Annotated in this window: 43 protein-coding genes and 1 pseudogene (1 of these 44 running past the window's edge); 30 read left to right on the top strand and 14 right to left on the bottom strand. The window is 73.1% G+C overall.

Annotation, left to right across the window (positions count from 1 at the left end):
* The 7 genes in view from FF36_RS21100 to hypE are tightly spaced (at most 4 nt apart) and all read left to right on the top strand, a layout consistent with a single transcriptional unit that may run on beyond the window.
* On the top strand, positions 1-339 hold the 3' portion of the coding sequence (locus FF36_RS21100) for a hydrogenase maturation protease (protein ID WP_063870477.1). Its footprint begins 234 nt before the window's first position; the window shows 339 of its 573 coding nt (coding positions 235-573); its start codon lies off the left edge, out of view; the stop codon is at positions 337-339.
* The gene (locus FF36_RS21095) at positions 332-1,663 is read left to right on the top strand and encodes a tetratricopeptide repeat protein (protein ID WP_236705702.1); all 1,332 of its coding nucleotides are present in this window, start codon (positions 332-334) and stop codon (positions 1,661-1,663) included. Before FF36_RS21100 ends, FF36_RS21095 begins: the two co-directional genes overlap by 8 nt.
* Positions 1,660-2,961, top strand: coding sequence for an NHL repeat-containing protein (locus FF36_RS21090; protein WP_236705703.1), 1,302 nt, complete (start codon positions 1,660-1,662; stop codon positions 2,959-2,961). The genes FF36_RS21095 and FF36_RS21090 overlap by 4 nt, the downstream gene beginning before the upstream one ends.
* Complete coding sequence (gene hypF, locus FF36_RS21085) at positions 2,958-5,420, top strand: carbamoyltransferase HypF (protein WP_044886860.1); 2,463 nt, start codon at positions 2,958-2,960, stop codon at positions 5,418-5,420. The genes FF36_RS21090 and hypF overlap by 4 nt, the downstream gene beginning before the upstream one ends.
* Positions 5,421-5,424: 4 nt before the next feature.
* The gene (locus FF36_RS21080; protein WP_044886859.1) at positions 5,425-5,691 is read left to right on the top strand and encodes a HypC/HybG/HupF family hydrogenase formation chaperone; all 267 of its coding nucleotides are present in this window, start codon (positions 5,425-5,427) and stop codon (positions 5,689-5,691) included.
* Positions 5,688-6,833 (top strand): hydrogenase formation protein HypD, encoded by a 1,146-nt coding sequence (gene hypD / locus FF36_RS21075; RefSeq protein ID WP_044886858.1) that lies wholly within the window; start codon positions 5,688-5,690, stop codon positions 6,831-6,833. Before FF36_RS21080 ends, hypD begins: the two co-directional genes overlap by 4 nt.
* Positions 6,830-7,951, top strand: a complete 1,122-nt coding sequence (hypE, locus tag FF36_RS21070) for a hydrogenase expression/formation protein HypE (protein WP_044886857.1) — start codon at positions 6,830-6,832, stop codon at positions 7,949-7,951. The genes hypD and hypE overlap by 4 nt, the downstream gene beginning before the upstream one ends.
* A gap of 34 nt (positions 7,952-7,985) precedes the next feature.
* On the opposite strand, the gene FF36_RS38605 is transcribed toward hypE, so the two are convergent.
* Positions 7,986-9,800 (bottom strand): serine/threonine-protein kinase, encoded by a 1,815-nt coding sequence (locus tag FF36_RS38605; RefSeq protein WP_044886856.1) that lies wholly within the window; start codon positions 9,798-9,800, stop codon positions 7,986-7,988.
* Between the two features lie 238 nt (positions 9,801-10,038).
* On the opposite strand from FF36_RS38605, the gene recQ reads away from it, so the two are divergent.
* On the top strand, positions 10,039-12,006 hold the full coding sequence (gene recQ, locus FF36_RS21060; protein WP_044886855.1) for a DNA helicase RecQ: 1,968 nt from the start codon (positions 10,039-10,041) through the stop codon (positions 12,004-12,006).
* A 124-nt stretch (positions 12,007-12,130) separates the two neighbouring features.
* Here the strand turns inward: recQ and FF36_RS21055 are convergent, their stop codons facing one another.
* Complete coding sequence (locus FF36_RS21055) at positions 12,131-12,862, bottom strand: class I SAM-dependent methyltransferase (RefSeq protein ID WP_157871731.1); 732 nt, start codon at positions 12,860-12,862, stop codon at positions 12,131-12,133.
* Positions 12,863-13,158: 296 nt separating this feature from the next.
* On the opposite strand from FF36_RS21055, the gene FF36_RS21050 reads away from it, so the two are divergent.
* Complete coding sequence (locus FF36_RS21050) at positions 13,159-14,769, top strand: protein kinase family protein (RefSeq protein WP_044886853.1); 1,611 nt, start codon at positions 13,159-13,161, stop codon at positions 14,767-14,769.
* A gap of 48 nt (positions 14,770-14,817) precedes the next feature.
* On the opposite strand, the gene FF36_RS21045 is transcribed toward FF36_RS21050, so the two are convergent.
* Complete coding sequence (locus tag FF36_RS21045) at positions 14,818-15,249, bottom strand: hypothetical protein (RefSeq protein WP_044886852.1); 432 nt, start codon at positions 15,247-15,249, stop codon at positions 14,818-14,820.
* Positions 15,250-15,843: 594 nt separating this feature from the next.
* On the opposite strand from FF36_RS21045, the gene FF36_RS21040 reads away from it, so the two are divergent.
* The 5 genes from FF36_RS21040 to FF36_RS21020 are packed head-to-tail and all read left to right on the top strand — an operon-like array spanning position 15,844 to position 19,944.
* Positions 15,844-17,259: a sensor histidine kinase gene (locus FF36_RS21040; protein ID WP_044886851.1), complete on the top strand. Its 1,416-nt coding sequence runs from the start codon at positions 15,844-15,846 to the stop codon at positions 17,257-17,259.
* 8 nt (positions 17,260-17,267) lie between these two features.
* Positions 17,268-17,705: a roadblock/LC7 domain-containing protein gene (locus FF36_RS21035; RefSeq protein ID WP_044886850.1), complete on the top strand. Its 438-nt coding sequence runs from the start codon at positions 17,268-17,270 to the stop codon at positions 17,703-17,705.
* Complete coding sequence (locus FF36_RS21030) at positions 17,702-18,073, top strand: DUF742 domain-containing protein (protein ID WP_044886849.1); 372 nt, start codon at positions 17,702-17,704, stop codon at positions 18,071-18,073. The genes FF36_RS21035 and FF36_RS21030 overlap by 4 nt, the downstream gene beginning before the upstream one ends.
* Before the next feature lie 47 nt (positions 18,074-18,120).
* Complete coding sequence (locus FF36_RS21025) at positions 18,121-18,660, top strand: GTP-binding protein (protein ID WP_044886848.1); 540 nt, start codon at positions 18,121-18,123, stop codon at positions 18,658-18,660.
* 57 nt (positions 18,661-18,717) lie between these two features.
* Positions 18,718-19,944, top strand: a complete 1,227-nt coding sequence (locus tag FF36_RS21020) for a styrene monooxygenase/indole monooxygenase family protein (RefSeq protein ID WP_044886847.1) — start codon at positions 18,718-18,720, stop codon at positions 19,942-19,944.
* Here FF36_RS21020 and FF36_RS21015 read toward each other — a convergent pair.
* A complete protein-coding gene (locus FF36_RS21015; RefSeq protein WP_044886846.1) occupies positions 19,926-21,281 on the bottom strand; it encodes a cation:proton antiporter in 1,356 nt (451 codons plus the stop codon). The genes FF36_RS21020 and FF36_RS21015 overlap by 19 nt on opposite strands.
* A gap of 748 nt (positions 21,282-22,029) precedes the next feature.
* Between FF36_RS21015 and FF36_RS21010 the strand changes: the two genes are divergently transcribed.
* The 3 genes from FF36_RS21010 (at position 22,030) to FF36_RS21000 (ending at position 26,213) form a co-directional block, all read left to right on the top strand.
* A complete protein-coding gene (locus FF36_RS21010) occupies positions 22,030-22,899 on the top strand; it encodes a HalD/BesD family halogenase (protein WP_044886845.1) in 870 nt (289 codons plus the stop codon).
* Positions 22,900-22,975: 76 nt separating this feature from the next.
* Positions 22,976-23,989, top strand: a complete 1,014-nt coding sequence (locus tag FF36_RS21005) for a class I SAM-dependent methyltransferase (protein WP_063870478.1) — start codon at positions 22,976-22,978, stop codon at positions 23,987-23,989.
* 373 nt (positions 23,990-24,362) lie between these two features.
* Positions 24,363-26,213 carry a choline/carnitine O-acyltransferase gene (locus tag FF36_RS21000; protein ID WP_044886844.1) on the top strand — a complete coding sequence of 617 codons (1,851 nt, stop codon included), beginning with the start codon at positions 24,363-24,365 and terminating at the stop codon, positions 26,211-26,213.
* Positions 26,214-26,310: 97 nt separating this feature from the next.
* On the opposite strand, the gene FF36_RS20995 is transcribed toward FF36_RS21000, so the two are convergent.
* Complete coding sequence (locus FF36_RS20995; protein ID WP_044886843.1) at positions 26,311-26,961, bottom strand: DUF2461 domain-containing protein; 651 nt, start codon at positions 26,959-26,961, stop codon at positions 26,311-26,313.
* A 299-nt stretch (positions 26,962-27,260) separates the two neighbouring features.
* On the opposite strand from FF36_RS20995, the gene FF36_RS20990 reads away from it, so the two are divergent.
* A complete protein-coding gene (locus FF36_RS20990; RefSeq protein WP_044886879.1) occupies positions 27,261-29,048 on the top strand; it encodes a thiamine pyrophosphate-requiring protein in 1,788 nt (595 codons plus the stop codon).
* Positions 29,049-29,184: 136 nt separating this feature from the next.
* On the opposite strand, the gene FF36_RS38600 is transcribed toward FF36_RS20990, so the two are convergent.
* Entirely contained in the window at positions 29,185-30,645 is a 1,461-nt protein-coding gene (locus tag FF36_RS38600) for an aminoglycoside phosphotransferase family protein (RefSeq protein WP_242419307.1), read from the bottom strand.
* A 154-nt stretch (positions 30,646-30,799) separates the two neighbouring features.
* The gene (locus FF36_RS20980) at positions 30,800-31,759 is read right to left on the bottom strand and encodes an LLM class F420-dependent oxidoreductase (protein ID WP_236705726.1); all 960 of its coding nucleotides are present in this window, start codon (positions 31,757-31,759) and stop codon (positions 30,800-30,802) included.
* A 308-nt stretch (positions 31,760-32,067) separates the two neighbouring features.
* Between FF36_RS20980 and FF36_RS33110 the strand changes: the two genes are divergently transcribed.
* The 4 genes from FF36_RS33110 (at position 32,068) to FF36_RS20960 (ending at position 39,347) form a co-directional block, all read left to right on the top strand.
* The gene (locus FF36_RS33110) at positions 32,068-33,795 is read left to right on the top strand and encodes an ABC transporter ATP-binding protein/permease (protein ID WP_242422689.1); all 1,728 of its coding nucleotides are present in this window, start codon (positions 32,068-32,070) and stop codon (positions 33,793-33,795) included.
* Positions 33,796-35,214: 1,419 nt separating this feature from the next.
* A partial coding sequence (locus FF36_RS20970) for an MATE family efflux transporter (protein WP_242422688.1) occupies positions 35,215-36,885 on the top strand: 1,671 nt, incomplete at its 5' end.
* A gap of 156 nt (positions 36,886-37,041) precedes the next feature.
* The gene (locus tag FF36_RS20965) at positions 37,042-38,349 is read left to right on the top strand and encodes a hypothetical protein (protein ID WP_236705710.1); all 1,308 of its coding nucleotides are present in this window, start codon (positions 37,042-37,044) and stop codon (positions 38,347-38,349) included.
* The gene (locus FF36_RS20960) at positions 38,346-39,347 is read left to right on the top strand and encodes a glycoside hydrolase family 26 protein (RefSeq protein ID WP_044886841.1); all 1,002 of its coding nucleotides are present in this window, start codon (positions 38,346-38,348) and stop codon (positions 39,345-39,347) included. Before FF36_RS20965 ends, FF36_RS20960 begins: the two co-directional genes overlap by 4 nt.
* Before the next feature lie 178 nt (positions 39,348-39,525).
* Here the strand turns inward: FF36_RS20960 and lysS are convergent, their stop codons facing one another.
* Together lysS and FF36_RS20950 are read right to left on the bottom strand one after the other, a co-directional pair.
* Positions 39,526-41,364, bottom strand: coding sequence for a lysine--tRNA ligase (gene lysS, locus FF36_RS20955; protein WP_044886840.1), 1,839 nt, complete (start codon positions 41,362-41,364; stop codon positions 39,526-39,528).
* A gap of 100 nt (positions 41,365-41,464) precedes the next feature.
* Positions 41,465-42,396 (bottom strand): annotated as a pseudogene (locus FF36_RS20950) (AraC family transcriptional regulator).
* A gap of 151 nt (positions 42,397-42,547) precedes the next feature.
* Between FF36_RS20950 and FF36_RS20945 the strand changes: the two are divergent.
* On the top strand, positions 42,548-43,066 hold the full coding sequence (locus FF36_RS20945) for an anthrone oxygenase family protein (RefSeq protein ID WP_044886839.1): 519 nt from the start codon (positions 42,548-42,550) through the stop codon (positions 43,064-43,066).
* Positions 43,067-43,122: 56 nt separating this feature from the next.
* Here FF36_RS20945 and FF36_RS20940 read toward each other — a convergent pair whose 3' ends face one another.
* Positions 43,123-44,145, bottom strand: coding sequence for a helix-turn-helix domain-containing protein (locus FF36_RS20940; RefSeq protein WP_199865455.1), 1,023 nt, complete (start codon positions 44,143-44,145; stop codon positions 43,123-43,125).
* A gap of 158 nt (positions 44,146-44,303) precedes the next feature.
* Between FF36_RS20940 and FF36_RS20935 the strand changes: the two genes are divergently transcribed.
* The 4 genes from FF36_RS20935 (at position 44,304) to FF36_RS20920 (ending at position 47,335) form a co-directional block, all read left to right on the top strand.
* The gene (locus FF36_RS20935) at positions 44,304-45,296 is read left to right on the top strand and encodes an NAD-dependent epimerase/dehydratase family protein (RefSeq protein ID WP_044886838.1); all 993 of its coding nucleotides are present in this window, start codon (positions 44,304-44,306) and stop codon (positions 45,294-45,296) included.
* Between the two features lie 141 nt (positions 45,297-45,437).
* Positions 45,438-46,082, top strand: a complete 645-nt coding sequence (locus FF36_RS31645; RefSeq protein ID WP_063870479.1) for a DUF5994 family protein — start codon at positions 45,438-45,440, stop codon at positions 46,080-46,082.
* Between the two features lie 65 nt (positions 46,083-46,147).
* Positions 46,148-47,035: a transglutaminase-like domain-containing protein gene (locus FF36_RS20925; protein WP_044886837.1), complete on the top strand. Its 888-nt coding sequence runs from the start codon at positions 46,148-46,150 to the stop codon at positions 47,033-47,035.
* A gap of 54 nt (positions 47,036-47,089) precedes the next feature.
* Positions 47,090-47,335: a hypothetical protein gene (locus FF36_RS20920; RefSeq protein WP_044886836.1), complete on the top strand. Its 246-nt coding sequence runs from the start codon at positions 47,090-47,092 to the stop codon at positions 47,333-47,335.
* Between the two features lie 105 nt (positions 47,336-47,440).
* On the opposite strand, the gene FF36_RS20915 is transcribed toward FF36_RS20920, so the two are convergent.
* A complete protein-coding gene (locus tag FF36_RS20915) occupies positions 47,441-47,977 on the bottom strand; it encodes a glutathione peroxidase (protein WP_044886835.1) in 537 nt (178 codons plus the stop codon).
* 209 nt (positions 47,978-48,186) lie between these two features.
* On the opposite strand from FF36_RS20915, the gene FF36_RS20910 reads away from it, so the two are divergent.
* The gene (locus FF36_RS20910) at positions 48,187-48,369 is read left to right on the top strand and encodes a Trm112 family protein (protein WP_009739962.1); all 183 of its coding nucleotides are present in this window, start codon (positions 48,187-48,189) and stop codon (positions 48,367-48,369) included.
* Positions 48,370-48,442: 73 nt separating this feature from the next.
* Here the strand turns inward: FF36_RS20910 and rpsA are convergent, their stop codons facing one another.
* The 3 genes from rpsA to FF36_RS20895 all read right to left on the bottom strand — a co-directional run bounded on the left by rpsA (position 48,443) and on the right by FF36_RS20895 (position 53,857).
* Positions 48,443-49,927 (bottom strand): 30S ribosomal protein S1, encoded by a 1,485-nt coding sequence (gene rpsA / locus FF36_RS20905; protein ID WP_044886834.1) that lies wholly within the window; start codon positions 49,925-49,927, stop codon positions 48,443-48,445.
* Positions 49,928-50,563: 636 nt separating this feature from the next.
* Entirely contained in the window at positions 50,564-52,306 is a 1,743-nt protein-coding gene (locus FF36_RS20900) for an acyltransferase family protein (RefSeq protein ID WP_044886833.1), read from the bottom strand.
* A 114-nt stretch (positions 52,307-52,420) separates the two neighbouring features.
* A complete protein-coding gene (locus FF36_RS20895; protein ID WP_370657164.1) occupies positions 52,421-53,857 on the bottom strand; it encodes an ArnT family glycosyltransferase in 1,437 nt (478 codons plus the stop codon).
* Between the two features lie 299 nt (positions 53,858-54,156).
* Here FF36_RS20895 and FF36_RS20890 point away from each other — a divergent pair, with 299 nt between their 5' ends.
* Both FF36_RS20890 and FF36_RS20885 read left to right on the top strand, forming a co-directional pair.
* Positions 54,157-56,652 (top strand): acyltransferase family protein, encoded by a 2,496-nt coding sequence (locus FF36_RS20890; protein WP_242422684.1) that lies wholly within the window; start codon positions 54,157-54,159, stop codon positions 56,650-56,652.
* Between the two features lie 63 nt (positions 56,653-56,715).
* Positions 56,716-57,671 (top strand): GDP-mannose 4,6-dehydratase (locus FF36_RS20885; protein ID WP_044883023.1); only part of this gene is annotated, 956 nt, incomplete at its 3' end.

Below are 57,671 nucleotides of genomic sequence, written 5' to 3'. Positions count from 1 at the left end.
TTCGCGATGCGCGGCGCGCGCCGGGTCGTCATCGTCGACGCCGCCCGCACCGGCGCCGCGCCGGGCACCGTCTACCGGGTGCCGGCCGCGGAACTCACCGATCTCCCCCTGTACCTGCCACACCCGCACGCCGTGCGCTGGGACCAGGCACTCGCCTTCGGCCGCTGGCTGCTCGGCGACGACTACCCGGCCGACGTCACCGTCTACCTCGTCGAGGCCGGCGGCCTGGAACCCGGGGCCGACCTCACCCCGCCCGTGCGCCGCGCGATGGAACGGATGCAGAAGCTGATCCTCGCCGACCTGTCCGACCAGCACAGCGAGGAAGACACCCATGACTGACCGCGACACCGCGACCGACACTGCTGTGACCGACAGCGCCGTGACCGATGCCGCCGTGACCGATGCCGCTGTGACCGATGCCGCTGTGACCGACACCGCCGCGTGCTGTGCCCGGCCGCAGCCGGTCGGGGTGTTCCCGCTGCCCGCCGGCTTCCTGCTGGTGCCGGGCGGCGACGACACGGCCGAGCTGCGCCGCACGCTCGCCGCCGGGCGCCACCCGGACACCTGGCCGGCGCGCCTGCTCGCGCTGGAGCTGGCCTACCGCGGGGACATCGTCGGCGCCGCCGCCCAGCTCGACGGCGACGACCCGATCGACCGGTACAACCGGTTCGTCCTGCGCCCGGGAGGTCCCCCGGTGGAGGACCCGGCGCGGCTTCGCCAGGCCCTCGGCGCCGAGCTCGGGATCCTCGTCGACGTGGTCCGCTTCGCCCTCGGCGATCTGGCCGAGCCCCCGCCGTTGGCCGGGGAGACCGGCGAGATCGCGGCGCTGGTGCACTCGGCGCACGCCGCCCACGCCATGGCCGCCGGGCGGACCGGCGAGGCGGCGGGGGCGCTGGGCCGGGCCGTCGCCGCGGCGTGGGAGGCGTCCCCGGGCCTCGCCGCGCAGCTGTTGTCCACCGCGGCGGACCTGCGCCGCAGCGTCGAGGGGCCGACGGACGACGTCCTCGCCGACCTGACCGCGGCGCTCGCCGCCCTCGACGCCACCGAGCTCGTGATCGCCCGTGCCGAGCTGCGCCTGGCCCTCGGCGCGGCCCACCAGGAGCGGGCCCGCGACGATGCGGCGGCCCTGCGCACCGCCGTGGAGCACTACCTGGCCGCGCTCCGGCTCATCAGCGTGGACAGCGCCCCGGAGCTGTTCGCCGCGGTGCAGGTCAACCTGGCCACCGCCTACCTGGCGATGCCGATGAGCCAGGCCTCCGACCAGTTGCGGATCGGCGTCGCGATCCAGGGCCTGCGCACGGCGCTCGCCGTGTACACCCCCGAGACCCACCCCGAGCAGTGGGCCAGCACCCAGCTCAACCTGGCCAACGCCCTGGTCTACGCGCCGTCGGCGCATCAGAAGGACAACCTGATCGAGGCGGCGGCCCGCTACCAGCAGGTCATCGTCGCCCGCGACCGGGACACCGATCCGCTCGGCCACGCCCGCGCGCTGGCCAACCAGGGCAACGCACTGGCCCATCTCGGCGCCTACGACCAGGCGACTGCGGTGTTGCACGAGGCACGGACGATCTTCGAGGAGTCCGGGGCGGACGACGCGGCGCTGACGGTACGCGGCGTGCTCGACGAGATCGCCCGCCGACGCGGCGCGCCCGGACCTGCATGAGGTCCCCCCGGTCGACGGCCACCGTCCCCGGCACCGGGACGGGTACCGCCGCCGCGAACGGCACGGAGCCGGGGGGTGCGCCGACGCGGGACGCGGTGGACGACGGCACGGCACCACAGATCGCGACGGCCGGCGAAACGGCTGCGGGCGACGCCGCGACGGCCGGCGGCGCGACGGCCGGCGGCGCGACGGGGTGGGAACCGAGGGTGTGGCTCGGCGCGCCGGCGCCGGGAGGGCTGGCGCTGCCCGCGGCGCGGCCGTCGCCGTCCTGGCTGTACGCGCCGCGCGGGGTGTGGCTCGGCGACGACCTGCTCGTGGTGGCCGACTCGGGCAACCACCGGGTGCTGATCTGGCACGGTCGCCCGGCCCGCGACGGTGCCCCCGCCGACGTCGTGCTCGGCCAGGCCGACGCGAGCAGCGAGGGCCCGGCGGCCGGCGGACGCGGGCCCGAACGGGGGATGCACCTGCCGACCGGGATCGTCGTCACCGACGGCCGGCTCGTCGTCGCCGACGCCTGGCACCACCGGATCCTCGTCTGGAACACGGTCCCGACGGCCACCGACACCCCTCCCGACCTGGTCCTCGGTCAACCGGATGCGGCGAGCGTGCGGGAGAACCGGGGCGGGCCGTGCGGACCGACCACCTTCTACTGGCCGTTCGGCGTGGCCGTGATCGGCGGGCGCTTCTACGTCGCCGACACCGGCAACCGGCGGGTGCTGGGCTGGTGGGGCGGCCTGCCAGCCTCCCCCGATCAGGCCCCCGACCTGATCCTGGGCCAGCCCGATCCGACCAGCCGGGAGGACAACCGCGGGGGCCCGGCCGGGCCCGCCACCTTCCGGTGGCCGCATGACGTCGCCGGGAACGCCGGGCGGCTGCTCGTCGCCGACGCCGGCAACCACCGGCTGCTCGGCTGGACGCCCCATCCCGACGCCGACACCGCCGCCGGCCTGGCCCTCGGCCAGGCCGACCTGACCGGCTGCGGTGAATCCCCCTACGCCCCCGGCCGGGCCGACACGCTGCGCTTCCCCTACGCGGCCGACTGCGACGGCGATCTGCTGGCCGTCGCGGACACCGCCAACAACCGGATCCTGCTCTGGGACGGCCTGCCACAGGTCACCGGCGCGGCGGCCACCGCCGTACTCGGCCAACCGACGTTCGCCGACACGGGCGAGAACCGCTGGTCGGGCGTCACCGCCGACACGTTCTGCTGGCCGTACGGCCTGTCCCTGTCCGACGGCCGGCTCGCCGTCGCGGACTCCGGCAACAACCGGGTCGTCATCTGGGAACGGCGGCCATGATCGCGCCGCGCGCCGGCGAGAGGTCCGCGCCGCACCCGCCGGACGGGCGGGTGCGCCGACGGGTCGTGGTCGAGGGCATCGTGCAGGGCGTCGGGTTCCGGCCCCACGTCCACCGGTTGGCCAGCAGCCTTGGGCTCACCGGCTTCGTCGGCAACGACTCGGCCTCGGTCTTCGCGGAGGTCGACGGCGACGCCGCCCACGTCGCCGAGTTCCTTCGCCGGTTGGCCCCGGCCGCGCCGCCCCTCGCCCGCGTCGACCGCATCACGGTCACCACCGTTCCCCATCCCCTCCATCCGGGCGGGGGCGCGTTCCGGATCGTGGCCAGCACGGCCGCGGCCGGCGCGCGGACCCTGGTGCCGCCGGATGCCGCGGTGTGCGCGGACTGCCTGCGCGAGCTGTTCGACCCGGCGGACCGGCGTCACCGCCACCCGTTCATCACGTGCACGAACTGCGGCCCCAGGTTCACGATCATCGAGGCGCTGCCGTACGACCGGGCGGCGACGACGATGGCCCGCTTCCCGATGTGCCCGCGGTGCGCGGCCGAGTACGCCGACCCCGCCGACCGCCGCTTCCACGCCGAGCCCATCGCCTGCCCGGACTGCGGGCCGCGGCTGTGGTTCAGCCCGGCGGACGGGCCGGCGGTGACCGGCACCGACGCGGCGCTCGCGGCCGCCCAGCGGGCGCTGGCGGCCGGCGCGGTCGTGGCGGTCAAGGGTGTCGGCGGCTACCACCTGGCCTGCCGCGCCGAGAACGACGAGGCCCTGGCCCGGCTGCGCGGGCGCAAGAACCGACCGGACCAGCCGTTCGCGGTGATGGCCCGCGACCTGGCCACGGCCGCCCGAGTCGGGGTTGTCTCGCCGACGGTGGCGGCGCTGCTGGGCGCGCCGGCCGCGCCGATCGTGCTCACCGGCCGCGCCCCGGGGGCGCCCGTGTCGGCCCTGGTCGCACCGGGCAGCCCGCTCATCGGGCTGATGCTGCCGTACACGCCGGTTCACCACCTGCTGTTCGCGCCGATCCCGGGCGGCGGCCCGCCGCCGCGACTGCTCGTGATGACCAGCGCCAACCGCTCCGGCGAGCCGATCTGCTTCGACGACGGCGAGGCACGCACCCGCCTCGCCGGACTCGCCGACGCCTTCCTCACCCACGACCGGCCGATCCTGGCGCCGTGCGACGACTCGGTGCTGCGCTGCGACGCCGAGCAGGTCGTGCCGCTGCGCCGAGCCCGCGGCCACGTCCCGCTGCCGGTGGATCTCCCCCGCCCGGTCGGGCCGGTGCTCGCCGCCGGCGGCGAGCTGAAGAACACGCTCTGCCTGACGACCGGGCGGCGGGCGATCCTGTCCCAGCATCACGGCGACCTGGGCAGCCTCGCGGCCATGGCGGCGTTCGAGCGGTCCGGCGCGCGGATGGCACGCCTGTACGGCGTCGAACCCGCGGCCTTCGCCGCCGACCCCCACCCCGGCTACGCCACCCGGGCCTGGGCGCAACGAGCCGCCGGCACCGACCGCCCCCTGCGGCTGGTGCAGCACCACCACGCGCACGTGGCGGCGCTGCTCGCCGAGCACGGCCGACTCGGCGAGCCCACCGTCGGCGTCGCCTTCGATGGCACCGGCTACGGCGGCGACGGCACGATCTGGGGCGGCGAGGTGCTCCTCGTCGGCTCCGACGTCACCCGCGCCGAGCGCATCGCCCACCTGCGCCCGGTCGGCCTGCCCGGCGGCGACGCCGCGGTGCGCAACCCGTGCCGGGTGGCGCTGGCCCACCTGGCCGCGGCGGGCCTGGCCTGGTCGGCGGATCTCGCCCCGGTGCGGGCCTGCTCCGCCGCGGAGTTGAGCACAGTGCGCACCGCCCTGGACCGGGGCGTGGCCTGCACGCCCAGCAGCAGCATGGGCCGGCTGTTCGACGCGGTGGCGGCGCTGCTCGGGGTGCGCCAGCGGACCACCTATGAGGCGCAGGCCGCCGTCGAGCTGGAGGCCCTCGCGGCCAACGGTCTCGCGGCCCACGGTCTCGGCGCTGGCCGGCGGGGCGGTGACAGCAGACCCGAGGCCGCCGGGCCGATCGCGGTCGTCGCGGGGCGGCGGCCGCTTGCCTTCGGGCTGGCCGACGGCGTCCTGGAGCCGGCGCCGGTGCTGGCGGGCCTCGTCGACGGCCTGCGGGCGGGCGTGGGGGTGCCCGCGCTGGCCGCCGCGTTCCACCTCGCCGTCGCGGACGCGGTGGCCCGCGTCGCCGAGGTCGCGCGGCGGCGATACGGCGTCGGCCTGGTCGGGTTGACCGGCGGGGTCTTCGCCAACGTCGTGCTGCTGCGGGCCTGCCGGGCGCGGCTGGCCGCCGCCGGTTTCGACGTGCTCGTTCATCAGGAGGTACCGGCGGGCGACGGCGGGCTGGCGCTCGGCCAGGCCGCCGTCGCGGCGCTGGCCGGCGATCAGGATCCGGCGCCGGTCGCCGACGGGAAGGAAATGTGACGCGATGTGCCTGGGGATACCCGGCCGGATCATCGAGATCTGGGATGACCGCGGCACCCGGATGGCGCTCGTCGACTTCGGCGGCGTCACCAGGACCGTGTGCCTGGCCTACCTGTCCGATGTCACCGTCGGGCAGTACACGATCATTCATGCCGGTTTCGCGTTGACGACCGTGGACGAGGACGCGGCGCGGCAGACGCTGGCGATGTTCCGCGAACTCGGGCTGCTCGACGAGGAGCTCGGCGCGGCCGAAGCCGAGGTGGGCCGGTGAAGTACCTGACGGAGTTCCGCGACCCGGAGCTGGCCCGGTGGCTGCTGGACGCGATCGCCGCCACCGCGAGCCGGCGCTGGACGCTGATGGAGGTCTGCGGCGGCCAGACGCATGCGATCATCCGGCACGGGCTCGACCAGCTCCTCGCCGACCAGGTCGAGTTCATCCACGGGCCCGGCTGCCCCGTCTGCGTGACGCCGCTGGAGACGATCGACCGGGCGCTGGCGATCGCCGCCCGCCCGGAGGTGATCTTCTGCTCGTTCGGGGACATGCTGCGGGTGCCGGGCAGCGACACGGACCTGTTCACGGTGAAGGCCCGTGGCGGGGACGTCCGGGTGGTGTACTCGCCGCTGGACGCCGTCCACCTCGCCGAGGCGCATCCCGACCGGCAGGTCGTGTTCTTCGCGGTCGGCTTCGAGACGACCGCACCGGCCAACGCGCTGGCGGCGGTGACGGCACGGCGCCGCCGGCTGGCGAACTTCTCGATGCTCGTCAGCCACGTGCTGGTCCCGCCGGCGATGAGTGCGGTCGCCACCGCCCCGGGCAACCGGGTGGAGGCGTTCCTCGCCGCCGGCCACGTGTGCACGGTGATGGGCACCGAGCAGTACGAGCCGCTGGTCGCCGCGCACCGGATGCCGATCGTCGTCACCGGGTTCGAGCCGCTGGACCTGCTCGACGGGGTGCGCCACGCCGTCGCGCAGCTCGAGGCCGGCCGGGCCGAGCTCGCCAACGCCTACCGGCGGGCGGTGCAGCCCGAGGGCAACCCGGCCGCCCGGGCGATCCTGGCCGAGGTGTTCACGGTGTGCGATCGGGCCTGGCGGGGCATCGGGACGATCCCGGACTCGGGCTGGCGGCTCGCGGACGCGTGGCGCGACTTCGATGCGGAGATCCGTTTCGACGTCGGCGGCCTGACCGTCGCCGAACCGGCGGCGTGCCGCAGCGGCGCGGTGCTGCAGGGGCTGCTCCGGCCGCCGGACTGCGCGGCGTTCGGCACGTCCTGCACGCCGCGCCGCCCGCTGGGGGCGACGATGGTCTCGGCGGAGGGAGCGTGCGCCGCCTACTTCCAGTACCGGCGCCTCGCCCCGGCCGGCAGGGCCCACACCTCGGACTCCGCCGGGCCGGCAGCGGCGGTGGAGGCATGACCGACCTGGCGGACATGACCGGCTGGGCCTGCCCGACCCCGCTGCGTGACCATCAGCGGATCGTGCTGGGCCACGGCGGCGGCGGCGTGCTGACCAGCGAGCTGATCGAACACCTGTTCCTCCCGGCGTTCGCCGCAGGCGGGTCGACAGCGCGACGTGACCCGGCTGCGGCACTGCTGGACGCGGCGTCGGCAGCCTCGGCGGACGCGGCACTGGCGGACGCGGCGGTCCTGGCCGTCGGCGGGATCAGGCTGGCGTTCACGACGGACTCCTACGTCGTGCGGCCGCTGTTCTTCCCCGGCGGCTCGATCGGCGAGCTCGCCGTCCACGGCACCGTCAACGACCTGGCCTGCCGCGGCGCGGTCCCGCTGGCACTGTCGGCCGGGTTCATCCTGGAGGAGGGGCTGGAGCTCGCCGTCCTCGGCCGGGTTGCGCAGGCGATGGGCCACGCCGCCGCGGCGGCGGGGGTGCGGCTGGCCACCGGCGACACCAAGGTCGTCGAGCGCGGCCTCGCCGACGGCCTGTACGTCAACACCAGCGGCGTCGGGCTCGTCCCGCCCGGAGTGGACGTCCGGCCCGACCGGGCGGCGCCCGGGGACCGGATCATCGTCTCCGGGCCGATCGGCGAGCACGGGATCGCGGTGCTCAGCGTGCGTGAGGGGCTGGAGTTCGGCGGGGACGTCCGCTCCGACACCGCGGCGCTGCACGGGCTGGTCGCCGCCATGCTGGCCGCGACCATCCCCGGGGTGCACGCGCTGCGCGACCCGACCCGCGGGGGCCTGGCGACCGCGCTGTGCGAGATCGCCGCCGCGGCCGGTGCCGGCGTCGAGTTCACCGAGTCCGCGGTACCGGTGCCGCCCGTGGTCGAGGCGGCCTGCGGCTTCCTCGGCCTCGACCCGCTGCACGTGGCCTGCGAGGGCCGGCTCGTCGCGTTCGTCGCCGAGGCCGACACGGACGCGGTGCTCGCCGCGATGCGGGCGCACCCGGCGGGACGCGACGCGGTGGTGATCGGCTCCGTCACCGCGGAGCACCCGGGCGTCGTCGTCGCCCGCACCGCCTTCGGCGGGACCCGCATCGTCGACCGACCGCTCGGCGAGCAGCTCCCCCGCATCTGCTGATGCGTCGGCTGAGCCCGGCCGATACCGCCTGGGCTCAGCCGGCGGCGCCGATCCGCACCGAGCAGTCACTGGCGGCCAGGTAGACCTGGCTGCGGCCGCCGGGGTCGAGCCTGACGACCGGCGCGTCCTTGGTGGCGGTGGCGAAGTCGACGTTCTCCCCGCTGGCGAGATCGCGCAGCACGAATTCGCAGGACTCGCTGCCGTTGAAGTCCTTGACCTGGACCTCGACGGCGCTGGGGGCGTGGAAGGCGCTGCTGTCGCCGGTCTGCTGGACAGTGAACGGCAGGGTCGCGTCGCCGCCGCCGGCCAGTGCGCTCAGTTGGCAGCCCGTGGTGGACGGCGTCACGGCCAACTCGATCCGCCCGGTCTGGTGGACCTGGAACATCCTTTCCCCGTAGACGGTGTCCGACCCGGTCAGCCCCGACGGGTTGGCGCCGTGCGGCGACAGGGTGCAGCCCACGTCGTTGCCCGACTGGCGGTCGGTGACGACCAGCCGCCAGGGGCCGGTGGCGGCGTAGCTGAAGGTCGTCGGCCCGTCCGCGCCGGAGTCCCCGCGGGTGAGCAGCACGGCGGTGACCGCTGCCGCCGCGAGCACGACGACCGCGACGCCGAGCCCGAGCAGCCGGGCACGGCGCCGACGCTTCGGCCCGCCGGCGGAGGCGCCGGCGGAGGTCCGCTCCCCCGCCGCGGCGTCGGCGAGGCCGGACAGGTTCCACGGTGGTGTGCCAGCGGGCGTCGGGCTGCCGGCGGGCGTCGGCGGCGACGGGATCGTCGGCGGCGGGCCGCTCGGCGGGGTGGGTGCATGGACGGTCAGCGTGACATCCCGGTTCGGGACGGACCCGGCTGGACGAGCCGAGTCGTGCGGTCGGCTGGCGTCCATCAGCACGCCCCCGCCGGCCGCAGCACCCGGTCCCGAAACAGCGCCCGGTCCCGAAACAGCGCCTGAACCCGAAGCGGCTCCCGGACTGGAGACGGCTCCCGGACCCGCGGCGGCGTCGCCGCCGGCCGCATCGAGGCCGGCCGCGTCCGCGAGGGCCGCGCGCAGGTCCGCAGCCGTCGGCCGGTCGGTGGGTTGGCGGGCCATCGACCGGGCGACAAGCTCCCGCAGCGACGGGGCGATCCGCGCATAGTCCACCCGGGGTTCCTCGTGGACGATGCGGTAGGTCACCGCGTCGGACGGCCCCTCCCCGTAGGGCGGCTGCCCGGTGGCGCCGTAGCCCACCAGGCCACCCCAGGCGAACACGTCGGAGGCCACGGCGGCCTCACCGGCGGTGACCTGTTCGGGGGCCAGCCAGGCCGGCGTGCCGATCAGCACTCCGGTCGCGGTGAGCTGATCGGCGTCGCGCACGGCGGCGACCCCGAAGTCGATCACGATCGGCCCCGCGGCCGTCCACATCACGTTGGACGGCTTGAGGTCGCGGTGGATGAGGCCGGCCGCGTGGATCGAGACGAGCGCGTCGGCGAGCCCGGCCGCCAGCCGCACCTGGTCGGCCTCGTCGAGGGGGCCGTGGCGGGTGATGTGCTGGCCCAGGGTGGGCGCGGCGAGGAACTCGGTGGCCAGCCACGGCGGCTCGGCGGTGATGTCGAAGTCGAGCAGCTTGGCGGTGTGCCGGCCGCGGACCCGGAAGCAGGCCTGCAGCTCCCGCTGGAAGCGGACCCGGAAGCTGGGGTTGTCGGCCAGCTCGGATCTGATGATTTTCACGGCGACCTGGCCGAGCGGGCCGTCGCCGAGGTAGACCACGCCCATTCCGCCGCCGCCGAGCCGGCCGAGCAGGCGGTGAGGCCCGACCTGGACGGGGTCGGTGAGGCGCAGGGCCGCGACCGCGCCCCGCTCCGGGTCGGTTGGCATGACGCGATCTTCTCCTCGGCCCGGACCGCGGCCGCGCCGAGCCCACGGGTGGACAACTCCCGCCGGTGCTGGGCGTCGCGGTGACAAATCATCTGGATGGTAGCGAGCCCGCGCCTGTCCGCCCATGGTCGTCGGCTTCCCGACCTCGACGAACGTCCCGGGCTGTGGACCACGGCGGTTGTCCACAAGCCGCGGACCGCGGTCCACCGACCCGGACGGATGGCCGTAGGGTGGCGAAATGACCTTGCCGCCCGGCCCCGAGGGGCACCCCGCCGACCCGTCGGGCACCTCCGCCGGTGCCGCCGGGAGCGCCGAGGGTGCCACCGGTACCGCCGGTACCGCCGGCGCCGCCGCGCAGGTCCTGCGGCGGGTCTTCGGCTACGAGTCGTTCCGGTCGGGCCAGCGGGAGATCATCGAGCATGTCGTCGACGGCGGCGACGCGCTGGTTCTCATGCCCACCGGCGGCGGCAAGTCGCTGTGCTACCAGATCCCCGCCCTCGTCCGCCCGGGCACCGGAATCGTGGTGTCCCCGCTCATCGCCCTGATGCAGGACCAGGTCGACGCGCTGCGGGCGCTCGGCGTGCGGGCCGGCTTCCTCAACTCCAGCCAGGACCTCGACCAGCGGCGGACAGTCGAGGCCGCCTTCCTCGCCGGCGAGCTCGACCTGCTCTACCTCGCGCCGGAACGGCTGCGCGTCGAGGCGACGCTGCGCCTGCTCGACCGGGGCAGGATCTCGCTGTTCGCGATCGACGAGGCGCACTGCGTCGCGCAGTGGGGGCATGATTTCCGGCCCGACTATCTGATGCTGTCGATGCTGCACGAACGCTGGCCGAGCGTGCCGCGCGTCGCGCTCACCGCCACCGCGACGCCGGAGACGCACAAGGAGATCACCACCCGGCTGGGCCTGGCGGACGCCTACCACCACGTCGCGGACTTCGACCGGCCGAACATCCAGTACCGCATCGTGCCGAAGAAGGAGCCGAAGGCGCAGTTGCTCCACCTGCTGCGCACCGAGCACCCCGGTGACGCGGGCATCGTCTACTGCCTGTCCCGGGCGTCGGTCGAGAAGATCGCCGAGTTCCTGGCCGGTCAGGGGATCCCCGCGCTGCCGTACCACGCAGGGCTCGACAACCGCGTCCGGGCCGAGAACCAGGCCCGCTTCCTGCGCGAGGACGGCATCGTCATGGTCGCGACGATCGCCTTCGGCATGGGCATCGACAAACCGGACGTCCGCTTCGTCGCCCACCTCGACCTGCCGAAGTCCGTCGAGGGTTACTACCAGGAGACCGGGCGCGCCGGTCGGGACGGCCTGCGCTCGACCGCCTGGCTGGCCTACGGACTGCAGGACGTCGTCCAGCAGCGCCGGCTCATCGACGCCTCCCCCGGCGACGCGGCGCACCGCCGCCGGCTGGGCACCCACCTCGACGCCATGCTCGCCCTGTGCGAGACGGTCGAGTGCCGCCGCGTCGGCCTGCTCGCCTACTTCGGCCAGCGCGGCACCGCGGCCTGCGGCAACTGCGACACCTGCCTCGAGCCGCCGCAGTCCTGGGACGGCACGGTCGCCGCCCAGAAACTGCTCTCCGCCGTGCTGCGCCTCGATCGGGAGCGCCATCAGCGCTTCGGCGCGGGCCACGTCATCGACATCCTGCTGGGCCGGTCGACGCCCAAGGTCACCCAGCACCGCCACGAGACCCTGACCGTCTTCGGCGTCGGCGAGGATCTGCGCGAGCTCGACTGGCGCGGGGTCGTGCGCCAGCTCCTGGCCCAGGGGTTGCTCGCCGTCCAGGGCGAACACGGCACGCTGGCGCTCACCGAGGCCAGCGCGGACGTGCTGCGCGGGACGCGCACGGTGGCGCTGCGCCGCGAGCCCGAGCGGGTCGCGCGGTCGAGTGCCAGAGCCGGCGGCGACGCCGCCTCGGCCGGCGCGGGCCGGGCCCGGCGCACCGCGTCGGTAGATCTGCCGGCGCAGGCCGCGCCGGTGTTCGAGAAGCTGCGGGCGTGGCGCGGCGCCACCGCAAAGGAGCAGGGCGTCCCCGCCTACGTGATCTTCCACGACGCGACGCTGCGCGAGATCGCCACGCAGCTGCCGACGAGTCTCGCCGACCTCGCCACGATCAGCGGCGTCGGCGAGAACAAGCTGGCCAAGTACGGCGAGCAGCTCCTCGACGTCCTCGCCGGGTCCGCCGAGCCTCCCGAACCGGACTGAACCACCGACCCGGGTCGAACCGGCGACCCGGGTTGAACCGGCGACCCGAGTTGAACCGGCGAGGTGCACTCGGCGACGGCACCCGGCCGGCGTGCCGAGGCCCCCACGCCGCCCGGGGCGCGGGTCAACTCCCGTCGGGGGCCGCCGTGCGGCCGGTGAACAGGGCCACCTCGCCGACCTGTTCCAGGGTGTGCTCGGCGAGGACGGTGCCGAGCGCGCGGTCGAGGTCGGCGGCGGTGTCCTCGGTGTTGTTCAGGATGCCGCGGCGGTTCAGCAGCCGGATCATCCGGCGGGCGCGCGGCGGTGTCCCCGGCCCCGGCGCGAGGATCGTGCTGCCGAACACCACCCCGCCCGGTTCGAGCACCGCGGCGATGTTGCCGAGGACCGCGGGGGCCTTCTCGTCGAGCCGGCCGGGGATGCAGTGCAGCAAGTAGCCCACCCCGGCCGAGGCGAACGGCGCCCCGGGCAGGTCGGGAAAGGGCTCCAGCGCGTTGACGACGGCGGTGCTCACTTCGTGGTGGCGGATCCGGCGGGCCGTCCAGCGCAGAGTGTTCTCGTTGAGGTCGGCGAGGGTGATCGCCGCCCGCCCCGGCCAGCGGGCCCGCGCCAGGTGATAGCCGGTACCGACGCCGACCTCGAGATGCCGGACGGTCGCGTACGCATTGTACTGTCGGTTGATCACGGCGGCCGGACAACGCCACACATACCGGTTGTTCAACCAGGTCACCGAGATGTCGTAGAACGCGAGGGCCGCCCATCCGTAGGTTTCGGCGGCGGCGCGAACCTCGGGTGCCGCCGCCTCCACTGCGCTGGGCACGGGCCGGGCGGCCCGCCCGCGGCGGGAAAACCGTTGCATGGCCTGCTCCTCTGGCGCGATGAACGGAAGACCGGGTAGGGCGCGAAGATATCCCGAATAGGCGGCTCGCATTCGTGAAACCGCGCGGAAGTCAGCGGTCGCGAGCGGCGTGGTGCGGCGCGGCAGGAAATGCCGCCGGCGCCGCACGGGGCCGCTCGTGGCGGCGTCCGCGTGACGCCCGGCGCGCTGCGGCGACGAGCCGGGCGGAACGTCCGGAAGCAAGCCGGAGCAGGACGATTCAGCTAGAATCGGTCGGCCGATGTCTCCCTCCGCCGCCCCGGGAAGAGCGATCTCGCATGCCGGATCCGCGCCTTGGCCCGTTCCCCGTCGACTTTCGCGTGCACGGCCTGCGCACGCACAGCGAGGCCGGCGCACGGGACGATTTCGAACAGATGATCGCCCAGCTCGTCGATGCGCTGCATCCGGGCTTCCGGCTGATCCGGCTGATAGGCGCCAACCCCGGGTCCGCGGGGATCGATGTCTTCCTCGGCCACCTCGATGACCGGATCATCGCTTGGCAGGCCAAATACCTCCTGCCGTTGGTGCGGGAGAGCCATCGCGCGCAGATCAGGGACTCGTTCCGGGCCGCGGTGCGGAATGCACGCGAGTACGGCTATGGGATCGACCGGTGGATTCTCTGCGTTCCCGGTTCGCTGGATCAGCCGACGGCGATGTGGTGGGACCGCTGGCGGCGCGAGCAGCAGGCGGCAACCTCGATCCGCATCGACATGTGGGACGAGAACGGCCTGCGGGCCCGACTCGGCCGGCCGGTGGCCGCGCACGTGCGCGCCGCCTACTACGCCTGGCCCCGCGCGGCCGGCTACGCCTGGTCCGGCATGGCGGACGGGCCGACGCCGGTCACGGATCCCCGGCCCGCACGCCGCACCACGCCCGCCGACGTGTCCTGGTTGGGCGGTGAGACGGTGCGGGTGGCAGCCCGCACCTGCCTGTTGGAGGGGAATCCGTGGGAACGGCGCGGCGGCGACGGATCCTGGGTGCTGCGGGAGGGAACCGCCTCACTGCCGGGTCCGCCGCCGCGCCCGGTGTGGTTTCGCCACGTCCTCGTGCGCCGGCCGGGGTTCGCGGCGGACGCGAAGCTCGCGACCGTGGACAGTCAGATCCGCCTGCTCGCCGAGATCGGTGGTCGGCGCGGCCTGCCCGACCTGATCGAGGGCCAGGTGACGCCGGTGGAGGCCGGCCTGCTCTCCGGCCGGCTGGCGGGTCCGACCTGGCGGGAGGTCTTCGGCCCCCCGCGCCGCGCCGACCGGGGGCCGACCCGGCCCCGCCTCCATCCGGTACGGCCGACCGGACCCGGCTACCCGTCCCCGCGCCCGACGGCAGGCCCGAGGCTCTGGGGTGCGCCGCCGGGTGAGGGCCGGGCGGCGCTGGGCCGCACCTGGGCACCGAACCCCTCGACCGCCGTCGCCCTGCTGCGCACCGCCGCGGGCGCGGGTGACGTCCTCGCGGCCCTGCACGAGGCGGGGCACAGCCATCGGGCCCTGACCCCTGATGGCCTGATCCTGCCGGGGGCCGACCCGCAGGCGGGACCGCCGACGCTGCGCGACCTGGGGCTCGCCACAGTCGCCCGCCACGCCGAGGAGGGGCCGGCCGAGTACCGGGCCCCCGAGCAGGAGCGCCTCGGGCTGCACAAACCGCGGATCGGGGTGCGCACGGACGTGTTCCGGCTGGCGGCCATGGCCTACCACTGCCTGACCGGCGTCATGCCGGCGCGCGGCGGGCCGGCGCCGCTGCGTGGGCTTCCGCTGCCGTTTCCGGTGCCGGACACCCTCGACGAGGTGCTGGTCCGGGCGCTCGACTCGGATCCGGCACGCCGGCCCGCCCGCATCCGCGTCCTCGCCGACGCCTTCCGGGTCGGCGCCGACCATCTCGCCCGCTGGGGCTACTGACGACCTGGCGGTGCGCGGCAGCCGCAGCGGTGCGAGACGGCCCCGGCGCTACGGCGTCGAGGCGGCGGCGCAGACCGTCGACCGGGCCAGGGCCAGGATGGCGCCGGAGGTCGGCTGGTCGGGGGTGATGCCGCCGTCGGCGAACCGGGCCGGGATGCGGGTCAGCGCGAGGCGGTCGCCACCCTCGGGGAGGTCGTCGAGGCAGAGGTGGGTGCCGTCGTCGCGCAGGGCGGTGTCGCTGCGGCCGGCGGCGAGGGCGGGGAACTGCGCACGGAAGGCCGTCACGAACGCCGCCGCCGCCTCCGAGTCGTGCATCAGGTCGAAGGCGCTCCCCCCGCCCGCGGCCGACGCGCCGGCGCTGGGCGTGGCCCCGGCGGGCGGCCCGCCGGATCCCCCGGCGCCGCCAGCGCCCCCAGAACCGCCGCAGGCTGCGAGAACGGCGACGAGGGCGGTCAGAGCGAGCGCCCGCCAGTTCTTCATCGGCTCCCCTTGCTCGTGGAACTCCCCTTGCTCGTGGAAGGAGCAGAGGCTAGCCGGCGCGGGCGGGCACCGTGCCGGCGGGGGCAGGCGGTCGACGCCCTCGCGCGCAGTCCGCGGCCGGCGGCGCCGGTCGGACCAACCACGGACCCGCCCGCACCGATCCACGCCGTAGCGACCCTGTTGGTCCCACATAGTTCTCCGGGTAACGGGAAATCTGCCGTGCCGTCGATGCGCCGGGCGGTATTGCGGGCCCCACGGGCATCCCGGCGGGCGCATTGCCGCCGCCATGGGGAACGGGTCCGCGCAATGCGCTGTCCACGGGTTGTGCCGGGCGCGGTTGACCCCGACCACATCCGGGGATCCCGCCGTAGCCGCAGGCCAGTCGCCCGCCCACCGCGTTCATCCGGTGTTACCGGCGGCACCGCGGCAGATAGCCGCGCCCATTCCCGCCGTCGATCGGAACAACTAGGGACATCTCACCCCGGGATCGGGCAAGTCGGTTGGACGAGGCCGGCGGGCGTCTGATTGCATACCAGCCTGACGGGGGTGCCGGAGGCGGGAGGGACCCGCACGAGAGAGAGCAGTAAGGACGGGATGACGACACGAGCCCGAGAACTGTTCCAACGATCGCGCGCACTGCTCGGAAACTCCCGCGAGGTCGCCGCGCAGCTCCTCGCTTCGCCCGGGGCGCACTCCCGCCCGGCGGTCCCGCCCGCCGCGGCGCCGACGAGACCCGCGCCGGGCTCCACAGCCATGCCGGCGCCGACCACCGCCCAGCCGGCGGCCACCGCCCTTCCCGCGAACACCGCCCTTCCCGCGAACACCGCCCTACCCGCGGGAACCGCCCTCCCTGCGGACGGCGACCCGGCCGCGGCCATGACCGCGGCCGCGGCGCAGGCGCTGTCGGCGATCTGCGCCGACGTCGCGCTGCGCGACCTGAACCTGGTGGACTCCCTGCTCTCCCAGCTCGAGGAGATGGAGGCCCGTGAGGAGGACGCCGAGCGGCTCGACGAGCTCTACCAGCTCGACCACCTCGCCGCCAGGCTGCGCCGTAACGCCGAGAACCTACGCATCCTCGCCGGGCGGGACGCCAGCGAGACGGCGTCGGACACCGCGGCGATGGTCGACGTGATCCGCGCGGCCATGTCCTCCATCGACCACTACTCCCGCATCGCCATCGGCCGGGTCGTCCCGCTCGGTGTGGTCGGATTCGCCGCCGAGGACGTCGGCCGGCTGCTGGCAGAACTGCTCGACAATGCCACCAAGTCGTCTCCGCCAAGCGCGCCGGTGCGCGTCGGCGTGCACCTGACCGAGCAGGGCAGCGCGCTGCTACGGGTCGAGGACGAGGGCATCGGCCTGCCCCCGGAGCGGATGCGCCGGCTCAACGAGCGGCTGCGCGCCGGCCCGACCCTCGACGACGACGCCGTGCGGCACATGGGGTTGGCCGTGGTCGGTCGGATCGCGGCCCGGCACGAGATGCGCACCTGGCTCGACCGCCGCCACCCGCACGGGACGACCGCCTCGGTGCTGCTGCCCGCAGCGCTGATCTGCGAGCTGCCCGAGGCGAGCTGGTCGGGCGCCCAGACCGTCACCGTCGCGCCCGCCGTCTCCGCCGTGCGTACCGTCGGGTCCGCGGCGCACGTGGCGACGGCCGCCGGGCTGCCCGGACGCCGGTCCGCGCACCTGGCCCGACCGCGCCCGACCGCGCCGGCGGCCCACTCCGCGCGGCCGACCGCCTCTCCGGCGCTGCGGCCCGTGCCGAACCCGCCAGCGAGCCGGCCAGCGAACCCGGCCGCCGGCCCGGCCGCCGTCGAGACCACTGCCAGCGGCCTGCCCCGCCGGGTGTCACGCAGTCTGAAGAACGGCACCGGCCCGCTCGCGGCCCCGCCGCCGGCGGCCCCGCCCGCGGCAGGGGCGGCCCAGGTGGCGGACCACGAGCGGCTGCTCGCCGACCTCGGTGCGTTCACCGAGGGGGAACGCACCGCCCGTGACGAGCAGCGAGGGGCCTGAGAGAAGCCGTGACGGATACGACCAACCGCCAGGGACACGACGACTTCACCTGGCTCATCAACGACTTCGTCGCCAGAGTGCACGGGGTTTCCCACGCCCTGATCCTGTCGTCCGACGGGCTGTCGCTCACCTCCTCGGACACGGTCGGCACCGTCGAGGGTGAGCAGCTCGCCGCGATCGCCAGCGGGATGCTGAGCCTCGCCCGCAACAGCGCCGCGCTGTTCGACAAGGGGACCTGCGAGCAGATCATTGTCCGGATGTCGTCGGGATACCTGCTGTTCATGGGCATCGACGCGGGCGCGGGCCTCGCGGTGCTCACCGACGCTGACTGCGACATGAAGGTCGTGGCCTACGAGATGACCCAGTTCGTGCTGCACGCCGGCCACGCGCTGACCCCGCAGACCCGCGCGGACCTGCGCCGCGTCCTCGCCGGCCGGCAACTGTGACGCCGGAACCGCGGGCGCGGACGCGGACGCGCAGCCGGCGCATCCGCCCGTACGCCCTCACCGGGGGACGCACCAGAACCCGCCACCACCTGCTGGTGGAGACGCTGGTCTCGGTCCCCCGCTACGACCCGGCACTGAGCGAGTCACTGATGCCCGAGTCGAAGGCGCTCTACGAGCGGGCCCGCGCGCAGTTGTCGATCGCCGAGCTGTCGGCGATCCTGTCGATCCCTCTCGGGGTCGTCCGCGTGCTCATCAGCGATCTTGCCGCCCAGGGCGCGGTGTTCATCCATCCGACGGCGCACGCCTACTCCCACGACCGCGGTGTGCTGGAGCGGATCCTCAGCGGGCTGCGGGAGCTGCCGGTCTGAGCGGGCACGCACCGGGACAGGTCGCCGGCGCCGACCCGGACCAGTTGATGATCTCGGCGAAGATCGTGATCGCCGGCGGGTTCGGCGTCGGCAAGACGACGCTGGTCGGCTCGGTGTCGGAGGTGCCGCCGATCAACACCGAGGCGTGGATGACCGAGGCCAGCGAGGGCGTCGACGACCTGCCCCCGCACGGCGAGAAGACCACCACGACGGTCGCCATGGACTTCGGCCGGATCTCGCTGGACTCCGACCTGGTGCTCTACCTGTTCGGCACGCCAGGCCAGGCGCGGTTCTGGTTCCTGTGGGACGACCTGTCCCGCGGCGCCCTGGGCGCGATCGTCCTCGCCGACACCCGCCGGCTCGACCAGTCCTTCGCCGCGGTCAACTACTTCGAGCATGACTCGACGGTGCCCTTCCTCGTCGCGGTGAACCTGTTCGACGGCCGGCTGTGGCACGACCTCGACGAGGTGCGGGACGCCCTCGCGTTGCGACCGAGCATTCCGCTGATCACCTGTGACGCGCGGGACCCGGCGTCGACCGCCGAGGCCCTGCGGGCGCTGGTCCGCTACGCCATGTCCCTGGCCTGACCCACCGTCCCTGGCCTGACCCACCGTCCCTGGCCTGACCCCGAGGAGGACGCACCCATGCGCAAGATCCTGATCGTCGGCGCCGGCCAGTCGGGCCTGCAGCTCGCCCTCACTCTGCGGGAGCACGACTACGACGTCACGATGATGTCGGCGCGCACCCCCGAGGAGATCCGCACCGGCCGGGTGATGTCCACCCAGGCCATGTTCCACACGGCGCTGCAGCACGAGCGCGACCACGGGCTGAACCTGTGGGAGGCCGACGCGGTCGGGATCGAGGGGCTGGGCGTGTCGCTGGCCGCGCCGGACGGCACCCGGGCGCTGGACTGGTTCGGCCGGCTCGATCATCCCGCCCAGTCCATCGACCAGCGGGTGAAGATGGCCGGCTGGTCGGAGCTGCTCGAGGAACGCGGCGGCAAACTCATCATCTCCGGGGTCACCACCTCCGACCTGAACCACCTCGCCGAGCTGTACGACCTCGTCATCGTGGCGGCGGGCAAGGGCGAGCTGGTCGGTCTGTTCGACCGGGACGCCGCCCGCTCGCCGTACACCGCGCCGCAGCGGGTGCTGTCGCTGGCATACGTGCACGGGCTCGCGCCGCGCCCCGAGCACCCCGACGCCCCCGGCGTCCGCTTCAACATCGCCCCCGGGGTCGGGGAACTGTTCGTCATCCCGGCGTACACACTCAGCGGGAACTGCGACATCCTGTTCTTCGAGGGAATCCCCGGCGGCCCGCTGGACTGCTGGGACGACCACCCCGAGCCCGCCGAACACCTGCGCCGCATCCTCGAGCTGACCCGGACGTACGTGCCGTGGGAGCACGAGCGCTGCACCGACGTGGAGCTCACCGACACCCATGCCACGCTCGCCGGCGGCTACACCCCCGTTGTGCGCCGGCCGGTCGGCGAGCTGCCGTCGGGCCGGGCGGTGCTGGGGATGGCCGACGTCGTCGTCGCCAACGACCCGATCACCGGGCAGGGCGCGAACAACGCCGCGAAGTGTGCCGCCTCCTACCTCGACAGCATCCTCGCCCACGGCGACAGGCCGTTCGACCGCGCCTGGATGCAGGGCGCCTTCGACCGGTACTGGGACTACGCCCAGCACGTCACCACCTGGACCAACGCGCTGCTCGCCCCGCCGCCGGAGCACGTCCAGCAGATCCTCGGCGCGGCGGGGACGCACGACGCCGTCGCCCGCCGCTTCGTCAACGGCTTCGACGATCCCAGCGACTTCCAGCACTGGTTCCTCGACCCGGCGAAGACCGCCACCTACCTCGCCGGCTTCTGAGACAGCCGGCTCGCCTCGCTGGTCGGCGTTGGCGCGGTGGCGTCGAGGGGTGACCGGGAGGCCGGGATGGGAGTCACCGGCGGCACGGGAATGCCCAGGCGGTCGAGCAGCGGGCTGGTGGCCGCGGTGGTGAGCAGCGCCATCACGACCAGCGCCGTGAAGGTCGTCCGGTCGAGCACGCCCATGTCCAGGCCGATCTGAGCCACGACGATCTCGGTGAGCCCACGGGTGTTCATCAGCACGGCGAAGGTCGTCGCCCCTCGGCGGCCCAGCCCGGCCAGTGCGGCGGCACCGCCCGCCCCGATGATCTTGGCCGCGAATGCCACCGCCACGATCAGCAGGATCTCCAGCAGGCCGCGCCCGTCCACGGCGCCGAGATCCACCGACAGGCCGGCTGCGACGAAGAAGACCGGCAGCAGGATCGCCCCGAACCGCTCGATGTTCACACCCAGGTCCGGCGCGAGCCGGCCGAGGCTCGACCGGGGCAGCGCGGCGCCGAACGCGAACGCCCCGAACACCGGGTGCAGCCCGATCTCGGCGGTCGCCCACGAGCAGATCAGCAGGCCGACGACGGCGAAGGTGAGCAGGGCCGGGCCGACGCTGCGCGGATCCGCCCGCGCCGCCGCCCGCTGCGCCAGCACCCGGGCCAGCGGCGCCACGACGACCGCCAGCACGGCGACGAGGCCGGCGAGCTCGCCGACCATGCGCAGGAATCCCCACGGGCCGCTCGCATTCACCACGGCGACGACCACCGCGAGTGTGCACCAGCCGACGGCATCCCCGATGACCGCACAGGTCAGCGCCATTCTCCCGACGACGTCGCCGGCCATACGCCGCTCGGTGAGAATGCGGGCGAGTACCGGCAACGCGGTGATGGACATGGCGGTGCCAAGAAACAGCGCGAACGGCAGGAGGCCGACCGCCTTTCCCTCGACGCTCCGATGCCACGGATGCAGGATGGCGGCAGCGCCGATACCGCTGCCGAACGGCACCAGGATCGACGCGGCCGTCAGGGCGGCCGTCAGCCCTCCCCTACGGCGGACGTCACCGAGGTCGTGGTCGTAGCCGACGACGAACATGAACAGCACCAGGCCGAGCTGGGACAGGATGTTCAGGTACGGCCGGATGTCCGGGGGGAACAGCGTCCTCGGCAGATCTCCCGGCAGCAGGCCGAGCAGGCTCGGGCCGAGCGCGAGGCCCGCGAGGATCTCGCCGATCACCACGGGCTGTCGGCATCGGCGGGCCACCTGCGCGAACAGCGCGCTGAGGGCGATGATGAGCGCCGCGTCGGCGAAGACAACGGCGACGACATGGTCCGCGTGCGGGGCTGAGGCCACTGCGGGCGTCCTCTCGATTCTCCCCCGGCCGCGATTCCCCACGGCCGTCACCGGAAGCGGAATCGGAATCGGGCTGGCACAGATGGTATTCAGATTCGCTCGCCGATTCGCCTGTTCGGAGAATCTCGATCGCCGCCCGCGGCACTCTCCGGGCACCGTGCGGGGAGCCGCGCCGCTGCGGGCCGGGCCGGCCGGACGTGACCCGGACGACGGGCCAGGAGACGACGGACCAGGCCGCGCGGAACGCCGGGGATCGGATTGTCAGCCCGCGCTCGCCCCCACGGACCCGCGGCTCCTGCGCTCGCGCAGGCTACGCGGGCGCAGGGTCGGTCCGGAGGTCGACGTAACGCCAGGCGATCGGCCGGGCGCGCGGCCGGGCGCGCGGCCGGGCGCGCGGCCGGGTGCGCGGCCGGGTGCGCGGCGATCCGCCGCACCTGGTGGCACGTTCGGGTAGGTGAACCCGGTCCACACGGGCGGGCGCGGTATGGCCCACCGTCCGCCGCCGACCGTAAAGGTGCAGGTCACCTGCCTTTGCGGTCCTGGCGGCTACGGTCGATCGAGCCTGGCCCTAGCAGCCGGACAACGGCACACGCCAACAGTTCCGGCCGGCCAAACCACCGATCGTGTCGCATCTCACACTAACCTTCACCATCGTGACTTCCGGGTCAACATGGGGTAATTCCCGTTCCGGTCACGGAAGGTTCACGTTGCCGGGAACAGCCGTGAACGGGTGGTGGAGAGGAGTGTCATGAGTGCGGCGGACGCTCGATCAATCAGCGAGTTGGTCGACACGACGAGTTATCCCCTCGCCGACCCGGCCAACCCGCTGTGGTGGACCGCCGTCTCCCGCGCGCGGCACGATCTGCGCACAGACGGTTGTTGCGTGCTACCTGGATTCATTCATCCCACCGTGTTTCCCGCCCTGGCCCGAGAATGCGCCACCGTGGCCCCGCTGGCCTACGACGAGATCGAGACCGTCAACGCCTACAACATTGCGATCGACTCCGCGCTGCCGGCCGACCACCCCGGCCGGATCGCCATGCGCCGGGGTAACGCCTTCGTCGCCCGGGACCAGATTCCCACCGACTTCGCCATCCACTGGCTCTACCGCAGCGAGCCGTTCCAGCGCTTCGTCGCGGCCTGCTTCGGGCTGGTGCAGGTGCATGAACTCGCCGATCCGCTGGCCGGGCTCTGCCTGAACGTGATCACCCCGGGGCTGGAACACCCCTGGCACTTCGACACCAACGAGTTCGCGGTCAGCATGCTGACCCAGGAGCCGGAGTTCGGCGGCGAGTTCGAGTACTGCCCGAACATCCGCACGGCGCAGGCGGAGAACTTTCCCGCCGTCCGAGCCGTGCTGGCCGGCGAGGGCGCTCACCTCGTCCGGCGCCTGGTCCTTCGCCCCGGCGACCTGCAGCTCTTCCTCGGACGTTATTCCATGCACCGGGTCAGCCCCGTCCAGGGCGAAATCGCCCGACATTCGGCGATCTTCGCGTACACCGAGCGGCCGGGAGTGGTCGGCAGCGTCGCCCGCACCCGCCAGCTTTTCGGTCGCGTCCTGCCCGGCCACCTGGCCGCGGAGGCGAGCGCCGTGCGCGTCGACGCACTGCTGGACTGAACCCGCCCTCGTCGAGCCCCCGCGAGCCCCCGCCGGTCCCGACAGCCGCACCGCCGTTCGAGGAGGAGCGTCCCGCGTGCATTCCGACGCCGACCCCACCGACGCCGACCCCACCGACGCCAACACCACCGACGCCCATCCCGTCGACGCCCAACCCATCGACGTCGGTGCCGATCCGGCCGGCCAGTTCGACGACGGCCTGCGGTTCGACGACGGCCTGCAATTCGACGACACCGGCAAGGTCGCCCTCGACCACATCTACACGCAACCCGACCCGCAGGCCTACTTCAGCACCCTGCGGACGCTCGGCTACCACATCCCCCAGCTCGCCAAGCCGTTCTTCAGCCGGCTCATCGACGAGTGCCGGGCACAGCGTCGGCTCCCCCCGACCGTGCTGGACATCGGCTGCTCCTACGGGATCAACGCCGCACTGCTGCGCTGCGACCTGACGATGGACGACCTGTTCGAGCGTTACGGCGGCCAGCCCAGTCCGGGTCGGGATGCCCTGCTGGACCGCGACCGCGACCTCGTCCGCGCCCACCGCCGGCCGAGCGGGACTCGCTTCGTCGGTCTGGACACCTCCGCGCCGGCGATCTCCTACGCGCTGGCCGCGGGTTTCCTCGACGAGGCCGTCTGCGCCGACCTGGAGCAGCGGGACCCCACCGAGGCCGAACGCGCCCGCCTCGACGGCGCCGACCTCGTCATCTCCACGGGCTGTATCGGTTATGTCAGCGAACGGACGCTCGCCCGGGTGGCCCGCGCGGCCGGCGACCGGCGACCCTGGATGGCCCACTTCGTGCTGCGGATGTTCCCCTTCGCGCCGTTCACCGAGACGCTCGACGAGCTCGGCTACGAGACCGTCCATGTCGACGGGGTGTTCCCGCAGCGGCGCTTCGCCTCCGCCCAGGAGCAGGAGCAGGTCCTCGACACGCTGGCCTCGGTGGGCGTGGACCCCCGCGGGCTGGAGACCGAGGGCTGGCTCTACGCCCAGTTGCATGTCTCCAGACCGCGCAGCGCCGCTGGCCGCGGGGCGAATCGGCCCGTCTTCGGCCAGCAGCCCGCCGGCACCCTGACCGGGCGGCGAACCTGACAACCGTGACGGCGAACCTGACAACCGTGACGGCAGACCTGACAACCGTGGCGGCGGACGCGAGGACTGTGGCGGCGGACCCGAGCGCCGTGGTGAGCCAGTCGGTACCACCCAGGGGTGGCGACGACCCGCACGATCCGGTCGTCTCATGGGACCCTCGAGCTCCGGCGGACCCGGCGACGCCGGACCCGACACAACCCGATCAGCGCCCCCGGCGGCGCGCTCGGACCAGGCCGGGACTCCGCGCCCAGTCGAGACACCGAGACCAGCCCCACCGCCGCGACCAGCCCCACCGCCACAGCCAGCCCCACCGCCACGACCAGCCGAGTCCCTGAGACCAGCCGAGCCCCCCTGAGACAAGCCGAGGCCCAGGATGAACGCGACCCCATCCGACCAGCGCACCACCGGAACCTTCGCCTACGACGACCTGCTGCCCCGGGTGCCGCTGCCCACGCTCGCGGCGAGCTGCGAGCGTTTCCTCGAGTGGTCCGCCCCCCTGCTCACCCCGGCCGAGCGCGCGACGACCGCGGCGGCCGTGACCGCCTTCCAGGGCTCCGATGGCCCCGGTCCGGTCCTGCACGCCGCGCTGGAGCGCTACGAGGCGACCGAGGGCGTGCAGAGCTGGCTGGACGACTTCTGGGACTCCCGTTACCTCGGCCGGCGGGACCGCATCGCGCTCAACGCCAACTACATCTTCCTGTTCACCGACGACGACGCCGCCGGCGCGGCGGAGCAGCCGCAGGTCGAGCGGGCCGCGGGCCTGATCGCGGCGGCCGTCGACTACAAGCTGCGCCTCGACGACGAGCGGATCGAACCGGTCCGGCAACGCGGTCAGGTGCTGTCGATGGCCCAGAACACCTACCTGTTCTCCACCACCCGGATCCCCGGCGCCGTGCAGGACACCGTGCGCACCCCGTACAGCGACGCCTGGCCCGGCCCCTCCCCCGCGCGCCACATCGTGGTCCTCCACCGGGGGAACATCGTCCGCCTCGACGTGGTCGGCCCGGACGGGCACCCGTACACGCTCGACGACCTCGCCGCGGGCCTCACCGCCGTGCTCAAGGCGGCGCCGACGCGGGTACCGGCCGACGCCGCGGTCGGCCAGCTCACCACGAAGGCGCGCGCCGCCTGGGCGCAGAGCCGGGAGCGGCTGTCCGCCCTCGACCCAGCCAACGCCGCCGCGCTTGACACCATCGAGACCGCGTTGTTCTGCCTCTGCCTGGAGGAGGCCACGCCGGCCGACAACCTCGCCGCCTGCGACCAGCTCCTGCACGGCGACGCCGGCAACCGCTGGTTCGACAAGGCCGTCTCGCTGATCGTGTTCCCGGACGGCCGGGCGGGCATCAACGTGGAGCACTGCGGCCTGGACGGCACGACGATCCTCAGCTTCGTCGACGACCTGCTGTCCACCTCACCGCAGGAGCACTCGGCGAGCTCCGGTGCCCAGCCGCAGGGCCTGCCCGCCGTCGAGCCCGTCGGGTTCGTCCTCGACGCCGACCTGCGTGCGGACATCGCCGACGCCGGCGCGTCGTTCACGGACTTCGCCGCGGCGACCGCCTCGACCGTGCTGTCCTTCGACGACTTCGGCCAGAACCGGGCCAAGGCGCTGCGGACCTCGCCGGATGCCTTCGTCCAGCTCGCCTACCAGCTCGCGCACGTCCGGGCCAAGGGGCATGTGGGCGCCACCTACGAGTCGATCGCGACGCGGCAGTGGCGGCGCGGACGCACCGAGGCGATGCGGGTCGTCACCCCGCAGATCCATCAGTTCGTCGCGGCGATGCAGGACCCGGCCGCCGACCCGGCGGCGAAGCGGGCCGCGTTCCGTGCCGCCGCCGACGCGCACGTGCGCCGCGCGAAGGACTGCCAGGCCGGGCGCGCGCCCGAGCAGCATCTGTGGGAGCTGCAGTTCATCGCCCGCCGCCGCGGCGCCGAACTCGGGGTGAGCGAGCCGATCGCGCTCTACGACACCCCAGGTTGGTTGAAGACGCGTGACGACTTCCTGAGCACCAGCTCGGCGCCGTCGGTCAACGTCGAGTTCTTCGGCTTCGGCTCGACGAGCAGCCAGTGCATCGGCGTCGCCTACGTGCTGCTGCCGGACCGGTTCAACCTCTACCTGAGCACCCCACGCGCGGTCGCCGACGGCCTGCACGCCTTCGCCGAGCAGCTCACGATCGCCCTGCGCGAGCTGCAGGACCTCCTCGCCGACGAGCCGCCCGCGCAGTGACGCCGCCCGCGCAATAGATCCTCCCGCCCGGCCCGGCCCCGCCTCGGTTGCCGGGCCGGGCGGGACCCCCGCGGAACGCGCGGGCTCGACCCTTCCGTCAGCGGCGGCGGTCCTGGGGGAGGCGGGTGGGGCCGACGTGGCGGTCGAGCCAGTCGCGCAGGACGCGCATGTCACGCCAGGCGGCGGCGACGCGGTCGACGCATTCGGGCTCGGCGAGCCAGGGCGGCTCGCCGAACTCGCGGTGGACGGTGAGCGTGCGGTGCCGCAGCAGCTCGATGCGCGGATGGTCGGCGTCGTAGCCGCGCGGACGGGTCTTCAGTCGGGTGCCGGAGATCTCGTAACCGTCCTTACGCAGGCCCGCGACGACGGCTTCGAGCTTCGGGCCGGTGACGTCGTCGGCGACCGCGGCCCGTAGCCGCTCCACCTGGTCCGGCGCGGTCTGCCAGTAGCCGGTGGCGACCATCAGCCCGGCCGCGGACACCTGGACGTAGCCGCCGTGCTCGTTGTGGGCGCCGATCACCGTCTTGTACGGCGACTTGTCCTTCGAGAAACGGACGTCGCGGTTCGGCCGGAACAGGTGCGGCTCGCCGAACTCCGGTTCCAGGGCGTCGAGCAGGGCGACCATCGGGCCGCGCACGGCCTTGGCGTACATCTCGCGATGGTCCGTCCAGTACGCCTTGCTGTTGTCGGCCTCCAGCCCGTCGTAGAAGACCAGGGCTTCCGGCGGAAAACCGGTGAACTCCGACATCGGTACTCCTCACGTCGACGGACAGGACGGACCGCTCCAGCCGCGCGACGGCCGTTCGCGCTCGGGCCGCAGCCTATGACCGGGCACCGACAGAACCGGCCGGAACCCCACGGCCGCGTCATCCACGCCGCTTTCGGTCGGGCGGGAGCGCCGCCGGTTTTGGACGTCGGGCGCGGGTAGGGGACCCGACATACCGGCGTTGGCAGCGGCGGGCGTTGGCACCGGCGGGCGTTGGCACCGGCGGGCGCGGACAGCGGCCGGCGTGGGCAATGGCGACGCGCGACGAGAGGAACGGCTTCATGAGCCAGACCGTGGGCGACTTCATCCTGGCCCGGCTGCGCGACTGGGGCGTCGAGCACGTGTTCGGCTATCCCGGCGACGGCATCAACGGGCTGCTCGCCGCCTGGGGGCGGGCCGAGAACCGACCGCGGTTCATCCAGGCCCGGCACGAGGAGATGGCCGCGTTCTCGGCGGTGGGGTACGCGAAGTTCTCCGGGAAGGTCGGGGTCTGCGCGGCGACCTCCGGGCCGGGCGCGATCCACCTGCTCAACGGGCTGTACGACGCCAAGCTCGACCACGTCCCGGTGGTCGCGATCGTCGGCCAGACCAACCGCAGCGCGATGGGCGGCTCCTACCAGCAGGAGGTCGACCTGCTCAGCCTGTTCAAGGACGTGGCCAGCGAGTACGTGCAGGTCGTCAACGTCCCCGAGCAGCTCCCCAACGTCCTGGACCGGGCCCTGCGGGTCGCCCTCGCCGAGCGGGCCCCGACCTGCGTCATCCTGCCCGCGGACGTGCAGGAGCTCGACTACTCCCCGCCGACGCACGCGTTCAAGATGGTGCCGTCCAGCCTCGGGGTGCGCTGGCCGGCGGTGTCCCCCGACGACGCCGGCGTGCGGGCCGCCGCGGAGCTGCTCAACGCCGGGAAGAAGGTGGCGATCCTCGCCGGCCAGGGAGCCCGCGGCGCCCGGGCGGAGCTGATCGAGGTCGCCGACCGGCTCGGCGCCGGCGTCGCGAAGGCGCTGCTCGGCAAGGACGTGCTGCCCGACGATCTGCCCTTCGTCACCGGCGCCATCGGCCTGCTGGGCACCCGGCCGAGCTACGAGCTCATGCGGGACTGCGACACGCTACTCACGATCGGTTCAAGCTTCCCCTACACCCAGTTCCTGCCCGATCTGCACCAGGCCCGCGGCGTGCAGATCGACCTCGACGCCCGCTACATCGGGATGCGCTACCCGTACGAGATCAACCTGGTCGGGGATGCGGCGGCGACCCTGCGGGCGCTGCTGCCCCTGCTCGACCGCAAGGAGGACCGCTCCTGGCGGGAGACGATCGAGGGCAACGTCGCCCGCTGGTGGGAGACCGTCGAGCGGGAGGCGCACGTCGAGGGCAAGCCGATCAACCCGATGCGGCTGTTCTGGGAGGCCTCCGCCCGGCTGCCCGACAACACCATCCTGGCCGCCGACTCCGGCTCGGCGGCGAACTGGTACGCCCGCGACCTGCGCCTGCGCGGGGACATGCGCGGCTCGCTGTCGGGGACGCTCGCGACGATGGGCCCCGCCGTGCCGTACGGGATCGGCGCGAAGTACGCCCACCCGGACCGGCCGGTCGTCGTGTTCGAGGGCGACGGCGCCATGCAGATGAACGGCCTGGCCGAGCTGCTCACCATCGCCCGCTACTGGCACGAGTGGTCCGACCCGCGGTTCGTCATCGCCGTGCTGCACAACAACGACCTCAACCAGGTCACCTGGGAGATGCGGGCGATGCAGGGCGCGCCGAAGTTCACCGAGTCGCAGACGCTGCCCGAGGTCTCCTACGCCGACTTCGCCCGCGCGGTCGGCCTCGGCGGAATAGCCGTCGACGAGCCCGGCCAGCTCGGCCCCGCCTGGGACCGGGCACTCGCCGCCGACCGCCCGACCGTCCTCGACGTCCGCACCGACCCGGACTTCCCCCCGATCCCGCCGCACACCACCTTCGAGCAGGCCAAGGACGCCGCCGAGGCCCTGCTCAAGGGCGACGAGAACCGCTGGGGCATCATCTCCGCCGGCCTGCGCACCAAGGTTCAGGAACTCCTCCCCCACCGCGCCTGACGCACCAGAACTTCCGTCCGGCACCCGGCCTGGCCTCCATTGCGGGTCCAGGTGAATCGAGAAGGACCGGGCGGCCGATGGAGGTCACCGGCCGCGATGCGAGCGCGGGCGTGACGCTCCCAGACAGCGACGTTCATCAGGACGGGGTCCACAGGAAAGTGCCTGCTTCGTGGAGGTGTCGTCGGATGACGGTGGCGGTGAAGGTGTCCTGGTCGAAACTCGGCATCCACGTGGTGGCCTGTTCCAGGTACCAGGCGATGATCCACAGCCGGTGCCAGCCCAGCGCCCACCGTTCCGCCGGCAGGCCCGCGCGGGAACGGGACGCCTCTGCCGCCCCGCCGGCCCTGATGTAGGCCCAGATCAGCCGTCGCAGGCTCGCCGAGTCCGCCGGCTGCTGGGTTCCCTGCCAGGAAGCCAAGTCGAGCAGGCCCGGCCCGATGAAGGACCGCGCCCAGTCCAGCAGGTGCCATCCGTCGTCGCGGACGTGCAGGCTGGTCGGGTGGAACTCGCTGTGGCACAGCCCGAACGGTGCCAGTTCGACGCCGTCGGCGAGGCGATCGGCGTGATCGGCGAGCCGCGCCAACGGCTCGTCCAGATCGGTGCTTTCCGTCCATCGTCCCGCTGCCCGCAGCTCCTCCAGCCCGGCGATGGCCTGACCTGGCAGGGCGGTCAACGCGACCCGGTCGAGAACCGGCAGCGCATCGGCGGGTTTCGCCTCGTGCACCGTGACCGCCGCGGTAGCTGCGTCGGCCATGGTCGCTTCCCGGTCCGCATCGCCGAGGTCCTCCATCAGGACGCCGAGCCGGCCGCCGCGAACGACGCTGGCGAATACCACCGGGACGGGAACACCCTGTCCGCGGACGTGTCGGAGTACGTCAGCCTCTGCCGTGAACGGCTCCCGCGCCCACTTGAAGATCATCTCACGATCACCGGCGAAGCGGACCCGTTCCACTCCGGACAGCGCCCAGGCCCGGACGTGGACCCGAGCGACCGGCGATCCCAGATGGGCCAGTTCGGCCAGGTCAGCCAGGAGCGGGGACAGCGCATCCATGAGTGTCTCTCCGAGGGGCTCGCCGCAACGAGCGGGACGGGACCGGCCGGTGAGGCGGGGTACCGTCTCCGGCCGGTCGGCTGGAGGGCAGGGGCAGGCGGCCGGGACGGGTCCGGTGAGGGCGAGGATCCGATCGATCCAGTCCCGCTTGAACGCGCCCAGGTCGGTGCGGAATCGGGTCAGATCGACGCCGTAGGGCACGACGGCCCCGCCGGACATGTTCGGTGACGACTGGCAGCCGTGGACGAACCGGCCGCCGAGGGCGGCATGCGCCTTCACGGTGGTGAGTCGCCGGTACTCGTTGAAGAAGCCTCCGCGGTAAAGGGCGTCGATCCGCTCGGCGTCGTCCGCGTCGAGATCGAACACCACCCGGGCAGTGGTGGGGAAGAACCACGCCGGTCCGATGTCGGAGATCTCCTCGGACATCTCCACCCGATTCAGCGCCGCCAGGGCCGCTGACTCCCGCGGGATGCGAAGGTCCTTCTCGGTGACGTCGCCGAGGTCCAGGTCGTCGAGGGTGTCCGGGGAGAACAGGTGGCCGTACACCTGATCCGCCGTGTGCAGGACGGCCGCCGGGTCGATCGGCAGCGGAACTGGGGATGAGCGGAGCGCAGATCGTCTGCGCCATCTGATCCCCTAGAGCCACGCGCCTGCGCGGTGCCGCCCAGCGGACGTGTAATCAGCGGGTTGCGGGCGCACGTCAGTGGAAGCGGGGCAGGATCTCGCGGCGGTAGAAGTCGAAGAAGCCGGCCTGCTCAGGGCCGATCTGGGTCACGTAGACCTCGGTGTAGCCGGCGTCGACGTACTCCTGGACCGCGCGGACGTGCCGCTCGACGTCCGGCCCGCAGACCGCCGACGCGGCGGCCATCTCCTCGGTGACGAGCGCGCTGGCCTGTTCGAAGTGCGCCGGCGTGGGCAGTTCCTGGGACAGTTCGCCCGGCAGCGCGCTGTTCGGCCACAGCGCGTGGACGGTCTTGCGGGCCTCGGCCTCGTCCTGCGCCCAGCAGACCTTCAGCGAGCCCTGCTTGGGCCGTCCAGCGCCGCCCGCCTCGTCGAACAGGTGCAACAGGTCGGCGTCGGGAGCGACCCCGCAGTACCCGTCGCCGATCCGCGCCGCCAGGCGGACCGCGGCCGGGCCGAACCCGGAGACATACACCGGCGGCGGGTCGGCGGGCAGCGAGTACAGCCGCGCCCGGTCGACCGTGTAATGCCGGCCGCGGTGGTTGACCATCCCGCCGCGCCACAGCTCGCGGATGACGGCGACGGCCTCCTCCAGCATCTCCAGGCGGACCTCGGTGGCCGGCCAGCCGTCGCCCAGCACGTGCTCGTTGAGCGCCTCCCCGGAACCCACGCCGAGCTGGAAGCGGCCGGGCAGCATCGTCGCGCAGGTCGCCGCGGCCTGCGCGATGATCGCCGGATGGATCCGCACGGTCGGGCAGGTCACCGCGGTGGTCAGCGGAACGCGCTCGGTGACCTGCCCGATCGCGCCGATGACCGACCAGACGAACGGTGCCTGTCCCTGCGCGTCGTTCCAGGGATGAAAGTGGTCGGAGATCCACAGACCGTCGAAGCCGGCCTGCTCGGCGGCCTGTGCCTGCCCGACCAACGCCCGGGCGCCGTGCTCCTCGCAGGACAGCGCATACCCGACGAACGACATCATCCTCACCTCGGCATCCCTGCGTGTCGGCATCCCTGTATGTCGGCATCCCTGCGTGTCGGCATCCCTGTATGTCGGCATCCCTGTATGTCGGCATCCCTGTATGTCGGCATCTCGGCGTGTCGGCATCTCGGCTCGTCCGCCCTTGGGGGTGCCGCCACCGCAAGCCGCCAAACATGCAGGGCCGGCCGTACAGGCGACGCCGGACGCCCATCCGACGCCGGACGCGACGCTGCGCGCGAAACCGCGGCGGAACTCGCCGGGACGCCCGGTCGCGCGGATCGGGACGCGGCGTTGACAGGATGCGGCGGGTGCACCCCGGACTGGAACCGACGCCGAGCGTGACCAACGCGGCCGGGGTCGCCGCTCGCCGCGCCCCACCCGGCGCGCACAGAGACGTGGCTGCGGTCTCCGCGACCGACGTGCGGATCCGGCGCGGGGCGCGCCGGCGGGGCCGCGGCGGTCACCTTGTCATCCACGGCGTCTCGTTCACCGTGCCCCGCGGCAGCGTGACGGGGGTGATCGGGCCGAGCGGCGGCGGCAAGACCACGCTGATGCGGGCGATCGTCGGGGTCCAGAGCGGGGTGGACGGGGACCTGCGCGTCCTCGGCTACGCCGCCGGCGATGCCTGCCTGCGCCGGCGGGTCGGCTACGCCACCCAGGCCGCGTCGGTGTACGGCGACCTGACCGTGCGGGAGAACCTGCGCTACTTCGCCGCGCTCGCCCAGGCCGACGACCCCGACGACCCCACCCGCGCGCCCGGTTACCTCGACGCGCTGCTGGCCCATGTCGGCCTCACCGAGCAGTCGTCCAGGCTGGTCAACCACCTCTCAGGCGGCCAGCGCTCGCGGGTGTCGCTGGCCGTCGCGATGATCGGCGGCACCGACCTGCTCGTCCTCGACGAACCCACCGTCGGGGCCGACCCCCTGCTGCGCCGACGGCTGTGGGCCGACTTCCGCCAGCTCGCCGAGCGCGGCACGACAATCCTGGTCAGCTCGCACGTGATGGACGAGGCGATCCGTTGTGACCGCCTGCTGCTGCTCTACGAGGGGACGCTGCTCGCGCAGGGCACACCGGCGGACCTGCTCGCCGCCACCGCCTGCGCCGACCTGGAGGAGGGCTTCCTACGCCTCGTCGAGGCGCCGAACCGGCTGGCCGGGGCCGGGGCCGGCGACCGCGCCGGTCCGCAGGCCCGACCCGCGCCGACCACACCCACTGGGGGCGCCACCGAGGCGCCGCGCACCCCGAATCCACCGCCGGACCATCCCCCCGGCGTCGCACCCTGCCCGCGCCGCAAGCCCATCGACGAGCTGCGCACCGGCGCCACGGCCGCCCGGGTGCTTCGCCAGCTCGGCCGCGACCGCCGCACCCTCGCCCTGGTCCTGTTGCTGCCGCCGGTGCTGCTGCTGACGTTGCGCCTGCTGTTCCACCGGTCCCCCGACACCTTCGACCGGGTGGGCCCTGCGCTGCTCGGGATCTTCCCGCTCATGACGATGTTCTTCGTCACCTCCGTCGCGATGCTGCGCGAGCGCACGTCCGGCACGCTGGAGCGGCTGCTGACAAGCCCGGTCGGCCGCGGGGACCTGCTCGTCGGCTACGGGCTGGCGTTCGCCGTGCTCGCCGCGACCCAGGCCGCGTTCGCCACCGCGCTGACCGTGGGTGCGCTCGGCCTGACCGTGCGGGGATCGGCCCCCATGCTCTTCGTGGCGGCCATCCTCAGTTCCTTCCTCGGCACCGCGCTCGGCCTGTGGATGAGCGTTTTCGCCCGTACCGAGTTCGAGGCCGTGCAGCTCATCCCGGCCGTGCTCATCCCGCAGTTCATGCTGTGCGGCATCCTGGTGCCGCGGCACGGCATGCTGCCGACGCTCGACGCGATCAGCACCGTCATGCCGATGACGTACGTCGTCGACGCCATGGCCCGGCTGTCGACGTCGCGGCACGTCGACCGGTGGCTGACCCGCGACATCCTGATCGTCACCGGCTGCACCCTGGCCGCCCTCGGCCTCGCCGCAGTGACGCTGCGCCGCCGGCACCCGTAGATCCGGGGCGAATGGAGGGACGGCGTCGCAAACGCCCCTGCCGACCCATCCCGGGTTGTTACGATCGCCACCGTCGTCCTCAAGGTGTTGCACCGTCGTCGATGTGGAGGGCCATCGTCGATGTGGAGGGATGCGGGCAAGGCTCGCCGACCGCCCACCAAACAGGCACCGGGTGGCGGGGCCGCCTCCGCCCAACAAAACCGGCACCGGGTGGCGGGACCGCCTCCGCTCGCCGCGGCCCCGGCATGGTAGATCGCATCGATCGGCCCCGGCAGCGGTCGGGTACGGCACATCCGGCCCGCCCGGCCCGGGAGAGCCACCCATATCGGGCTACCATCGACCTGCTGGCTGCCAGGCGTGCGGCGCCTCGGTGGATCCCTGTGGGGTTCGCCGGGCGAGAACCTCGGTGGCCCCCGGCGGGATACGCCGGTCAAGGTCGGGCTGATGCGGCATGGAGAGGACGGTCGGCGGTGGATGGATGAGTCCGGCCACGGATTCCCATCCGACGACGATCAGGGTGGTCCGCCGGCCACCCGCCTGCCGCGGCGGCCGAGCGGGCGACCTCCGGTGACCCGCGTCGAGCCGGGTCCCGCGACCACGCAGACGACCCAGCGCCTCACCGCGCCGCGCCCGCGCCGCTCGGACGCGCCCCCCTCGGACCCGAACGCCGCGCCCCGCGACCAGGACCAGCTCACCGATCAGGACCTGCCCGCAGGCCAGGCGCAGCCGCCCAACCAGGAACGGCGGACGGACCAGAAGCGCCCGGCAGACCGGCACCGGCCCGCAGAGCAGCACCGTCAGACGGAGCAGAGCTCGCCGACGGAGCAGCGACGCTCCGGCCCGCCGCCCCCGTCCAGTCCGGCGAGTCCGGCGAGTCCGGCCGAGCTCACGTCGACGACCGAGCTGGCCGCGTTGCGCCGCCGTCTCGGCATGCCCGAGGTCGCCGAGGCCCGCCGGACCGAACACGAACGCCGGGCCGCGCAGGACGACGGCTCGGGCCGGCGCGACGACGGCCGGGCCGAGGGCACCGGCCCCGGTCGAGACCGCCACCGTGGCCGCGATCTGGACCGGGATCCCGCGCTGTATCCCATCGGCCGGGCCCAGCGGGCCAGAGAGCATCGTCAGTACGCCGACCGCAGCCGGGTCGCCGACCGCGGCCAGGGCACCGGGGGCAGTCAGGGCGCCGAAAGCGGTCGGGTGGCCGAGAGCGGTCGGGTGGCCGAGAGCGGGCCGCAGCGCGGGCGCCTCGAGGAGTCGGAGACCGCCGCCGACCACCGGCAGGGGCACGGATACGGCCACGGCCGCGAGTTCGGCTACGGCAACAGCTACGGACGGGGCCGGGGCTCCGGCCGGGAGGGCACCGCCGGGCGGGACCTGGGCCCACGCGGCGAGCCACCCGTGCGCGAGCACGGCGGGGGNGAGTCGAACCCGGCGCGCCGGGTCGAACCGTTCGATCACGAGCGGACACAGATCATCCGCGGGCTGCGCGTGCGTCGGGTGCCCGGGGCGGACAGTTTCCGTCCCACCCACGCGCCCACGGCCGAGGGCCTGATCCCGATGTCCGGCACGATGACCGGCGAGTTCTTCCTCGGCGGCCTCAACCGGCCGGATCCGGCGATCGACGGCCGGGGCGGTGCCGGCGCGGATGGAGCGGCCGGCGGGACGTTGGGCGCGCCCGCCGGGACGGCCGTCGCGAACCGTCCCGAACCGGTCGACTACGGCCTCGCGGACCTCAGCGAGGACGCCGGCGTGGGCGGGCGGCACCGCGTCGAGCGGACGACCCGCGGATCGAGCCGGTCCCGGGCGATCTGGACGCTCGTCGACCAGGTGCTCTCCAGCGGCACGAACGCCGTGATGTCGTTCATCATCGCCCGCAGCGTGAGCTCGTCGGAGTTCGGCGCGTTCGGTGTGGCGTTCGCGATCTTCTCGCTGATGATCGGTTTCTCGAAGGCCGCGGGCACCGCGCCGCTGGGCATGAAGTTCGCGGACGTGTCGCCCCGGGTGTTCCGGGCGGCGGGTGCCGCGGGCACCGGCACCGCCTTCGTCATCGGACTGCTCTCCGGGGCGGTGACGCTGGCCGTCGGCCTCGCACTCGGCGGCGGCGTCGGCCATTCCCTGATCGCGATGGGACTGGTGTTCCCGGCGCTGCTGCTCCAGGACGCCTGGCGGCAGGTGTTCTTCGCCGAGGGCCGGCCGGCGGCCGCCGCCGCCAACGACGGAATCTGGGCGATCGTCCAGTTCGGGGCCATCCTCCTGCTGATCGTCCGCGATGTGTCGACCTCGTGGGCGATGCTGCTGGCCTGGGGCGGTGCGGCGGCCGTCGCGGCCATCCTCGGGATCTATCAGGCCGGCTTCCGGCCCGCGACGAACCAGGTCCGGTCCTGGATCGTCGAGCATCGCGACATCAACGGCTACATGAGCGCGGAGTACCTCACCGTCCAGGGCGCCCAGCAGGCCTCGACGCTGCTGCTCGGCACCCTGGGGGCGATCGACCTCGTCGGCGCGCTGCGCGGCGTGCAGACCCTGCTCGGACCGACGACGATCCTCGCCGTCGGGATCGTGAGCTGGGCCGTCCCGGAGTTCTCCCGTCGTAAGGACATGTCGGCCGGGGCGCGGCTGCGCGCGGCCTACGCCCTGTCGGGAGTGATCGTCGCCGTCGGCGTGGTCTGGGGAACGATCTTCCTGTTCCTACCGACGAGCATCGGCCACTCCCTGCTCGGCGACACCTGGGGGCAGACCCATCATCTGCTGGCACTGTCGATCGTGCAGCAGACGGGGCCGGCGGCGACGGTGGGGCCGGCGTGCATGCTCTACGCGATGGGGCAGGCCAAACTCACCTTCCGCGCCAATGCCATCCTGGCCCCGCAGCTCCTGCTCTACCCGATCATCGGGCTGGAGCTCGGCGGCGCGTCCGGGGCGGTCATCGGCTACATCGCGGCGTTCTGGATCACGGTGCCGTTCTGGTTCCTGCTGGTCCGCCGGGTCGCCCGCGAGATGGAACAGGACGGCGCCCCGAGCATCGCCACTGCGGAGCCAGCCGATGCGGCTCCGGCCGGATCGGAACCGGCCGAATCGAACGAGCCCGGATGAGCCACATCGTGTCCGGCCCCACCAAGGGGGGTCAGGAAAATCTTCCGATCACGACCGGTCCGCCGGGGGGCGGCGACCATATAGGTAGGATCTCGACCGGCGTCGAGACCGTTCCGGTGAATGCCGCCTGGACCCGGGCCAGGCGGGGGGGTTGAGATGATTCTGCGCATCCTGTATCGATCCGTTGGTTCGGAGAACGCGAAGAACCGACCGGCGTTCTACAGCAAGCGGCTGGCGCTCGCGTCCCTCCTGCGCGCCGTCGAGAAAGTCGAGATCCCGACGAGGATCGTCTTCGTCAACGACGGTCCGATGCCGGCGGATCGTCTTTCGATGATGGCGGAGGCCGGCGAGGTCGTCCCGGTCACGTGCGGCAGTAATCGCGCGTCGTATCGCCACGTCCTACGCATGCCCAGGCTTCGCCGCTGGGCCGCCGACGATCTCGTCTGGCTCGCGGAAGACGACTATCTGTACACGGAGAACTCGCTCTCCGCGCTGGTCTCCGCCGCCACCGCCCGCCCGGACGTCGAATACTTCACCCTGTACGGCACGTCGCGGCTGGCCGCCACCTCCACCCGGCGACGCCCGCAGGTCACCGACGACGGCAGCATCCACGAGCACGCCCCGATGATCGAGGGGGTGACCTGGGCTCGCACCGCCACCACGACCAGCACCTTCGGTCTGCGCGTCGGCACCCTCGTCGAGGACGAGCTGCTGCTGCGCTCGATCCCCTTCGTCGGTGGCGCCTTCGACCGCGCGACCTGCCTGACGCTGCAGGGTTTCCAGCCCTTCCGGCTGCCGGAACTGGGCGGTGAACCACCGTTGGTGGCGCCCTCGACGGCCGCCGCGCGGATCGCCCGCCGGGCGGCGCTGACCGGGCTGCGGGCCACCCTGAACGCGGTGGCGCTGGCCCGACCCGAGCGGCGGCGGCGGACCCTGCTCGTCCCCGCGCCCTCCCTGGCCACGCACATGGAGCTGGGTGCCGCACTCGTCCCCGGCCACGACTGGCCCGTGGAGGCCGACGGCGTCCGGGCCTGGCTGGAGTCCCGCAGCGCGAACCCGGTGGAGCCGACGACGGAGCCGAGCCCGGCGCAGCCGACCCAAGCGCAGCCGACCCAGCCGCAGCCGGCCCACGCGCAGCCGGCCCAAGCGCGGGCAGCCCACACGCGGGCGACCTCCTCGGTGGGTGCGAGGCCCAGCACTGCAGCGGCGAGCGAGAGAGCGACCGCCGCCGGAGGGCTGGCGCCGACCGCCACAGCGGGTGGGCCGGCCGCGGGCACGACCGCGCCGGGCGTCCTGGTGTCCGGCACCGCCCCGCGGTCCGTTCCCATGGGCGGCGCGGCCACGTCCGCGTCGCCGACCGCCGGGCTGTCGCCGCTGGCGGCGGCCGATCAGTCGTCCGCACCGGGCGCCGGCGTGACCTCGCCCACCGCGGCGCCGGTCCTCCGCAGGCCCTCCGTAGCGTGAGAGTGCGACGCCGGTCGCGATTGGTCTCGCTGTCGCTGCTGCTGGTCTCCGTACTGCTGACCGCCGGGCTCGCGGCGTGCTCCGGTTCGTCGAAACCCGCACCCGGCCCCGTCGGGGTGCACTGGGTGTCCGGCGCCAACGGCAACTATCCCGCCGACGTCAACGCCTGGGGAGCGTTCACCGGCCGCCAGGTCGGGCTCGCGATCGTCTTCACCGAGCGCAAGGACTGGTACAACATGGTCTCGGCGGACTGGCCGACAGCGGCCTTCACCCGGGACAAGTTCCCGGGTGAGCTGTCGATCGCGCAGCCGCCGTTCCCCCGCGACGGCAACGAGGGGACCTGTGCGAGCGGCGCCTACGACAACTACTGGCGAACGTTCGGCGCGACGCTGACGAAGTTCGGCCGCGCGGACGCCTACATCCGGCTCGGCTGGGAGTTCAACGGCGATTACATGTACTGGCACGTGCGCAATGTCGAGACCTGGAAGGCGTGCTTTCGTCGGACCGTGACCGCGCTGCGCTCGACCGCGCCGGCCGTGAAGATCGACTGGAACATGAACGCCCACACCGACAAGCTGCCCGGGAGCGGGCGGGACGTGTGGGACGCCTATCCCGGCGACCAGTACGTCGACGTCGTCAGCATCGACTCCTACGATTTCTTCCCCACGTCGGTCAGCGAGAAGAGCTGGAACCGCCAGTGCCACCAGCGGTCCGGACTGTGCACGGTGATCAAGTTCGCCCATGATCACGGCAAGAAGTTCGCCGTCCCAGAGTGGGGGGTGGTCCGGTCGGAGGGCGGCGGCGGCGACAACCCCTTCTACGTCCAGAAGATGTATGAGACGTTCGCCGCCAATGCCGCAAATCTGGCCTACGAGGCGTACTACAACAACTCCGAGGCGAAGAACGTCCGTTCGTCGCTCTACCAGCCGGATCTGAACCCCACGTCGTCGAAACGCTATCTGAAGCTGTTTGGCCCCGCCTCGCCCGGCACCGGCTGACCACGCAGCTCGCCGCACTGCCCCCGGTGCGGCCGAGGTCCTCGGCGACCCGGGCCACCACCAGGTACTCCTGCACCGAGGCGGGGACGAAGGAGAACCGGTCGTCGTCCCCGCGGACGAGCAGGCTGTCCGAGCCGGCGGGCACAGCCGATCGCCGGTCCGCCCGGACCTGCACGCCTTACTCGGCGGCGGTGAGCAGGGCTCGGATGCGCTCGGGGCCGACCGCCAGCAGCAGGGTGGGCAGGCGCGGGCCGGTGTCGCGGCCGACCAGCAGCCGGTAGATCAGGACGAAGAACGCGCGCTGGGCCTGCTTGAGCTCGGCGGTGGCCGGTGCGTCGGCGGGCAGCCCGCGCAGCAGCTTGGGCACGGCGTAGGTCAGTGTGGTGAGCCCGTCCAGCGACCAGTCCTCCTCGAGGCCGTCGACGAGGATGGCGAGGGCCTTGGTCTCGTCGGCGCTCAAGCCCGCCAGCGCCGCCCGGTCCGGCTCGGTCCGCACGATGGTGCGCTGCTCGGCGGGCACGTGCTCGCCGGTCCAGGCCCGGGCACAGCCCAGCCGCGGCTGGAGGTCGTCGAGCGTGAACGGTGCCTGCCCCGTGCCGTCGGCGCCGCTCTCGCCGGGCGCGTCGCTGCCGCGGGCCTGGCGCAGGATCCGCAGGATCTGGGTCGGGTCGTCGGCGGTGATGTCGCAGATCGACGACAGCAGCCGGAAGGGGAACACGGTGCGCGGCGCGTCGACCGGGCCGCCCTCGACGGTCCCCCGCGAGCGCGCCACCACGGTGTCCTCCGCGGGTTCGGCCGTGCCGTCGCCGACGCGGCGGTTCAGCGCGTCCCACTCGTCGTAGACGCGCAGCACCTCCGCCCCGAAGTCGACGGTGATGGCCTGGTTCGGTCGGCGCCGGGCATAGATCCAGCGCACGATCGCCGGCTCCAGGATGTGCAGGGCGTCCGCGGGGGTGGGGGCCCCACCCGCCGATCCGGAGAGCTTGGCCCGCCCGCGGACCCCGACGAAGGAGTACGGCAGGTACACCGGCGGCTCGCCGCCGAACACCTCGCGGACGATGCTGCCGCCGACGGTGAAGCTCGACCCGGGCGAGGAGTGGTCCACCCCGCCGGCCTCGAAGGCGACGTTCTCGAAGGCCCAGCGCATCGGCCAGTCGACCTTCCACACCAGCTTGCCGTTCGCCGGCCCCCGCACGTCGAACCGGCCGTGGTTGCCGCAGGCGGAGCAGGAATAGTCGCCCTGGCCGGCCACCGGATCGAAGAACGCCACCACCGTCGTGTCGCGACCGCAGACCTCGCAGTAGGGCCGGAACGGGAAGTAGGCCGACGCCGACGCCGAGCCCTCGTCGTCGGCAGCCCCCTCGTCGGCGGCGACGTCGACGTCCGCCGGGGGGACGTCGTCGGCCCCGCCCGGCGCCGCCGCTCCCCGCCGCCCGCCGCGCCCGGCCCGGCCGCCGGGACCGGAACCGCCGGAACCGGAACCACCCGCCCCGGAACCATCCGGCCCGGAGCCGGCGGGTGCCGCGGTGGGCGATGGTTGCAGCGTGCGGTAGCGGCCGAGGATGCCGTCGATGGTGGGGGCGGCGGCGATCGCCCGGGCGATGCCGTCCGCGTAGGCACCCGAGCGGTACATCTCGGTCTGGCTGATCTCGCGCACCTCGATGCCGAGGCGACACAACGCGTCCCGGAACGGCGCCTTGAACCGCTCCGCCCAGCTCGGAAACTCGCCCCACGGATCGGGGACGGCCGTCAGCGGCCGGCCGACGTGTTCGGCGAAGTCGGCGGGCACCCCGGCGGGCACCTTGCGGAGCCGGTCGTAGTCGTCCCAGGACAGGATGTGCTCACAGGGCACTCCGCGAGCACGAATCTCCTCGGCGACGAGATGCGGGACGAGGATCTCCCGCAGGTTGCCGAGGTGAATGGGCCCCGACGGGCTGATCCCCGACGCGCAGACGACCTTCCCGCCCCCCGGGCGCCGCTGCGCCCGCTCGATCGCTTCGTCCGCGGCCCTGGTCATCCAGTCCCGGCGATCAACCACAGTCCCACCACATCCCGACGTCGAACCCTTGACAACAACCCTAACGGTCTCGCGCCGAGCCCCCGCCCCGGCGGCCTGCTCACCGTGCGCGGTGTTCGCGGGGGCTGACGCCGTAGTGGCGGCGGAAGGCGGTGCTCAGGGCGAAGGGGCTGCCGTAGCCGACCCGGCGGGCCACCGATCCGACGGAGGCGTCCGGTTCGCGTAGCAGGTCGGCGGCCAGTGCCAGGCGCCAGCCGGTGAGGTAGGCGATCGGGGGCTCGCCGACGAGATCGGTGAACCGGCGGGCGAAGGCGGCCCGGGAGGCTCCGCAGGCGGCGGCAAGCTCCGCGACCGTCCACGGGTGTTGGGGCGTGTGGTGCACCAGGCGCAGCGCCGGGCCCACGACCGGGTCGTCGTTCGCCCGCCACCACGCGGGGGCAGCCGCCTCGGCCCGGGCGAACCAGGTGCGCACGACCGCGACGACGAGCAGATCCAGCAGCCGGTCCAGCACGATCTCCTGACCGGGATCGTCCCGGCCGACCTCGCGGGCGAGCAGATCCACGAGCGGGGAGTCCCAGTCGCCGGCCCGGACCACGGCGAGCGCCGGCAGCGCGGTGAGCAGCCGACGGCTGACCTCGGTGCGCAACTGGTAAACGCCGGCCACCAGCTCGGCCGCGCCGTCGCGGCTGTTACCCCAGGCGCGCAGCCCGAGTTTCATCGACAGGTCGAGGCTCTCCCCGGACGGGGTGGTGCAGACCTGGCCGGGATGGATGACGATCTGGGCCGGGGTCGCCGGGTCGTCGGCCACTCGATACGGCTCGGGCCCGCGGATGACGATGACGTCCCCGGCGGTCAGGCGCACGGCGGGCCGGTCGTCGGGGACCACCCACGCGTGCCCGCGCACGATCGCGACGATGGCCAGCGGGGCCTCGTCCTGGATGCGTAGCGCGACCAGGGCGGGCTCATGGTCAGGCGCAGCAGGAAGGCACCGTGCGCCCGGGGGCCGTCCAGTAACCCGGCGATCGCGTCCATGCGGGAGATCGTAACGGCGGCCCAGCCCTCACCACACCGGATGGATGGACGCTCGCGTATGCAGACGAGCGTCCGGGCCATGGCTCGTCCCGATCGCGCGCATTTCACTGGATCACGACAGCTTCCGGCCCGGCCAGACAGGACGGCGCACATGACCTCCAGGGTTCTGCCCACGCTCACGCTGATCACCGCCGTCGGGGCGGCGGTCGTGGGCGGGGTGCTCTTCGCCTTCTCCGCCTTCGTGATGACCGCGCTGCGCCGGCTGCCGCCCGACCAGGGGCTCGCCGCGATGCAGAGCGTCAACCGCGAGGCCCCGACGGCCGCCTTCATGCTGGTCATGTTCGGTACCGCCGCCACCTGCGTCGTGCTCGGCGTCGCGTCGGTGCGTGATCCGCACGAGCCGGGGGCCTGGTACCGCCTGGCCGGGGCCGCGCTCTACCTGCTCGGGGTGCTGCTCACGATCGCCTACCACGTGCCCCACAACGACGCCCTCGCCCGGGTGGACCCGACCACCGCCGGCGCGGCCGACTCCTGGCTGCGCTACGCGGGCGACTGGACGGCCTGGAACCACGTCCGGACGCTGCTCTCGGTCGCCGGCGCGGTCGTCCTCGTCGCCGCGGTGCGAGTAGGCGACCGGGCCGCGGCGGCGCTCCCGGATCCGACCGGATGAGCAACGAGGCCGGCGCGGCGGAACCGGCCCCACGGGAGGCAGCGCCATCCCGCCTGTCAGACGGCGCCGCAGTGGGGGCGGGCGAAGGCGGTGCGGTAGGCGGTCGGGGTGAGCCCGGTGCGGCGCAGCAGGTGCTGACGCAGCGAGTCCGCCGAGCCCAGCCCGCTGCGCCGGGCGACATGATCCATCGTCAGGTCGGTGGTCTCCAGCAGCTCGCGGGCCCGCTCGATGCGCTGGTGCAGCAGCCACTGCAGCGGGCTGAGGCCCGTCTGGGCCCGGAAGCGCCGCCCGAGCGTCCGCTCACTGACGTGCGCGTGCGCGGCGAGGTCGGCGAGGGTGAGCGGCTCGTCGAGGCGCGCCAGCGCCCAGTCCCGGGTGCGGGCCAGGCCGCTGCCGTCCGGGCCGGGCAGCGGCGTCGGGAGGCGCTGGTTCTGGTCGCCGGCGCGCGCGGGGGCCGCCACCGCGAGGCGGGCCGCCGCGTTCGCGACCGCGCTGCCGTAGTCGCTGCGCACCAGGTGCAGGCACAGGTCGATGCCCGCGGCGAGCCCGGCCGAGGTCACGATCTGGCCGTCCTCGACGAACAGCACGTCCGCGCGGACGTCGACGGCGGGGAAGCGGCTGCTCAACGCCCCGGCCTGCACCCAGTACGTGGTCGCCTGCCGGCCGTCGAGCAGGCCGGCCTGGGCCAGGACGAACGCGCCGGTGCAGATCGAGGCGATCCGGCGGCCGGCGGCCGCCGCCGCCCGCAGCGCGGCCAGCACCCGCGCATCGGCGTCGACCCGGGCACCGGTGCCGGTGACGATGACAGTGTCCGCGCAGGCGACGGCGTCGAGCCCCCGGCTGACGGTGAGGCCCATCCCGCCACCGTCCCCTTCGACGGCGACCGGCCCGGGGTCGGCCGCGCAGACGACCACCTCGTAGCCGGGCCGGTCGGCGACGAACGTGGCGCCGAGGACGAGCTGGGGGATGGACAGGTCGAACATCGTCACCGGCGGCACGGCGATCACCGCGACCCGGTGCGGCGGGCCGGACGGGCCAGACGAGCCGGGGGTACCGGGGGTGGTGATCGCCGCGGGCATGGTTCCCATCATCACCGCGGCAGCGCGGCCCGATCCGATCATGGCGGAAACCTCCGGACATCTGGCGTCCGAAGGGCTGCCGCGGGTGCGCGGGCCCGACGAGGGTGATCCGGACGAGCCCGGTCCGCACCGGGACGCCCACCCACGAGGAGCAAGTAATGAGCCTGCACGTGATCGTCGGGGCCGGCGCGACCGGCATCGCCACCGCCCACCTCCTCGCCGACGCCGGGGATCAGGTCAGGCTGGTCACCCGCAGTGGCCGCGGCCCCCGCCGTCCGGGGATCGAGCTGGTGGCGGCCGACGCCACCGACGCCGACCGGCTGACCGAGCTGACCACCGGCGCGCGAACCCTGTTCGGCTGCGCCGCACCCGCCTACGACCGGTGGCCGGCGCTGTTCCCGCCGCTGGCCGCCGCGCTGCTGGCAGCCGCCGAGCGCACCGGCGCCGGCTACGTCATGCTCGGCAACACCTACGGCTACGGCCCGGTCGACGGGCCGATCACCGAGGACCGGCCGCTGGCCCCGATCACGGTCAAGGGGCGGGTGCGGGCCGCGATGTGGCACGACGCTCTGGCCGCCCACCACGCCGGCCGGGTCCGGGCGACCGAGGTGCGCGCGGCGGACTTCCTCGGCGCAGGCGCCTACTCGCTCTACAACCTGCTGGTCGCGCCGAAGATCCTCGCTGGCGCGCCCGCCGCCTTCCCGGGGGACCTCGACGCCGCCCACAGCTGGGCCTACGTCGGCGAGGTCGCCCGCGCCCTCGTCGCGATCAGCCGGGATGACCGCGCCTGGGGCCGGAGCTGGCACGCGCCGAGCGTGCCGCTCTCGGTGCGTGAGCTGTCCCGGCGGCTCGTGGCCGCCAGCGCCCCCGATACCGCCGACACCGCCGACACCGCCGAGGCGCGGGAGCCGGAGCTGGTCCGGTTGACCGCGGCGGAACTCGCCGCAGCCGGCGCCGCCGACCCCGTGACCGCCGAGGTGGTGGAGATGCTCTACCTGTACGAGCGGCCCTGCGTACTCGACTCGACCAGTACCGAACAGACGTTCGCGCTGCCCCCGGGCAGCCTCGACGTCGCGCTGGCCGAAACCGCCGCCGCGGACCCCGGCAACGGTCGCGCCGGCCTCCGCGGCGAAGGGCGGACGGTCCGGTGACCAGGGTTCCGCGCGGGCGGTACGGCCGCCGGGCGTAGCATGGTCGTTGACCGGGTGTACCGCGAGCGTCGACCAGCAGGCCGACCCAGCCACCGGTCGCAGCCATCCGATGGTCATCGTCATCGGAGTGAGGCGGCCGTCATGACGACGAGCCCGCATGTCCCTCTCACCGACCGCGCCGACATCGCTCGGTTCGATGACGACGGTGGCGCTCCGTCCCGGTTCACGACCTCGCATCCCGCGACGCCTCCGGCCGCGGCATCGCCCGCCAAGCCGGGCGGCGCAGACGTCGGGGATGGTGCGGCCGCGGCCGCGGCCCGCCTGACGTTGTCCCCGGACCGCGGCGAGGGTTCCTTTGACGGCGGCTGGTGGCCGCGGACGATGCGGCTCACCGACGAGCTGCCCGGCCTTCTCACCGCGCTGGCGGGCGCCGACGAAAGCGTCCGCCGGGTCTGCGTGAACGGCGACGCCTGGACGGCGATTCCCAGCCTGGCCGGTGGGTCCGGGCTGCCCCTGGTCCGGGTGGACTGGTTTCGAACCCTCGATCGGCGGGTGGTCACCGCGGGCAGCGACGGGGGCAGGCCCAGGCTGCGACTGCTCGTGATCCCGCCCGAGACCGCAGCCGGGCCGGCCCGGGTGCTGCTGCGCGCGGTCGCGGCCGGCGCGTTGACCGGTTCGCCCGGCGAGATCCTGCGGCAGGCCGGCGCCGAGGCCTCGACAGAGCACGGCGGGCCGATCAGCGCCGCGGTGCCGGAGTTGTCTCCGGCGCCCTCGGTGTCGCCCTGACCATGGGCGGGACGGCCAGGACGGCCAGGACGGGCGGGACGGCCAGGACGAGCGAGACAGGCGACATGGGCGTCCTTGCCGGCCGTGAGTGGCCCAGGCCGGCTGGCGGCGACGATCGGGGCCGGGTCGTCACCTGCGACCTGGCCTTCGACGTCCAGGAGCCCGCCGACATCGCGGTGCAGATCGCCCCCGCCGAGCGCGGCGGCCGCATGCACGCCGAACGCCTGGAGCTGGCGATCGACGGAGCCCCCCTCGCCCCGCCGGTCGAGCTGGCCGCGCCGCACGGCGGGCGCATCCACCTGCTACGAGTGCCCCGCGGACTGTTCGCGGCGTCCTACCGGGCGGACCTCGACAGTCCGCGCCCCCGTCCCGGCCCGCACCCAACCGGAGTGGCGGGCGACGAGCCCCTTGACCTGCAACGGCTGACCTACCTGCGCCCGAGCCGCTACTGCCCGTCGGACCATGTCGTCGGGCTCGCCGTGGCCGAGTTCGGCGCCCTGCCCCAGGGCCGGCCCCGGGTCGACGCCGTCGTGGACTGGATCCACCACCGGATCGGCTATGTCGCCGGCGCCAGCACGGTCCACGACACCGCCGAGGACACCCTGCTGACCGGGCAGGGAGTGTGCCGCGACTTCGCCCACCTGGGCGTCACCCTCTGTCGAGCGCTGGGGATACCCGCCAGGTTCACCGCGGTCTATGCACCCGGGCTGACTCCGATGGACTTTCACGCCGTCTTCGAGGCCTGGACCGACGGCGCCTGGCACGTCCACGACCCGACCCGGCGGGTTCCGCGTGACGGGCTGGTCCGGATCGCGACCGGCCGGGACGCCGCCGACACCGCGTTCGCCGCGGTCCTGGGCGGCATCGCCACCCTGCGGTCGGTCGAGGTCACCGCCACGGTGACCGGACTCCTGCCGGCCGACGACCACCGGGCCGAGGCCGTCCTCGCCTGATCCCCGCGGCCCGCGGCCCGACCTGTGCACGACCCGAAGGAATGGAAGGCCGCCATGAGTGACACCGACCCCGCCCGCCTGGACGAGATCGCATTCCATCTGCTCACCGCGCAGCGGGCCAGCCGTGGCATCCGCCGCCTCGCCAACGCCGCCGTCGAGATCGGCGAACCGGTGGACGCGGCAGGCGTCAGCGCGGTCCTCGCCGAGTTCCGTGCGGCCTACCGCGACGTGCACGCGGTCCTCGCCAGCGGCAACGCCGAGGACATCGTGTACCTTGCCGCCCAGCTCGATCGAACCTGATCGGGCCCGACCGGCTGGGCCGCCCCGGCGACGCGTTGCCCGCGCCGGGGCGGCGCAGAACGACCGCTCACCGGCCGGACGCCGGTGAGCGGGGCCCACGCGGTGCTACGCCAGGGTGGCGTCGAGGTCCTTGCGGATCTCCTCGGGGGTGACCGTCGGCTCGTAGCGGCGCACGACGTTGCCCTCGCCGTCGACGAGGAACTTGGTGAAGTTCCACTTGACCTCGTCGGTGCCGATCGCTTCGGGCCGGGTCTTCGAGACGTGCTCGTAGAGGAAGCCGGACTCGGGCCCGAAGTCCCCGGGCGCCTCGGTGCGCAGGTACTTGAACAGCGGCGCGGCGCCGTCGCCGTTCACCTCGACCTTGCTCAGCACCGGGAAGGTGACGTTGTAGTTGGTCGAGCAGAAGTTCTGGATCTCCTCGTCGGTGCCCGGCTCCTGGCCACCGAACTGGTTGCACGGGAAGCCAAGGATCTCCAGGCCGCGGCCGTGCAGCTCCTGGTAGAGCGACTCGAGCCCCTCGTACTGCGGCGTCAGGCCGCACTTGCTGGCAACATTGACGATCAGGAGCGTCTGGCCGGCGTAGTCGCCCAGCGAGCGGCTGCTGCCGTCGGGGGTGTCGACGGTGAAATCGTGGACAGTCATGATCAACCTGACTCTCGTGACGGGTGATCCCGATCCTCACGGCCGATGGTTCGGCCGCTGAACAATCCTGACGCTACTCCGCCCCATGCCTTTATGTCACCATGTCGGGTGCATAATCGTGCGCCGATTCGGAGGGGAGCGGCCGTCTGGGATGCTCGGGTGGTCCGACGGCAGCGACCGATGGCGACGAACGAACAGGAACGCCCGACATGAGCATCGAACCCGACCTGCTGAAGATCCTTGCCTGCCCGGTCGACAAGGGGCCGCTGGAACTGGTCGACGGCTGGCTGGTCAACCCGCGGCTCGGCCACCGCTACGAGATCCGCGACGAGGTCCCGATCCTGCTACGGCCGGACCACGTCGACCCCGCGGTGGCCCGCGCCCAGCGCTGACCCGCACCAGACACAACAGCGGGGCCCGAGGAAGATTCCTCGGGCCCCGCTGTCACGTACGCGGCAGGGTCGCTTACTCCCGACCGAACTGCTCCCGCAGGCGACGCAGTGCTTCCTCGTCGATGGCGGACGCAGGCTGGTCGGACTGGGAGGAGGCGGTGTAGGAGGAGGGAGCGGCCGCCGCGGCGTCCGCCTCCTGCGCGGCCCGGATCTGGACCTGGTGCGCCTCGAAGCGGGACTGGGCCTCGGCGTACTGCCGCTCCCATTCCGCCTGCTGCTCCTCGTAGCCTTCCAGCCACTCCCCGGTCTCCGGGTCGAAGCCCTCGGGGTAGACGTAATTGCCCTGCTCGTCGTACTTGGCTTCCATGCCGTACTGGCTCGGGTCGAACGCCTCGCCGTCGACGGCCAGCCCCGACGCCTCGTTCGCCTGCTTGAGCGACAGACTGATCCGGCGCCGGTCGAGGTCGATGTCGATCACCTTGACCAGGATCTCGTCACCGACGTTGACGACCTGCTCCGGAATCTCCACGTGCCGCTCGGCGAGCTCGGAGATGTGGACCAGACCCTCGATGCCCTCGTCCACCCGGACGAACGCGCCGAACGGCACCAGCTTCGTGACCCGGCCGGGAACGACCTGGCCGATCGCGTGGGTGCGGGCGAACTGACGCCACGGGTCTTCCTGCGTCGCCTTCAGCGACAGCGAGACCCGCTCGCGGTCCAGGTCGACGTCGAGAACCTCGACGGTGACCTCCTGGCCGACCTCGACCACCTCGGACGGGTGATCGATGTGCTTCCAGGACAGCTCCGAGACGTGCACCAGCCCGTCGACGCCACCGAGGTCCACGAAGGCACCGAAGTTGACGATCGAGCTGACGACGCCCTTACGGATCTGACCCTTGGCCAGTTGGGCGAGGAACTCGGAGCGGACCTCACTCTGGGTCTGCTCCAGCCATGCCCGCCGCGAGAGCACAACGTTGTTACGGTTCTTGTCGAGCTCGATGATCTTGGCTTCGAGCTCACGCCCCACGTAGGGCTGCAGGTCGCGGACTCGGCGCATCTCCACGAGGGAAGCCGGCAGGAAGCCACGGAGGCCGATGTCGAGGATGAGACCACCCTTGACAACCTCGATGACGGTGCCGGTGACGACGCCGTCCTCGTCCTTGAGCTTCTCGATCGTGCCCCAGGCGCGCTCGTACTGGGCGCGCTTCTTGGACAGGATCAGACGGCCTTCTTTGTCCTCCTTCTGGAGGACAAGGGCCTCGACGTGGTCGCCGACACTCACGACCTCGTGCGGGTCGACATCGTGCTTGATCGACAGCTCTCGGGACGGGATCACGCCCTCGGTCTTGTACCCGATGTCGAGCAGAACCTCGTCGCGATCGACCTTGACGATGATGCCGTCGACGATGTCCCCATCGTTGAAGAACTTGATCGTCTTGTCGACTGCCGCGAGGAAGTCTTCGGCCGAGCCGATGTCGTTGACCGCTACCTGTGGTGTGGTCGGGCTCTGCGCGGTGGTCACGGTCTCCACGGGTCGTACGTCGGTGGTGCTCGTCAAGGGGTCGGCTCCGACTAGGGGTGGTCGTCCGCGCGAGGGCCGGATCGAACCGCCGGGACCGAGGGACAGAGACAACGCCAGAAAACGAAGAAACTGTCAGAACCGATAGCGACGCTCGAGTGGATCCGCTCGGTCTGAGACCCACGGACCCTCGTGCACAGACCCAAGTCTAGGGATGGGTGTCCGGAGTGGTCAACGGGAGCCGGCGTACGGACGCTTCCGAGCTGGCACTGCGGTCACGCTACGCAGACAGAAGCCGTCCATATGTAGCTATGTGCTGCCGCCCCGCCACGCTCGCGCGACGCTGGCCACGGCCAGCCCGTCCGCCGTCCGCGCGGCGAGCCGATCTCCGCCGCCCCCGCTCCCCCCGGACGGGCGCACACAGCACGGTGAGATCAAAGGAAAAATCATCATCAAACCGACATATTGGGCGATCGGTCGGGAAGGTCGTGCGGAGGCGGAAAGTGCGCGGGTACCCTCCCGGACGCGAGGTGCCGGGACGGAGGACCACCACAGCCTGGTAGGCGGGGCGCCCGCGCCGGGCAGAGGGCAGCCGCGATCGGCGGCGGCCGGCGGGCGGCCGGCGGCCACGATCGGCGGCGCGTCAGGAAGGCGGGTGCCAGGTCGGGCGACTGATCAGGCTCGGCCGGCCGGCCCGCGCTCGGCGCCACCCGACTCCGGACGCCCGCCCGGGCCGATCCACTCCAGCCCGTCGAGGCCGGGCCCCGACGGGCTGTCGGTACTGGGCCGTGACGGCCGGTCAGGATCGGGCCGAGGCGGCCGGTCGGGACTGGGCCGGGCCGGGTCAGGCCGGGCCGGCCGGTCCGCGCCGGACGCGACGCCGGGCTGTCCACGCCAGGCCCGCGGCACCCAGCCCTCCGCGGCCTCCCGCGCGTCGGCCTCCGCCGCGCCCGCCCCCGCCGGCCGCTGCCGGCCGCCCGGCCGGGCGGCCGACCCGGTCAGCAGTGGCACCGTCGGGCTATCCCCGGGCACGCCGGCGACCGCGACCGCCGCCCGGGCCCCCGGCACCACCCCCGGGAACACGCCGATCGGGCCCTGCGGCTGCGCACCTCCGCCGCCGGGCGCGGTGCCCGCGCCCGGTCCCACCCGCCCGCGGCGGCGTGCCACCCAGGCGTCCGCGCGCCGGGCCCAGCCGTGGGAAAGGCGGATGCAGGGCCGCTCGATGAGGTGGTGCGTCGCGGTGGCGACGGCCACCGTCAGCACGACGACGATCGCCAGGAACGGCGCATAGGGGATCTTCCACAGCCGCCAGCCGCTGTGCTCCAGCACGAGGTCGATGACGGTGGAGTGCCACAGGTAGATGCCGTACGAGATCGCGCCGAGGAACGCCAGCGGCCGGCTGGCCAGCAACGGCCGCACCGCACCACGGTCCTGGCGCCCGAAGACCGCTGGCAGCAGCAGGAAGAACCCGAACAGCCCGTACAGCAGGTGCCGGTTCATGTCCTGAGCCCGGTCGGGATCGAAGATCGGCACCAGCGGCAGACCGGCGTGCCTGCTCGCCACCCAGTAGATCAACGCCGCCACGGCCCAGCAGGCCGTTCCCGAGCCGGGCAGGCCCGCCCAGCGGGGCTGGCGGCCGAGCTGGGCGTACCGGGCGGAGACCACGGCGAGCGCCATCCCCATGGCGAACAGGTCCCACCAGACGGGCAGCCAGGCGTTCCAGCCGGACATCCAGGCCTGCCTGCTCGGGATGACCAGGAAGTGGATGACCTTCGCGGCCAGGAAGGTCACCGCCAACGCGGCCAGCTCCACCCGGACCTGGGCCTCGGGCGAGCGGCGGCGCCGGCCGAGCAGCCAGGCGTAGACGGGCACGGCGAGGTAGAACGCGACCTCGATATCGAGCGTCCAGGCCTGGGTGAGGCCCTGGATGGCCCAGTGATCCTGGTAGCCCTGCAGGAAGAACGCGGTCTGGAAGATCCCGGCGAGCCCGTGCACGCCGACCCGGTCGTCGCTGACCACGTTGAGGGTGACGGCGAGCGCCACCCAGTAGAGGGGGACGATCCGCATGAACCGCCGCACCAGGTAACCCGGTGCGGCGGCGGCGGGAACGCCCGCGAGCAGGGCCGCGACGAACGGGCGGTAGAGCAGAAATCCCGAGATCAGGAAGAACACCGCAACCCCGGCCTCACCGCGCGCGGTGTAGGGACCGAACCCGCTGCTGGTGGTGAACCCCGCCGGGAACGACGTGTGCACCACGACGACGAGCAGCGCCGCGATCGCGCGCAGACCGTCGAAGCCCGGAAAGACGACCTTGGGCGGGCGGGTGCCGAGGGGACGGCGCGGATCGGGGATCGAGGCGGAATCGGTGGGCGCGTCGGTGACGACGGCATCCGAACGGGGGCGGACAGGGCCGGTCACCGCGAGTTTGCCTCGAGATACGCAATGTCCGGCACGGTGAAAAACGTACCAGCACGGCGGATTATGGAGCTAGCACACCCCGCACATAACGGCTTTTTCCACCCACTGGCGTAGTCAGGTCGGGTAACCCTGGTCGGATTCGGATCGCACCGGTTGCCCACCCGGGATCCGCTTGGCCCGGGAACGCACCGGGCCGGCGAGCCGGCCGGCGGCGGCCGTGATCGCGACCGCGGCGAGCAGTACCACCGCAGGCTCAGCGGCGGCCCGGAAGCGGGTGGTGCCGTAGACCACCACCGTCGCCAGACTCAGCGTGATGGGCACCGCGAGCAGGGGCAGCAGCGGGGTCCGGCGGCGGCGCAGCACGACCACGCCGCCGAGCGCGGCCACTTCCAGCACCCACAGCGTCACCATCCCGACCCGGCTCAGGCTCAGCGGCCGCAGCTCGATCGTGTCGAGGCGGGCCTGCTGCCACGGGTGGTAGACGCCCCAGGTGCGGCCGAGGCGGGCGGCGGCCACCGTGGGCAGCCGGTCGGAATGGCCACGGATGTAGTCGTACGCGGCATGTCGGTAGAAGACATCGCGCTCGGAGCGTTCCTCGGGCGGCGGCGGGAGCGCCAGCACGCAGTCGAACGACCACCAGCCCAGATCGCGCCCGGAGTACGTCGCCGGGCAGTGGGTGACGGCCAGGGTGGAGCCGAGGCCGGTGGACAGGTACTCCGGCTCGTGGAACCGCGACAGGTTGTAGGCGGTCCACGGGGCGATGGCGGCCACGCTCGTCGTGGCCGCCACGGCCAGCAGTGCGGCGCGACGCCGCCAGGCCACGCCGCGGGCCATCGCGACGAGCGGCACGACGAGCACGAGGGCCAGTAGGGCCAGTTCGGCGCGCGCGAGCATCACCGCCGCCAGCGCCAGCCCGAGCCAGGCTGCCTCGGCGAACCCTCGACGGTCGGCGAAACGGCAGGCGGCGAGGATGATCCAGGCGCAGGTCAGAATGCCCGTCGTCTCGGACATCACCAGCGGGTCGTTGAGCCACATGCCGGGGTAGACGGCCGCGATCCCGCCGGCCACCAGCCCGGTGGCCGGACCGGCGACCCGGCGCCCGGCGAGGGCGACCAGCACGATCGCGCCGACCCCCAGCAGGCAGGAGAAAAGCTGGTGGGACAGGAAGCTGGTGAAGCCCAGCAACGACGGGACGGCCAGCAGAAGGCTGGTCAGCGGCGGGTGCTGGGCGTCGGCGACGTAGCGCCCGGCCAGGCGCAGCTCGTACGGGTCGGGCCAGCCGCGGCCGTCGGCGAACAGGTTCGCCGCCTCGTGGTAGTAGAACGGATCACCCTGGACCGCCACCGGGTGCAGCCAGTGGAACAGGTAGAACAGCCGGATCCCCAGGCCGATCAGGCAGATCGCCGCCAGCCCGGCGTACCAGCGTCGCGGTCGCCCGAGCCGGGCGCGCGCCGGCTCCCCGGCGGGCTCAGGCTCCACCGCCGACGCGGACTCCACCGCCGACCCGGACTCCACCGCCGACCCGGACTCCACCGCCGACCCGGACTCCACCGCCGACGCGGACTCCCCAGCGGACGCGGACTCCCCAGCGGACGCGGGGGCCCCGGCAGGCGCGGGAGCCGGTTCGGGGACGCCCGGCGGTACCGGCGCCGCCCCCACCGTCCGTGGCTGCCCCGCCGTGGTCTCAGACACGCGCGGAAAGTACCAACATGCTGGTTTCGGGCAGACAACGCGTCCGGCATCAAGGCCACAAACATACCGCGCGTGCACGGCGTGACGCTGTTGCGATTAGCCTTGCCGCTCGGACGTCCTGATGCGATCGGGGTCGGCGAGCCGCGGTGGCGGACCCGATGCGGAGCCGCCGAGCCCGCACCGCGGCCGCCGCCCGGTTCCACGGCCCGATGGCGCCCCGGCGACGACGAGGAGGGACCAGGCTGACCAGCAACGACGCCGACACCGTCCCGCTGGCGTCCGGGGATCGACAGCGGCGGTCGTCCGCCGAGCAGCAGGCCGACACGACCCCGATCAGCACCCGCGCGGGCGGGCCGCATAGCCCGGGCGGGGGCCCGCAGCCCCGACGCTCGACAGCGGAGCGTGAGGGGCACTTTGGTGACGGTCGGCACGGTGCCGACCGCAGGCGCCGGGATCAGCCTCCTCGCCGCCACGAGCGGGCCGCGGCCGAGCGCCGGCCCGAGGCCCCAGCCCAGCGACCCGAGCCCCGCGTCCGCCGCGACGGGGCCCGCGCCCACCTCGCGACACCCCAGCGTCCGGCGACCGGCCGCGGGCCGGCGCGGCCACCGACCCGGCCCGAGGACGACCTCGACGCCACCGGCCCCGTGCTCGCCCCGCTGGGGCACCTGCCCGCCCTGGACGGGCTACGCGCGTTCGCCGTCATGGCCGTCATCGCCTACCACGCCGGCGTCTCGTGGATGCCCGGCGGCCTGCTCGGCGTGGACACCTTCTTCGTCCTCTCGGGCTTCCTGATCACCGGGTTGCTCATCACCGAGTACCGCAACACCCGGCGCATCGACCTGCGCAGCTTCTGGGTCCGCCGGTCCCGCCGGCTGATGCCGGCGCTGCTGGTCCTGCTGATCGGGGTGGCGGCGTACGCCCGGTGGATCGCCTCCCCCGGCGACGTCGGAACGCTGCGCCTGGACGCCCTGTCGACGCTGCTGTACGTGGCGAACTGGCGCTTCGCCCTGTCCGACCAGAGCTACTTCAACCACTTCTCGGCGCCCTCGCCGCTGCTGCACACCTGGTCGCTGTCGGTCGAGGAGCAGTTCTACGTCCTGTGGCCGCTGGTCGTGTTCCTGCTCATGCGGCACAGCGCCCGCACGGTGGACCGCTGGCGCCGCCAGCGCCAGAAGGCCCAGTCCCTCGCGCTGACGGTGGCCGTGCTCGGCGCGGAGGCGTCCGCGCTGGTCGGCCTGGCCCTGCTGCTGCTCGGCACTGATCCGTCCCGGATCTACTATGGCACCGACAGCCGCGCCCAGGCGCTGCTGGTCGGCGCCGCGCTGGCGGTGTGGCGGGGGCAGCGGACGCGGCCGATCTCGGCCCGGGCCCGGTCGGTCATGTCAGTCGTCGGCTGCCTGGCGGGCGTGACGATGATCGTCATCTGGACCACGGTGAGCGGGGAGAACCGCGCGCTCTACGCCGGCGGGTTCCTCGGCGTCGCCGTCGTCGTGATGCTGCTCGTCGCCTCGCTCGTGGAGGCACCCGAGGGGCCGGTGTCGAAGGTGCTCGCCCTGGCCCCGCTGACGTTCATCGGGCGGATCTCCTACGGCCTGTACCTGTGGCACTGGCCGGTGTTCCTCACCCTGACGGCCACCCGGACCGGCACCGACGGCGTGGTCCTGCTGCTGCTGCGGCTCGGCGTCACGCTGGCGATCACGCTCGCGTCGTTCCACCTCGTGGAGGACCCGATCCGCCGCCGCCGGATCCGGCTGCCGAACCCGCGGCTGACCGTGCCCGCCGCGTTCGGCGGGGTCCTCGCGGTGATCCTGGTCGCCACGGCGGGCACCTCGGCGTCGGTGCGCACCCCCGCCGAGCTGGAGGCGCTGGCCAAGCGGGCGGCCGCCTCCCCGCAGCCGACCGTCACCGTGCACCCCGGCAGCGGCGCGCCGATCAAGGTGCTGCTCGGCGGCGACTCGGTGGCGCTCACGCTGGGCTTCAGCGATTTCTCCACGATGGCGGCCGCCCAGGGCATCGAGATCCACGACTTCTCCAAGCTCGGCTGCGGGGTCGCCCGCGGCATGCAGCGGCGCATCCTCGGCGAGGCCGGACCGACCACCGCCGGCTGCGACCAGTGGCCGCAGCGCTTCGCGCAGCGCGTCGACGAGGTCAATCCGGCGCTCGCGCTGCTGCTCGTCGGCCGCTGGGAGGTCACCGACCAGTTGCGCGACGGCCGTTGGACGCACATCGGCGACCCGGCGTTCGACGCCTACCTCGGCCGCGAGCTGGATCTTGCGATCACCACGCTCGGCGCCAAAGGCGCGAAAGTGGTACTTCTTACCACCCCGATCTTCAAGCCGACCGAGGCCCCGGACGGCAGCATCTACCCGGAGACGAAGGCCACGCGGGTCGAGCGCTTCAACGTGCTCCTACGCGAGGCCGCGGCCCGCCACCCCGGCACGAGCGTGATCGACATTACCTCCGTTCTCACACCGGGCAACAAGTACGTCGACGAGCTGGACGGCGTCCGGCTGCGCGACGACGACGGGGTGCACATCTCGAATGACGGCGCCCGACGCATCGGGACCGCGATCATTCCTCAGCTTCTTCGGATCGCCCGGGGGTCGGCGGCCGACGCCGCGGCCCCGCAGACCGTGGGAGCGGGACCCGGCTGACCGGCCCGGTTTACCTGACGCTAACCTTCCGCCCAGTACCGGGTGGTCTACAGGAGGATCGACGTGCCGCGTGCGCTGATTACCGGGATTACCGGTCAGGACGGGTTGTATCTGGGTGAGTTGTTGACCGCGAAGGGTTATGAGGTGTTCGGGTTGGTTCGGGGGCAGTCCAACCCGAAGGTGGCGGTGGTGGAGCGGGTGGTGCCGGGGGTGGTGTTGTTGGAGGGTGATCTGACGGATCTTTCGTCGTTGATCGGTGCGGTGGAGATCTCGCAGCCGGACGAGGTGTACAACCTGGGGGCGATCTCGTTCGTCGGACTGTCGTGGAAGCAGGCGGAGTTGACGGGGGAGACGACGGGGATGGGGGTGTTGCGGGTGTTGGAGGCGTTGCGGATCGCGGGTGGTAACGACATGTCGGGTGTGCGGTTCTATCAGGCGTCGTCGTCGGAGATGTTCGGGAAGGTGCGGGAGACGCCGCAGCGGGAGACGACGCCGTTTCATCCGCGGTCGCCGTATGGGGTGGCGAAGACGTTCGGGCATTATTTGACGGTGAATTATCGGGAGTCGTACGGGGCGTTTGCGTGTTCGGGGTTGTTGTTTAATCACGAGTCGCCGCGGCGGGGGATCGAGTTTGTGACGCGGAAGATCACGCGGGCGGTGGCGCGGATTTCGTTGGGGTTGCAGGACTCGTTGACGTTGGGGAATCTGGAGTCGCGGCGGGACTGGGGTTTTGCGGGGGATTATGTGGAGGCGATGTGGCGGATGTTGCAGCAGGACACTCCGGATGACTATGTGGTGGCGACGGGGGTGACGCATAGTATTCGGGAGTTGTTGGATGCGGCGTTCGGGCGGGTGGGGATTTCGGACTGGTCGGGGTTGGTGCAGCAGGATCCGCGGTTTTTCCGGCCGGCGGAGGTGGATGTGCTGGTGGGTGATCCGTCGAAGGCGCGCGAGGTGTTGGGGTGGACGCCGCGGGTCGGGTTCGAGGAGTTGATCGCGATGATGGTCGACGCCGACCT

It is taken from the genome of Frankia torreyi (assembly GCF_000948395.1).
GTDB lineage: Bacteria > Actinomycetota > Actinomycetes > Frankiales > Frankiaceae > Frankia > Frankia torreyi.
This window is presented reverse-complemented; position numbering and strand designations above follow the sequence as displayed.

Bases quoted from the DNA above. Each gene is read 5' to 3' on its own strand.
- FF36_RS21095 (WP_236705702.1), top strand. From the start codon at position 332: ATGACTGACCGCGACACCGCGACCGACACTGCTGTGACCGACAGCGCC.
- FF36_RS21090 (WP_236705703.1), top strand. From the start codon at position 1,660: ATGAGGTCCCCCCGGTCGACGGCCACCGTCCCCGGCACCGGGACGGGT.
- hypF (WP_044886860.1), top strand. From the start codon at position 2,958: ATGATCGCGCCGCGCGCCGGCGAGAGGTCCGCGCCGCACCCGCCGGAC.
- FF36_RS21080 (WP_044886859.1), top strand. From the start codon at position 5,425: ATGTGCCTGGGGATACCCGGCCGGATCATCGAGATCTGGGATGACCGC.
- hypE (WP_044886857.1), top strand. From the start codon at position 6,830: ATGACCGACCTGGCGGACATGACCGGCTGGGCCTGCCCGACCCCGCTG.
- FF36_RS38605 (WP_044886856.1), bottom strand. From the start codon at position 9,800: ATGCCAACCGACCCGGAGCGGGGCGCGGTCGCGGCCCTGCGCCTCACC.
- recQ (WP_044886855.1), top strand. From the start codon at position 10,039: ATGACCTTGCCGCCCGGCCCCGAGGGGCACCCCGCCGACCCGTCGGGC.
- FF36_RS21055 (WP_157871731.1), bottom strand. From the start codon at position 12,862: ATGCAACGGTTTTCCCGCCGCGGGCGGGCCGCCCGGCCCGTGCCCAGC.
- FF36_RS21050 (WP_044886853.1), top strand. From the start codon at position 13,159: ATGCCGGATCCGCGCCTTGGCCCGTTCCCCGTCGACTTTCGCGTGCAC.
- FF36_RS21045 (WP_044886852.1), bottom strand. From the start codon at position 15,249: ATGAAGAACTGGCGGGCGCTCGCTCTGACCGCCCTCGTCGCCGTTCTC.
- FF36_RS21040 (WP_044886851.1), top strand. From the start codon at position 15,844: ATGACGACACGAGCCCGAGAACTGTTCCAACGATCGCGCGCACTGCTC.
- FF36_RS21025 (WP_044886848.1), top strand. From the start codon at position 18,121: ATGATCTCGGCGAAGATCGTGATCGCCGGCGGGTTCGGCGTCGGCAAG.
- FF36_RS21020 (WP_044886847.1), top strand. From the start codon at position 18,718: ATGCGCAAGATCCTGATCGTCGGCGCCGGCCAGTCGGGCCTGCAGCTC.
- FF36_RS21010 (WP_044886845.1), top strand. From the start codon at position 22,030: ATGAGTGCGGCGGACGCTCGATCAATCAGCGAGTTGGTCGACACGACG.
- FF36_RS21000 (WP_044886844.1), top strand. From the start codon at position 24,363: ATGAACGCGACCCCATCCGACCAGCGCACCACCGGAACCTTCGCCTAC.
- FF36_RS20995 (WP_044886843.1), bottom strand. From the start codon at position 26,961: ATGTCGGAGTTCACCGGTTTTCCGCCGGAAGCCCTGGTCTTCTACGAC.
- FF36_RS20990 (WP_044886879.1), top strand. From the start codon at position 27,261: ATGAGCCAGACCGTGGGCGACTTCATCCTGGCCCGGCTGCGCGACTGG.
- FF36_RS20980 (WP_236705726.1), bottom strand. From the start codon at position 31,759: ATGATGTCGTTCGTCGGGTATGCGCTGTCCTGCGAGGAGCACGGCGCC.
- FF36_RS20965 (WP_236705710.1), top strand. From the start codon at position 37,042: ATGATTCTGCGCATCCTGTATCGATCCGTTGGTTCGGAGAACGCGAAG.
- lysS (WP_044886840.1), bottom strand. From the start codon at position 41,364: ATGACCAGGGCCGCGGACGAAGCGATCGAGCGGGCGCAGCGGCGCCCG.
- FF36_RS20945 (WP_044886839.1), top strand. From the start codon at position 42,548: ATGACCTCCAGGGTTCTGCCCACGCTCACGCTGATCACCGCCGTCGGG.
- FF36_RS20940 (WP_199865455.1), bottom strand. From the start codon at position 44,145: ATGCCCGCGGCGATCACCACCCCCGGTACCCCCGGCTCGTCTGGCCCG.
- FF36_RS20935 (WP_044886838.1), top strand. From the start codon at position 44,304: ATGAGCCTGCACGTGATCGTCGGGGCCGGCGCGACCGGCATCGCCACC.
- FF36_RS31645 (WP_063870479.1), top strand. From the start codon at position 45,438: ATGACGACGAGCCCGCATGTCCCTCTCACCGACCGCGCCGACATCGCT.
- FF36_RS20925 (WP_044886837.1), top strand. From the start codon at position 46,148: ATGGGCGTCCTTGCCGGCCGTGAGTGGCCCAGGCCGGCTGGCGGCGAC.
- FF36_RS20920 (WP_044886836.1), top strand. From the start codon at position 47,090: ATGAGTGACACCGACCCCGCCCGCCTGGACGAGATCGCATTCCATCTG.
- FF36_RS20915 (WP_044886835.1), bottom strand. From the start codon at position 47,977: ATGACTGTCCACGATTTCACCGTCGACACCCCCGACGGCAGCAGCCGC.
- FF36_RS20910 (WP_009739962.1), top strand. From the start codon at position 48,187: ATGAGCATCGAACCCGACCTGCTGAAGATCCTTGCCTGCCCGGTCGAC.
- FF36_RS20890 (WP_242422684.1), top strand. From the start codon at position 54,157: ATGCGGAGCCGCCGAGCCCGCACCGCGGCCGCCGCCCGGTTCCACGGC.